A 41,588-nucleotide genomic window follows, 5' to 3' on the forward strand; every position below is an offset into this window, starting at 1 on the left:
TTGTCCCCCCATCCCCCCACCCCATCTCTACTAGCTCAGCAAACTTCGGTAGACGAACTATCAGATGTCAAACCGACGGATTGGGCTTATCAAGCTTTAAAATCATTAATAGAAAGATATGGCGTAATTACTGGTTTACCTGATGGAACTTTTAAAGGTGAACGCGCTTTAACTCGTGATGAATTCGCTGCTGGTTTAGCTGCTACTTTGTATAAGGTAGAAGAAACTATTGCTACAACAATTACTAGTAAATATATTGAGCAAGATAGAATAACTTTACGACGGTTGCAAAAAGAATTTGGTGAAGCTTTACAGGATCTACGAACGCGCTTAGATGATATAGAGTCTCGTTCTTCGCAGTTACAAGCAAATCAATTTTCTACTACTACTAAGTTACAAGGACAGCAAATTGTCGCTGTGACGGATGGTAGAAATGCTAATTTTAGTGCGGTGTCTCGGACTCGATTAACTTTTTCCACTAGCTTTAGTCAAAAAGATTTACTGGTTACTCAGTTGGAATCCGGGAATAACGGTGGTGATGCTGTTGGTTTAGCTCAAAAGGAAGATTTGAATTTATTGGGAAGTAATGGTACTTTTGCTAATGCTGGAGGGCTTGATTTTACTGATGTTGAAGATGATGTCAAACTCAGACGTTTATACTATACTTTACGTCCTTCCACGGATTTAGCGGTGACGGTGGGAACGAAAATGTCCCCGCGAGATTTTATCGACAATAATCGCTATGCAAATAATGAAGCGGCTGATTTTAGTTCGGGAATTTTCCTGAATAATCCTTTAATCGTTCAAAATAGAATTGATAGGAATGGTGGTGCTGGTGCTGCTGTTGTCTGGAAACCTCAAAATAGTCAACTAACTTTTCGTTCGCTTTATATTGCTGGGGATGCAGACTCAAGCTCTGATGACGACGGTTTTTTCGGCGACCCACACCAAGCCAGTGCTGAGCTAGAATATATTTTGAGCAATAAACTTACTGTAAAACTGCAATATACAAACGCCGAAATTGATGATACTGATATTAACGCTTACGGATTAAACGCCGAATACGCACTTAATCGCAATACAGGAATTTTTGGCCGTTTGGGAATCGGGAATTATCAAGGATTTAATCCCGCAACTGGTCAAGATTTAGATTTAAACCCTGTTAGCTGGACTCTTGGGGTTGGTTTGCGTAACATTGGGATTCCCGGTACCATTGCAGGTGTAGCAATCGGTCAGCCGTTTGTTAGTGATGGTTTAGGAAATGCAACTCAAACTAATTTTGAAACATTTTATAATCTACAACTCAGCGATAATATTAGCGTTACTCCGATTATTTCTTTGGTAATTAACCCCGACAACGACAGCAACCAAGGTACTATTTGGCAAACTACGTTCAGGACGGTGTTTTCATTTTAGATTAGTAGTAGGAATCGATGGTGGTTAGTCGATGGTGGTTAGTGGAAAATAACAACTGTCAACTGTCAACTGTCAACTGTCCACTGTCAACTGTCAAATTGCAGCCGTAGATACACGCGGATAGTGTTTAATAATGCTTGGATATTTATTTAAGACAAACTTTTAATTTACAATTCCCCAGTCTAAAATCTAAAATTATTAATATGCAACCTACAGATCCAGATAAATTTACTGATAAAGCCTGGGAAGCAATTGTGAAATCTCAGGATATTGTCCGTGCTTACCAACAACAGCAGTTAGATGTAGAACATTTAATGCTGGCTCTTTTTCAACAAGATAATGGGTTGGCTTCTCGGCTTCTCGGTCGTGCTGGGGTGGAAGTTGAGCGATTACAACAACAGTTGGAAGATTTTGCCCGTCGTCAACCAAAAATGGGTAGAAGTGACCAACTATACCTAGGTAAAGGTCTTGACCGAATGCTTGATGGTGCTGAAGATGCCAGGCAAAGGATGAATGATTCCTACATTAGTATCGAACATCTAATGCTAGCTTTTGCTGAAGAGGAACGTATTGGCAAGAAAATATTTAGAAGTTTAAACGCTACGACTGCCGATTTAGAAGCTGCGATTAAAAATGTACGGGGTAGTCAGAAGGTAACTGACCAAAATCCTGAATCTCGTTATGAAGCTTTAGAAAAATTTGGTAGAGATTTAACTGAACAAGCAAAAGCAGGTAAACTTGACCCGGTGATTGGACGAGATGAAGAAATTCGCCGCGTGATTCAGGTGTTGTCTCGTCGCAGTAAAAATAATCCCGTTTTAATCGGTGAACCTGGGGTGGGAAAAACGGCGATCGCCGAAGCGTTGGCTCAGCGAATTATTAATGGTGATGTTCCCGAATCGTTGAAAAATCGGCAAATCATCGGTTTGGATATGGGTAGTTTGATTGCTGGAGCAAAGTATCGGGGTGAGTTTGAAGATCGATTAAAAGCTGTTCTCCGGGAAGTTACGGAATCTGGTGGTCAAATAGTTTTATTTATTGATGAGTTACATACCGTGGTTGGTGCGGGTTCAGGACAGCAAGGTTCGATGGATGCTGGTAATTTACTTAAACCGATGTTAGCGCGGGGTGAATTGCGCTGTATTGGTGCCACAACTTTGGATGAATACCGAAAGTATATTGAAAAAGATCCGGCTTTAGAACGGCGTTTTCAACAGGTGCTGGTTACTCAACCCAGTGTAGAAAATACGATTTCGATTTTGCGGGGACTTAAAGAACGTTATGAAGTACATCACAACGTCAAAATTTCCGATTCTGCCTTAGTCGCTGCCGCTACACTGTCAGCGCGTTACATTGCCGACCGTTTTTTACCAGATAAAGCCATTGATTTAGTAGATGAAGCCGCAGCGCAGTTGAAAATGGAAATTACTTCCAAACCTGCGGAATTGGAAAGTATAGAGCGGCGTTTAATGCAGTTAGAAATGGAAAAGTTGTCCTTAGCAGGAGAGGAAAAAACCACATTTCAGACTCAAGAACGTTTGCAACGCATTGAGCAAGAAATTGACCTTTTGACCGAAAAGCAAGAAGAATTCAGCGCTCAATGGCAAGGTGAAAAGCAGGTATTAGAAGATATCAGTGCTTTGAAACAAGAAGAAGAAAAATTAAGAGTCCAAATTGAACAAGCCGAACGTGCTTACGACCTTAACACGGCAGCACAATTAAAATATGGAAAATTGGAAGGAGTGCAGCGCGATCGCGAAGTTAAGGAAGCGCAACTTTTAGAAATTCAAAGTAAAGGCGTAAGTTTATTAAGAGAGCAGGTTACGGAAGCTGACATCGCCGAAATTGTGGCTAAATGGACGGGAATTCCTGTAAATAGCCTTTTAGAGTCAGAAAGACAAAAATTATTGCAGTTAGAACAACACCTCCACCAAAGAGTTATTGGACAAGATGAAGCAGTAGTCGCCGTCGCTGCGGCAATTCGTCGCGCTCGTGCGGGAATGAAAGACCCCCAACGTCCCATCGGTTCGTTTTTATTCATGGGACCTACGGGGGTCGGGAAGACAGAATTAGCGCGGGCTTTAGCAAAATTCATGTTTGATTCCGAAGACGCTATGGTGCGCTTGGATATGTCGGAATACATGGAAAAACATTCTGTATCCCGCTTAGTAGGAGCGCCACCCGGATATGTTGGTTTTGAAGAAGGTGGTCAACTTTCCGAAGCAGTGCGTCGTCGTCCTTATTCGGTGATACTGTTGGACGAAGTTGAAAAAGCTCATCCAGATGTGTTTAATATATTACTACAAGTTTTAGATGACGGTAGAATTACGGATTCCCAAGGAAGATTAGTAGACTTTCGTAATAGCGTCATTGTGATGACAAGTAATATTGGTAGCGAACATATTTTAGATATATCCGGTGATGATTCCCAATATGAAAAAATGCGGAACCGAGTCATGGAAGCCCTACGAAAACACTTCCGTCCCGAATTCGTCAACCGCATCGACGACTTAATTATTTTCCATGCTTTAGGTAAAAAACAAATGGGAGATATTGCTCGCATACAATTAAAACGAGTCGAAAAGCTACTAGCAGAGCAAAAAATTGCCGTCGAAATTACTCCCGCAGCTTGCGATCGATTAGTAGAAATCGGTTATGACCCAGTATACGGCGCTCGTCCCATTAAAAGAGCAATTCAGCGAGAAATCGAAAACCCCCTTGCTACCAAAATCTTAGAAAACACCTTCGTTCCCGGCGATACAATTATAATTGACAAAGGTAAAACTGGCTTAACCTTCAGGAAAAAAACCATTGTGAAAGTATCCCCACCTGTAACTACCGTACAATTAGTAGAGTCAGCAGAAGGATAATCCGAGGCAGAGTCTCGAAATCCTAGTTCCCAGTATCGGTTCCTGGGAACCAGAACTTATAATCTTTGTATAGTTCTTTCCTCTGCGTACTCTAGCTTGAAAAGTTGTTCGTGGGGGTTTCCCCCAAGATCACACTTTGTGTCGCTGTCGCGACACGCTGCGCGAACGCTGTGCCTCTGCGGTTTTTTTTTTCAATAATCATAAAGCCAGGAAGAGAGTAATGTTTCGGCAATCTGATCAAAACTGTGAATTTTTATCTTGAACTGGGAATAATAACCTCAGCAAGTTTAAAAAACCAGTTTTGCAAATGACTATAACCGTTAATTTAACCGTTGCTATTCCTACTTACAACGGAGAAAATCGTTTAGCAAAAGTATTAGATAAATTAAAAGAACAAATAAACACAGAACATATAAATTGGGAAATTCTTATTATTGATAATAATAGTACTGATGGCACAGCAAAACTTGTTAAAGAATATCAAAAAAATTGGCTACAAGACATTCCTTTAAAATATTATTTTGAAGCAGAACAAGGTATATCTTTTGCCAGACAGCGAGCTATAAATGAAGCGAAAGGTGAATTAGTGGGATTTATTGATGATGATAATCCACCCTTTGCAAATTGGGTAAGTTCAGCTTATAAATTTGCTCAAGAGCATCCGAAAGCTGGTGCTTTTAGCAGTAGAATTCATGGTATTTTTGAAACAAATCCGCCGGAAGAACTTAAAGCAATTACTTTCTATTTAGCATTAGTTGATAGAGGTTCAGAACCTTTGATGTACGAGCCTCGAAAAAAAGGACTTCCCCCTGGTGCGGGATTAGTAGTACGTCGAGATGTTTGGCAAAAATACGTTCCTACTAAATTATTATTAATAGGTAGAACCAAAAAACGTTGGATGCCAACAGGACAAGATGCCGAAGCATTATTATATATTTATAAAGCAGGATGGGAAATTTGGTATAATCCCGAAATGGAAATTGAACATATAATTCCATCATCGCGATTAGAAGAAAAATATCTGATTGGGTTAATGAGAATTATTGGTTTAGGACGCTTTCATTTAAGAATGTTAATGCTTGACTGGTGGCAAAGACCTTTTGCTTTTTGTATTTATTTAATCAATGATTTTCGGAAAACGGTATTACATTTTATTCGTTATAGAAAAGTGTTAAGTAAAGATACTGTTGCTGCTTGTGAAATGCAGCGGTTGCTAGCAACTTTAATTAGTCCTTTTTACCTGTGGAGGATGCAAATCGTTAATTTAACGAAAATATACTGAGGCTATTTTTAGAAACGCGAGCTTAGCATATCAATAACCTCACCCCCATCCCCTCTCCTTAATAAAGAGAGGGGTGCCGGAGAAGAATTTGCGCGGTGCCAATTCTGCGATCAACGGAACCTCTTCCCCCTCTCCTTAATAAAGAGAGGGGTGCCGGAGGCAGGGTGAGGTTCGATCTATTTATTCAGATAATTGATATGTCAACCAATCTTATATCTGTAATTATACCAGCATATAATGCAGAAAAAACAATTCAAGAAACTATTGAATCTGTTTTAAATCAAACTTTTACTAACTTTGAGTTAATTATTATTAATGCCAATTCTATAGATAAAACTCATTCAGTTATTTCTCAATTCAAAGACGAAAGAATCAAACTATTTTCCTATCCCAAAGCCAATGTCGCGGTTAATCGCAATCGCGGCATAAATCACACTATAGGTAACTATATAACTTTTTTAGATGCAGATGATTTATGGACAACTGATAAATTAGCAGCACAATATACAGCTTTGCAATCAAATTCTCAAGCTGGAGTTGCTTATAGTTGGACAAATTGTATAGATGAAGATGGCAAGTTTCTGCGTAAAACATCTCATGTTAATTGGACTGGAGATGTTTATGCAAAATTCTTACTAGATGACTTTATCGGTAACGGTTCTAATGTAATGATTCGTAGGGAAGTGTTGATGAAAGTTAATGGGTTTGATGAAATTTTAACCAACGCTCAAGATACAGATATGTGGTTAAAATTATCAGCAATAACTGATTTTGTTTGTGTACCGAAAGCACAAATTTTATATAGAATTCGACAAGATTCTATGTCATCCAATGTTTTAGGATTGGAGAAATCAAATTTAGAAGTTATTCAACGTGCTTTTTCTCGCGAACAAGCGAAACAATATCAACATCTTAAACCTAAAGCAATCGGTAATCTTTACAAATATCTTTGTTATAAAGTTCTTGCAGCACCGCCAGAAAAAAAACAAGGTAAAGTTGCAGTGAGATTTTTATTAATTGCGATAAAAACAGATACAAGTCTTTTAGTTAAACCGATAATTTTCAAAGCTATTTTTAAATTGATTGTAATGATGATTTTACCTTCTAATTGGGCAAATGTGCTGTTTAAGAAACTGCCTCGTTTGTCAAATACCAGCACTTTTTTGGGGTATGAAAAAATAAGTTGATATTACTTCTTTTGGGATAAAAGATTACGGAAAAAAAAACCGCAGAGGCGCAGAGTACACAGAGGGAAGAGATTTTATAGAGATGAACCGTACTCTACAGAGCGGGAAGGAAGCAGCTACATACCACCTAAATTAGTCCACGTTAGCGTAGCGTGCGCCTTCGCGCATAGGTGGACAATGCGGTGTGTTGTCGCGGTTTCAACCGCCGGAAAATATTGATAACGCGAATATAACAATCTTAATTATTTATTATAAATTAAAGGAATTTAACAAAATGTCTATATCTGTAATAGTTCCCGTTTTTAACGGAGAAAAAACTGTTGAAGAAACAATAAAATCAATATTAAATCAAACTTTTAGTAATATCGAAATAATTGTTATTAATGATGGCTCGACTGATAGAACTTTAGAAATTGTGGAAAAGATTTTGGATTCTCGTATTAAAATATTTTCCTATCCAAATGGAGGTTTATCAGTGAGTCGTAATCGTGGCATTTCTCAAGCTAAGGGGGAATATATTTCTTTTATCGATGCTGATGATTTATGGACTGCGGATAAATTAGAATTACAATGGCAAGCTTTACAATCAAATCCGCAAGCTGCTGTAGCTTATAGTTGGACTGATTATATTGATGAATCGAGTAAATTTATTAAGTCGGGTAGAAGAATTAAAGTTAATGGTGATGCTTTTAGTAAACTTTTAGTAACCAACTTTTTAGAAAATGGTTCTAATCCTTTAATTCGTCAACAAGCTTTAGAAAAAGTTGGTGGGTTTGATGAATCACTTGCCGCAGCAGAAGATAAGGATATGTGGTTGCGTCTTGCAGTTAATTATGATTTTGTTTGTGTAGAAAAACCGCAAATTCTATATCGAACATCAAATAATTCGATGTCTACTAATCTCAAAAGACAAGAATCTGCATCTTTAAAAGTCATTGAACGTGCTTTTAGTTATCCCAAAGCCGAAAAATTACAGCATTTGAAAAAACAAAGTCTTTCACATCTTTATCAATATCTGACTTTTAAGGCTGTTGAAGCACCACCACAACAGCGTCAAACTCTTACTGCTGTATATTTTTGGTGGAATTGGATCATAAATAATTCTGCTGTGGTGAAAAATAAACGAATCATTACGATCGCAGCTTTAAAAATTATCTTTCCTCGACTGTTTGATTAGATTCTCGTTAGAACTCGTTGGAAATCGTTGGAACTCGTTGGAAATCGATATACGGGTAGACGTTGCACTGCAACGTCTCTACATAATTATCGGGTTATTATTTAGATCATACATGGTAGGGAAATCCGAATCATCTCTATAGGGCAAACAATCCAGCAAATCAAGTGCAGTTTATCTACTCAAGCATTTAAAATCCAGAATGATAATAACCCCGCTTTGCTTTCCGTTAAAGTGGGGTGTTGGGGTTTATTTCCCAATTAGTGATTAAAATATTTGTATTTGCTGCGACAAAATTATGTTAGAACAAGGTACCATCAGTATCCATACTGAGAATATTTTCCCGATTATCAAGAAATCTCTTTATTCTGACCATCAAATCTTTTTACGGGAACTGGTATCAAATGCTGTTGATGCTATCCAAAAGCTGCAAATGGTGGCTCGCTCTGGAGAATTTTCCGCAGAAATTGGTGAATCGGAAATTCAAATTGCTGTAGATAAAGATAAGAAAACTCTTTCTATTACCGATAATGGTATCGGTATGACGGCTGAAGAAATCAAGAAATATATCAACCAGGTTGCTTTCTCTAGTGCTGAAGAATTTGTTCAAAAGTACAAAGGAGCATCCGATCAACCAATTATCGGTCATTTTGGACTGGGTTTTTACTCTTCCTTCATGGTGGCTAATCATGTGGAAATTGATACTTTATCTTATAAGGATGGAGCAGAAGCAGTTCACTGGAGTTGTGATGGTTCCCCAAATTTTACTTTAGAAGAATCATCCCGCACCACTCGCGGTACTACGATTATTCTTCACCTCATGGAAGAGGAAGAAGAATTTGTTGAACCGGCACGGATTAAGAATCTTGTCAAGACTTATTGTGATTTTATGCCCGTACCCATCAAACTTGATGGTGAGGTATTAAATCGACAAAAAGCACCGTGGCGTGAATCTGCCAGTAATTTGACCAAAGAAGATTACATGGAGTTTTACCGCTACCTGTATCCTTTTGAGGAAGAACCGCTGTTGTGGGTGCATTTAAATACCGATTATCCCTTCATTGTTAACGGTATTCTTTATTTCCCCAAACTCAAGCCAGATGTTGACGTTAGCAAAGGACAAATCAAACTATTTTGCAATCAAGTATTTGTTAGCGACAACTGCGAAGAAATCATCCCTCAGTTTTTATTGCCCATGCGGGGTGTAATCGATAGTACCGACATTCCGCTTAACGTATCCCGTAGTGCATTGCAAGGCGATCGCACTGTGAAAAGAATCGGCGATTACGTTGCCAAGAAAGTCGGCGACCGGCTCAAAGAACTGTACCGCGACGACCGCGAACAATATATTTATGCTTGGAAGGATTTAGCAACCTTCGTTAAATTTGGGGTGATGAACGATGAAAAGTTCAAAAAGCAAGTTGAAGATATTGTTGTTTTCCGCACTACTCATAACGGAGAAAATACGGAATCGGAAACAGCAGCGCCAACCCCCGCAGTTGAAGTACAATCCCAAGAAGGTGACGTTTGGCAAGATGTTACCCCCACAGGTGAAGCACAAGATTCCACATCCGCTCAAAAATTGCCCTACATAACTCTCAAAGAGTATTTAGAACGCAACAAACAAAGCCACGAAAACCGCGTTTTTTACTGTACCGATGAAGCATCACAAGCCGCTTACGTAGAATTACACAAAAGTCAAGGCTTAGAAGTTCTATTTTTAGACTCCTTCATCGACACCCACTTTATCAACTTCCTAGAGCGGGAATACAACGAAGTCAAATTTACGCGGGTAGACTCCGATTTAGATAATACCCTATTGGACAAAGATAAATCCGAGGAAATAGTAGACCCCACAACCAACAAAACCAAAGGGGAAACAATCAAAGAAATCTTCGAGAAAGCCCTCAACAAACCCAAACTCAACATCCGTACCGAAGCCTTAAAATCCGATAATCCCCAAGGAACACCACCAGCAATGGTACTGTTACCAGAAATTCTACGTCGTTTACGAGAAATGAACGCCATGATGCAGCAGCAAACAGTAGAATTTCCTGAAGAACACGTATTATTAGTTAATACCGCTCACCCACTGATACAAAACCTGGCAAATCTTAGCCAAGGTAGTATTATTCAAGATGGTGGACAATCACCCACAGGCGAATTAGTAAATTCAATTTGTCAACACGTTTACGACTTAGCCTTAATGTCCCAAAAAGGCTTTGATGCAGAAGGAATGAAATCCTTCGTACAACGTTCTAATCAAGTACTTACTAAATTGACAGAACAAGCGGCGAAGTAGTTAGGAGTTAAGAGTGTATCGAGAATAATCGCGAATTTTGAGCATCTAAAGCCTCTAACATGATATTGGCGGCATTTACTGCATCATAGGGAGACCAAATATCGTATGATGCACCGGGTTTTATCAGATTATTTTCTTCGTTTGCTAGCTCGGCAGCTAAAAGTTGAATAACCTCAAGTTTATCTACGCGATTGAGTCTGCGTAACTGTTCTACTAACTCAGTAGATACCATTTTTAACCGTTATGTTTACTGATTTGATATCAATATTACAAGATAGTTAGTTAGACTTACATCCAACTAAATTAAGAATCTGCAAACAATGACTTCAAATCTCGCTTTCCATTAACAATACGGACAATTGTGATTTCCTCATCAATTACTTTATATAAAATTATGTGACCATCGTTGACATCTCCCAGCTTTGAAAAAACTGGGATTCTAAGCAGTTGTCACTCCGTGGTCTAAAGACACACTGCGTGACGTTATTTGCTTACGATAAGACCTTTTTAGATTAATAAAAATATCGTACCGTTTGGGGTGTGTCAAAGCACCCCGTTTAATTATTTCAAAAGCTAGTTTTGCGATGCCGGAGTTACTAAAAATCCGATCGGCAACCTTTCGTAAAATGTTAGATGCTGCATTTAAATCTGCATGAATTAACAAACCGTCTTTTGTGCAGTACACATCTCTATTAATTCTTTTACCTGATGGCTTCCATTCTGTGGGTTTTGCACCGTATTGATGTAGTTCATCACTATCGATAAAAGAAGCTTTAGAAGTATACTCTTCAGTGGTTACGTGGAATCTAACACCATATTCTTCACACAATTGTCTTAACCTATCGATAAGTCTTTTGGTTGGCATTGAAACAACTTCATAATTATTGTTTCTGCCAATATTAATGTTGTTTTTGTTTCCCTGATTCCAACCAATTACTAAGTTTCCGATACCGTCTTTTAAGCATTTATTGATGATAAACCTAGCGGCTTTATTTACTGCATCTCTGACTTGTAAATTGCGCTTTGCTGTGATTCTATCAAGGTAATCATCCCAGTATCTACCAGGTTTGTTTTTCTTGTGTTGCTGTACTTGATTTCGGTATTTATGGAGTGCAGTTTTTAGCTGTGGAGATTCAACAATAAAGCTTTTACCAAGGGTAGTAACTGCTGATAACCAAAACTTTACACCGTGATCAATGCTAATTGCATGATTGTAGTTAAGACTCTTATCATTTATAATTGGCTGCTTACCATCGTCTATCACCCAATCAACCCAAAACTCTCCACGACTAGGACGAATAATTACCTCTTTAATCCAATCAAAGCTAATAAATTCGGGTAAAATAAGCTTAATTGATCTGATTAATTCAGGCTTGGTTGCTTTACTGATTGATGGATAAATATAACCATCACGGTAAGTCAAGCCTTGTTTGGGAAATGTGAGTGCGAATAATCCACCAGACTTTCTATACTTGGGAATTGATGGTCTACTGCCATCCCCTAAGTAATACTTATCTACTAATTTGTTGTAACTAGTTATTGATTCTCCTACTAGCTTTAATGTTTGTTGTGCAGCTTGCGCGGCTAATGAAAAGTAGTGAATACAAGTTTTAAGCTGTTTATCTAATTGATAATAATTAGTTTCTAGTTTGTAAGTTTTCCAACCACTTCTAAGTTCATCTCCACACCAGTAAGTTGTATAAGCCTTTCTTTCAAGTAGCATTGCATAATGATTCTGGCGTGCCAGATAAATTGCAGAGTTATACAGGCTATTTGAATGCTCACACTGATCTACCCAGAAGGCTTTTTCTTCATCCGTAAATTTTGCTTTTATGGGAATTGTTTTGTACACTTGACTACCTCCTTGTTTATCAATATAGTTTATTCAATATAAAAAATCAACAAAAGAACTAATACAAAATGGCTAAATTGTCAGCGTCAGATTATGAATACAGAAGGGCTGAAAATCTGTGTCATCAGTAAATTATCACTTTGTATTTGTCCCAAAAAGACGTAAAGCGGTATTAGTTGATCAAATTGCGATGCGGCTACAGGAAATTATTTTTGAGTTAGTAAAGGGCTGGAGATTAATCGCCCTCGAAGTGATGCCAGATCATGTACATATGTTTATCAACTCGCCGCCACATGAATCCCCTTCTCAAATTGCCAAATGGGTTAAGGGTAGAGCATCAAATATTTTAAGGAAAGAATATCCGCAGTTAAATACCTACTTTGTGGAGTCCTAGTTATTTTGTAGCTACTACAGGACAAGTAAGTACTGACGTTATTCGTAAGTATATTGAGAACCAAACTAGTAAATAAAAGAAACACGGAAAGTTAAAACTTTACCGTCCGTTTCATCCCCTGGTTATAAACCAGGGGTTCTCACGTCCCAAGATATTTTGATAGGTAATCCTCGTAAAAAGGGAGCGATATCTTCGTAACTACGTCCCATATTCGGAAAAGTTACAATGTTTTTGCACTTTTTCTCAAACTCCTGTATAAAACGTTCCCCAGCATCAATATTAATATTTGTAAAATAATCTAAAATCTCAACCAAATCTCTGCTTGCAGTTTGAGAGATACTGGAACGACTCATGTTTGAGCCTCGCGTTTTTGAAGCAATTTATCTTTAAGTTGGTTGATGACAACTTCGGTATCTAGAACATCACCTCGTTCAATTTCTTCCAAACCAATTGCTATTTTCTGGCGAGTATCATTTAACCAAAGAATATGTTGTTCCTGTTCTTCTAACAATTGCAATGCAGCAGCAATTACTTCATCTGCGTTCGCATATTTCCCGCTTTCAATTTTAGATATAACAAATTGTTCGTGAGTAGGATCGAGCGATATATTCATTTGCTCATCATAAATTTTTACTATTCAGCGTCTTATTATAGCAATTTCCTAGATGTTATAGGATTTAACTTAGACTAACCCAAATTCCTCAACTGCTGGATAAAAGTTCTTATTCTCATGGCTGGGACGACTGAGTTTTATTAAAGCAAAACGCTGTAATGGTGTCAGTTTTTTCCACTGTTCGACTGTCATATTAACGCCACATTCTACCGCTTTTATTTGTGTAATATCGGGAATTTCTTTCTCGTTCATCCAAGGGGGATTGTCTTCTACAGGAAGTTCGCTAGCTGCGGTTCCTGTTTTATCAATAATCAAGTTTTGTAAAAATTCTCGATAATTTTGGCATTCTCCACCGCTTACGCAGGGCATTTCAACTAAATTTTGACGTTCTTGTTCTGTAAATTGATGCCAGTGAGATAGTTTCAATTTGACTCCGCAGTTGTCAAGTTTGAAGCGTACTTGCATGGGTATGCAGCGTAAGTCATTGACAAAATCAGCCTCGAATTTAAAAAAATTGTTCATTGGTTTTAATGATATAACTATATTGGAGTCGCAATAGTTTTTTTTTGCTATGTATGTAGGTACTACCGAAGCAGCAGAACTTTTGAAAATAACGCCTGTTAGAGTTCGCTATTTACTGGCACAAGGCAGAATCAAAGGGGCTTACAAAATTGGAAAAATTTGGGTTATACCCATCTTTGAAGGAAAACCGATTATTAGTCGAGGTAGTCGCGGTCCAAAACCTAAATGGGTCAGACGAATTCCAGCTAAAACAACAATTAATGTTAATCGACATATAATTAAACAAAATCGGCATCGAGAAAACCCAGAACCTGTAATTACCGTCAAACATCTCAATAGCAATATTTACGGTTATTCTGTAAAAATTAACGGACCTTGTGAAGTAGTTTATCGACCTGAAAAGCCGTTAAGTTGTGGTAGTGTACTTTGGGTTGAAACTTATTCGACCGTAGAAGTTAATTGTGAATATCAGAAACTAGAAATAGAAAGGAGTTGTTTTACCATCGACGCTGGTTAATTACATTGCTCCCTACCCTTTGATCATCTTTGATTTGAGGTTGACACGGACATCAACTCAGAGTGCTGTGACGGTTCTGGTAAAGAATTAACTGGTACAAGCTGTACCGCACAAGCTTTCAATTCAGGTTCCAAAGAAATTGGACAAGCTGCGGGATGGGTAAGGACGTTTGCTTCAGCATCATTAGCCCATAAAGCACCCCAATGCATAGGAACGAACACTGTTTTAGGAGCGATGGCTTTAGTTACTTTGGCTGGAAATCGAGCTTTCCCTCGACGCGATCGCAATTCGATCCAATCTCCATCTATAATTTCTAACTTGGCTGCATCGCGGGGATGAATTTCGATGAAAGGATGAGGATGCATTTTGACAATTTTCTCAATTCTGCCAGTGCGGGTTTGGGTGTGCCAATGACCGTATAATCTCCCAACGGTAAGAACAAAAGGATATTCTTCACAGGGTGGTTCTGCTAAACCGCGACTATGATAAGCTGCAAATTTTGCTCTACCATCTGGGGTATGAAAGCGTAAATCTGTATATAGACGTTTACCTTTGAGTGGTTCTTTTTTGATTAAACCTTTTAATAACGATGAAAAGAAGCCAGAATCCTGGTCTTCTATTTCTATCTCTGCTTTTTGCGGGTCATACCATTGCATTGGACCATCTTCTGCCAACTTTTCATGACTAATTTCCCCCATATCGCAAGGGCGATCGCGAGTAAATTGCACAAATTCGCGATGAACTGCGGCTGCATCAGCAAAAGCAAATTGTTGATGAAAACCCAGACGACGACCGACTTCGGCGAAAATTTCCCAATCGGCTTTGGCAACACCAGGGGGTTCTCTAAATTTCGGACACAAAGTCACAACTCGTTCTGAGTTGGTCATGGTGCCGGTTTTTTCACTCCATTGGGCTGCGGGTAATAAAATGTGAGCGTAAGCAGAAGTTTCGGTGGGATAATAAGCGTCTTGATAAATTGTGAAGGGGGATTTGAGTAAAGCGGCTTTAGTTCGGTGCAAATCTGGCATACTTACCGCTGGATTAGTAGCTGCAATCCACAATAAATCAACTTCACCAGTTTCTAATCCTGTAATCATACTCCAAGCATCGCGACCGGGAAAACGAGAAATTTGACCTGGATTCAATCCCCAAAGTTTTTCTACCTCGGCTCGATGTTGAGCATTTTTCACCGAACGATATCCGGGGAGAATGTGAGCTAAACCTCCGGCTTCTCTACCACCCATGGCATTGGGTTGTCCAGTCAAAGAAAATGGTCCGGCACCAGGTTTACAAATATTTCCTGTCATCAAATGTAAATTAATCAAAGTACGCACTTTTGCAGTACCTTCTTGAGATTGATTTATCCCCATCGACCACAAAGATAAAACCTTTTTAGAATCAGCCCAGTAACGTGCTGCTTGTTCTAATTGGTCTATACCAATACCGCATTTTTGAGAAACTACTTCTGGTGGATAATGTTGGATGACTCCAGCATAATCGGGAAATCCTTGGGTACATTCATCGATAAATAAACTATCAAAAGCACCCCAACCCATTAATAAGTGAGCAATACCGTTGAGTAAGTCAATATCTGTCCCTGGGTTAATTGCCAAATGTAAATCTGCCACTTCCGCTGTTTTTGTACAACGGGGGTCTACAACTATCATTTTGACATGACGATTTTTTTTATGATGTTTCCGCAAGCGATTAAAAACAATTGGGTGACATTCAGCGGTATTAGTACCAATCAAAAAAGCGCAATCAGTTAATTCTAAATCGGAATAACAACAAGGTGGTCCATCAGCACCAAAACTTTGCATATAACCTGCAACCGCAGAAGACATACACAAACGAGAATTAGCATCAAAATTATTAGTTCCCAAACAACCTTTAATTAATTTTTGGGCAATATAATAATCCTCTGTTTGAAATTGACCCGAACCATACATACAAATGCCATTTGCACCGCGACTTTCGCGAATTTTTTGAATGCGGGAGACGATTTTTTCAAAAGCTTCATCCCAACTTACTTCACGAAAACTTTCTGATAAAGAATCTCGCATCATCGGATATTTCAAACGATTTTTATCCAGAGACTCTGTAACAGTAGCTCCTTTAACACAAACCATACCTTGAGATGAAGGATGGCTTTTATCACCAACTACTTTCCAAATTGGATTACCTTGATTATCTCGATGAGTTGCACGACCAGATGCTGCGGGAGGAAAAACTTCTAAACCGCAACCAACACCACAATAAGGACAAAGAGTTTTAAAAGATTCGGACATAATTTAATTAAGTAGGTAATTGGTAATTGGTAATTGGTAATTGGTAATTGGTAATGGGTCAGATTTTTCAACTAGTAAACCAGTGGTCTGTTATCTAGTTGGGGAAAATTTTTGCCGGCTTAATTATTAGTTATTAATTATGAGAAAATATTTTTGTGAAATCATGGCTGAATTTATGTTTGTATTCACAATATATTACTAGAATCATCCAATTAAATAGAATTATTCATTTCAAAAAAGAATGATATCAATTAATCTCTTTTTAGGATGAGATTATTAATTTTAAAAAACCGCAGAGACGCAGAGGGCGCAAAGGAAAGAATATGTTGAGAGATAGTCTTAATTTCCTATTATGAAGCGAACCTCTGCGAAACTTTGCGTTTAACTAATTCTCTTTGGTTCAATTACCAATTCGGAATACTCTTCCTCACCTTCATGATGTTCGGCAAAAGAACCATGGGGTTCTTTCAAAAAGAACCAACACATAAATGCAACAATTAAAGAGGACAAACCCATCATCTGGAAAAAGATTGTATTCGATTGAGCAATAACTGCTGCTGTTTGCTCCCCACCACCGCTCAACCATTCCGGTAACAAACTAAAAATAGTTAAATAAGCAACTGCACCGACATTTCCATAAGCTCCAACATTACCCGCAATTTGACCTGTTACCCGACGTTTTACTAAAGGAACGATCGCAAATGTTGAACCTTCTCCAGCTTGTACAAAGAACGAACAAGCCATGGTCAAAATAATTGCACCTGGTAACCACCAATTACTAGCAACTCCTCCCATCATCATGTAGCCTATACCCATACCAGCAGTTAGAACAGCCATTGTATTCTTGCGGCTTCCTAGTTTATCGGATATTAAACCACCACCAGGACGAGACATCAAGTTCATAAAAGCGTAACTAGAAGCAATCATCCCAGCCATTGCTTTATTTAAAGTAAAAGTTCCTTCAAAAAAGGCCGGCAGCATGGAAACCACAGCTAATTCTGAACCAAAGTTGACAATATAAGTTAATTCCAGAATCGCGACTTGAGAAAAACTATAACGGTCTTTCGCAGGATATTTTTTCTTACCCGCAAGCAAGTCTTTATTTACAACCCAACAATTGTAAGCCTGGAATAAATATAAACCTGCTAACAGCGCTAAAACTAATAAGAAAGTTCCATCACCGTACAAATTAGTCTTTCTCAAACGCCAAGCTAGAACCATCAAAATACCTGTTAAAGGTAAATTCATCAACATCAAAAACCAAAAATCCTTAACACTCGTAACCTCCAAACCTCTAACATTTTTAGGCTTTTGATAGACTTTTCCTGGAGGATGGTCTTGTACGTTGAAAAAATAGAGAATTCCATACAAAGCTGCAATAATACCACTTCCAGCAATACACAACCGCCAATTGAGAGCGTCTCCAGCTCCAAAAGCCAACCATGCTCCAATCGTCGGTAAAGTAAAAGCTGCCGCAGCCGAACCAAAATTACCCCAACCTCCATAAATTCCTTCAGCTAAACCAATCTCTTTCGGAGGAAACCATTCTGCCACCATGCGGATACCAATTACAAACCCCGCACCAACAATACTCAATGCTAAACGGCTAATTACTAACTGGGTAAAGTTTTGAGCGCTAGCAAAGGTAATACAAGGAATCGCCGCATAAATCAATAATAAGGAGTAAGTAATCCTCGGACCGAATTTATCTAATAGCATCCCGATAATGATTCGAGCCGGAACGGTCAAAGCAACGTTACAAATCGCCAGAGTTCTAATTTGACCAATTTCTAAACCCAAGTCTGCTTGTACTTGTGTTGCCAAAGGAGCGAGATTGAACCAAACAAAGAATGAGAGAAAAAATGCAAACCAAGTCATGTGCAGGATTTTGTACCTGCCCCGAAAAGATAACAATTCTGATAGCATCGATTAACCTCTTAAATAATTGGTAGTTGGTAGTTGATAGTTGGTAGTTGGTAATGGGTAATTGGTAATTGGTAATGGGTAATGGGAATTGGTAATGGGTAATGGGTAATTTGAACCTTTAACCTTGTAACTGTTGACTTGGCTTTGCGCCAAAATTTTCGATTAATATGCGTTTTAAAACAGTATTAACCTCGTCACAAGGAATACCTTTTTGCACGCAAGTGCCTAATTGGGCATCTTTACCGACTTTGCCTCCCATATACAAATCCACACCTTCAACAGTTTTGCCATCTTTACGGACTTTGGTTCCCATTAGTCCGATATCGGCTACTTGTGGTTGTCCGCAGGAATTAGGACAGCCTGTCCAGTGGATTCTTACAGATTTGGGTAGGTCCAATTCTGCATCAAGTTGTTGGGCGATCGCCATTGCTTGATTTTTAGTTTCGACTAAGGCAAAGTTACAAAATTGAGAACCAGTACAAGATACCAATGCTCTTTCTAATGGTCGAGGTTTAATACTAAATTTTTCTAGCAATGGTTCAGTTAAGAAAACTTGCAAATTATCATCGGCAATATTGGGAATAATCACATTTTGTTCCACAGTCAAACGAACTTCACTACTACCGTAAACGGAAGCTAACTGTGCTAAGTCGAACATATCCTGAGCGTAAAGCCTTCCGACAGGAACGTGTAAACCAACGTAATTTAAACCTGGTTGCTTTTGCTGATAAATGCCGATACAATCACGCTTTTCCCAGTCGATTTCGTCTTTTTCGGCTGCGGTTGCTAAATTACGTCCAAATTCTTGTTCAACCATTGAGCGGAATTTATCGATTCCCAATTCATCAATCAACCACATTAACCGAGATTTTTGACGATTGGCTCTCGAACCCTTATCCCGAAAAACAATTAAAATTGCCCGACATAAATCGACAACATCATCATTAGGAGCAACCCAAACATTTAGAGGTACAGCAGCTTCACATCGTTTAGCAGAGAAAAAACCACCGACTAAAACGTTGAATCCCAACTGTCCATCTTTATAAGCCGGAACAAAAGCTATATCATTGATTTCAGCATGAACGGAATTATCCCGTCCCCCTTCGATGGCAATATTAAATTTACGTGGAAGATTACTAAATGTATAATTACCTTCACCATGATTGGTAATCATATCTTGGACTTTTTGCACCAACTCACGAGTATCAATCAGTTCATCCCCATCAATTCCTGCCACTGGAGAACCAGTGATATTCCGGACATTATCCATTCCCGATTGCACAGAAGTCATTTCTACCGCATCCAGACGACGGAAAATATCCGGTATATCTTCCAGACGAACTCCCCGCAACTGAATATTTTGACGAGTGGTAATATCAGCATTACCATCGGCACCATAACGCTGCACTATTTCAGCTAGTACCTGCAATTGATTACTAGATAAAATGCCGTTGGGGATTCGCATCCGTAACATGAATTTACCTGGTGTCACGGGACGATAGAAAACGCCTACCCATTTGAGACGATGTTCCAAATCGGATTTTTCCATTGCTTCCCAACCGATTTGGGCAAAATGTTCTAGTTCATCTTTAATGGCTAATCCATCTTTTTCGGCTTTAATTTTCTCGAACTTATTCAGAGTTGCAGTTTTATCTGATTCATTGGTAGACATGGTTATTTGAGCTTAATAATTCAAGGTTAACTAATATAAAACCATTACCACTACTAAACTAATCGCACAATTCAATAATTATTTTTAACCTCAAAATTATCAATCTCTGTGTTTCAATCTTTACTCAATTAAGTACTTATTAAATCGATAAATGTATTTATTATTTTGTATCAACTGTAACTTTTTGCTAATTTTTTGACTGAAATAATGCACAATAATCATACTATAAATGCATTTTTTGCATTTATTATTCAAACAGCAGCATTAGATAATCCATCAGTCGCTGATAAATACTAAAATTCAGAACAGTGGATAGTTGACAATTACCTGATAACTGAAAAACACCCAAATGTTAGAAACTTTTGACATGATTGACAATGCTGTTACCGAAGCAAATTGGATATTAGTTAGTCAGCAATTACAGCAGTTATTAGACAACAGTAAATTACAGGCTGTATCCGAGGATGAATTAGAGCAAGCAGTTGCGATAAAGGCTAATGCCGACGCTTTGCGTATGGCGATTGCGATCATGAGAGTAGGAGATTTTCAAACAAGGTGGGATGTAGCGAAGATTTTTCCTCAAATAGGGACACAAGCTATTGTTCCTTTACTGGAAATATTGGATTCGGAATCAGCAGATTTTGAAATTCGTTGGTTTGCACTGGGTATCTTAGGAAAATTTAATCAACCTGAGATAGTTATATCTTTGGTTAAATTACTTGAAGAGACACAAGAAGAAGAATTGGCGATCGCCGCAGCTCAAACGTTAGCTAAAATTGGTCAAAGTGCGATTACAGCATTAATTGAACTACTCAAACAGGAAAAAACCAGATTATTAGCGGTTAAATCTCTGGCTCAAATTCGCCGCTCGGAAGTTATCGAACCTTTACTTAGTGTTGTGGATGATTCGATAACATCCGTCAGATTTACAGCGATTGAAGCTCTAAGTAGTTTTCATCATAAATATTTAATTCCTATATTTATTAAAGCTTTGCAAGATAAATCTTTTTCCGTTCGTAAAGAAGCAATAATTGCTTTAAAAATGCGTGTGTATCTTAAAGAAGAATTCTCCATAGTCAATCATCTCCAACCGCTGATTTACGATATCAATTCAGAAGTGTGTCAGCAAGCAATATTAGCCTTGGGATGTATGAAAGATCAAATGGCAATTCAAACATTGTTTGATTTTTTAAATTTTCCAAATGCTCCTTTATTCCTTAAGAAAGAAGCGGTACGTGCTTTAAATTGGAATGGAACCTATCAAGGCTTGGATTATTTAAAACAAAGTCTTTACTCTAGTGAAATTAATCTGTGTGCAGAAATTATTACTGTGTTAGGAAGACAAGAATCAATCGAGATGAAGCCTTACGCTGCCAAAATTTTAATTGATTTTCTCAACAGCGAACAAGAAATAATCGATGAATCGCGAATCAAACAAGCAATTGTGACATCTTTAGGAGAATTGAGAGATAAAAGCGCTTTGACTTATTTAGAAAAACTCGCTTCAGATGATGATTCTAAAGTTAAATTATATGCTTTGGCTGCGATGAAGAAAATTACTTAAGTGAAAAATTAAATAAGCTAAAAAGTGTCTAAATCAGATATTAAGGCTGGCAAGGATGCTGCGAAATTTGCCGGGGAGATGTTCTTCCCGGTAAGTTTTTTGTACCCCACAAGAATTAGAATGATGCCCCTAAAAGACCGACTTCTGTGTAAACCTGCCTAGCACGGCTTCTCGTAGAGATAGTTGTCGAATTGACATTAATTTAAACCACACAATAATGGAGCTTGCACTACGCGATCGCGATTGAACATACTCGCAATTTAGTCAGGGAATAAAAAAGACTCTGATAATTTTTGATATCTACTTGGCAGATAAAAAATTGTATATGTTTTATAATAATTAATAATTCTGGAATAAAGAATAGTTCAGTTTCAGAACAAAGCCTGAGGATTTTTTTCTACTAATCTGTACTTGCTATTCCCAATGTTTAACCGGCAATGAATCGGGTTAGTCGAGTACTAATTTTGTATGCGAATGCTATTTTGATCTTAAGGTTATTCGTCTGATTTATCAATATTTTAATAAGTCGGAGACAAAAAATCTAACTATGTAAGGAAAACTAAAATTTTTGTATTCCCCATTAATATAATGTCCGGTTAAATACTTGTAATAAGGGGTTGCTAATAACAGGGAATAGGGAATAATAACTAATCATCCGGACATAATATAGGAATCTTACTTGAAAATTGAAAAAACTCAGTACACCTTAATCTTTTAGAATCATGAAACCTCCCTACACCAATTATTAAGGCTTTGCCACGCTTCGCGTTCGCGTAGCGTGTCCGAAGGGCATACAAAAATCAAACTGGATTCCTATATAACCAGACTAAAAATTACTTTTGTTATGGTTTTTTGCAGCATTATACTTACTTGTTAATCGCTAATTTTTTAGTTCGAGCAAATTATTTTTGTAATAATAATGGTTACTTGTATGAAAAGTTTATTCGCGCTCCCAGCGATTGTTTCTAGTGTTATTGTTACAGTTTTGTTACTTAGTGTTCAGCGATTTGGAGTTTTTCAGACATTTGAACTGAGAGTTTTTGACCAGATGATGCAAATGCGTGCAGATTCGGGATCGGACTCTCGCTTATTGATTGTTGCTGTAACTGAAGAAGATATCAGAAGATGGGGTCATCCTTTATCTGGTGAAGTTTTAGATAATCTCTTGGCTAAACTCACAGAATATGAACCCAGAGCCATTGGTCTAGATATTTTTCGCGATATACCTGTGGAACCAGGTCACAATAAACTATTAGAACGCTTAAAGTTAGATGATTTGATTGTTCCTATTTGCGAACATTCTGAATCGGGTAAGCCTGCAATTCCACCACCTACAGGAATTGAAGCCGAAAAAGTGGGATTCAGCGATATTGTACAAGATACCGACGGAACAATTCGTCGTAATTTACTATTGCTAGAACCTGCTGCAAACGACGCTTGTAAAGCTGAATTTTCTTTTAGTTTGCAACTAGCGCTTAAATATCTTGCTGTTGGAGGTATCCAAGCGCAATTCAACTCTAGAGGTGATTTACAACTTCGTGATGTTGTATTTAAACCCCTCGAAAGTCACTTTGGCGCTTACCAAAATATTGATGCAGGAGGCGACCAAATCTTGCTTAACTATCGTTCTTCTCAACAGGTTGCTCAACAAATTACTGTTACAGATGTGCTGACAAATAAAGTCAGTCAAGATTTAGCCAAAGACCGTATCGTCTTAATTGGTTCAACTGCACCAAGTCTAAAGGATATTCAAAAAACCCCCTATAGTAGCGGTAAATCGGACAACTCTGGCGATATGACAGGAGTTATGATTCATGCTAATAGCATAAGTCAGATTCTGAGTACAGTTCTCAACGGACAATCGCTATTTTGGTCTTTTCCTGAATGGGGTGAAGCAGGTTGGATATTAGTCTGGAGTTTTGCTGGAGGATTTATTGCATTAAGTTTCCGACATCCAGTACTGTTGGGAATTGCAGGAGCCGGAGCTTTGACAATTTTATTTGGCAGTAACTTTTTTATCTTCACTCAAGCAGGTTGGGTTCCTGTTATCACTCCTGCTTTGGGATTGGTGTTAGCGGGGGGAAGTATTATTGCTTACAGTGGCTATCAAAGCAAGCTCTCTCAAGAGATAATAGAACAAAACCTTAAGGATAGAGAAGAAGCCATTGCCCAATTGCAAGCTATGTTAAGGGAGAAAAAAAGTCAGTCAAATGAAGAAACAGAGATATTTTATCCCATAGGACAAGAGCTTCTATTAAACACACTAGTGGACAATCGCTACAAAATAACTAAAAGTCTTAGTTTTGGGGGATTTGGTCGTACTTATTTAGCTGAAGATACCAAACGTCCTGGTAATCCTATATGTGTAGTAAAACAATTCAAGCCACCTCATAATGTTCAAGACGAAAATTCTTTGAAGTTGCTTAAACGCGCATTTGAAACTGAGGCAAAAGTTTTAGAGGATTTAGGCAAACAACACAACCGAATTCCTCAATTGCTGGCTTATTTTGAAGACACTCAGCAATTTTATTTAGTGCAAGAATATATTAAAGGACAACCTCTTGACAAAGAAATTTTTCCTGGTCAGAAATTGCAAGAATTTCAAGTTGTGCAAATACTCAAAGAAATATTACAGATACTTGTTTTCGTTCATGGTCGTCATATAATTCATGGAGATATTAAACCAAGTAATTTGATTAGACGAGAATCAGATGAAAAGATTGTTTTAATTGACTTTGGTGCGGTTAAAGTAATTCAATCATTACAGACTGAAAATCCACCTTTTGAACAGCAAGAAAATCAGGAATTGAGATTTATTTCTCGTGGATACGCACCTCCTGAACAATTTGAGGGACAGCTAAAATATAGCAGTGATATTTATGCATTAGGAATAGTAGCCATTCAAGCTTTATCTGGAGCAGATCCGACAACCCTGCGTCCAGGTCAAAATAATGCGATAGAGATTGTACAAACCCACAATCATGAAAGTCGAAAGTATTGGCGGGAGCAAGTTCAAGTCAGTGACAATTTAGCTTTGGTATTAGAAAAAATGGTAGACATTGATTTTACTAAAAGGTATCAGTCAGCAGAGGAAGTTCTTGATACTTTGAAAAGTCTGTAGTAAATAAATTTTGAATCCCATAAAACAAACAGCAAAGTAGCGGTAATTCATGAATTACCGCTAGGCAAGAATCACTTTTTCAGTCACATATTGCGTTCTTACTTAATTTATTCCAGATTTCAGTTCTTTATTATAAACAGAATCATATATCATATTTTCTGGAGCAATATCCATTGCAGTATTGTAATCTTCTATTGCTTTGTGTCTATCACCCAATTCTAAGTAAGTTTGACTGCGACAAAAGTAGAATAGAGGATTATCAGGATTCATATTAATTGCTTGAGTATAATCAGCAATTGCTCCTTCTTTATCTCCTAGTTTATTTTTACGAAAATAGGCTCGTTCGCTGTAAATTTTGGCATTATTGGGATGAGTGCGAATTGCATTATTGAAATTTTTTAATGCGCCGTCAATGTCTCCTTGTGCAAACTTCTTATAGGCTTTTTCAATGTATAAGATACATGGTGAAGTTTCTTTGTGATTAGAATAAACTTCGATGGGCTTTTCTGTAATAGCTTGTGAGGAATTTTCTTCTATCAGCTTCTTATTAGTTTTTGTGGAAGCACGACGAAAAGGAAAAAAGGGTGAACTCAATCCTAAAGTGAACCCAACTCCACCAATCAAAAGCATTGCTAACAGATTGTTGTGATTATTACCTTGATTTGGAGTAACTGTTGTTGCTTGAGCGACAGTTTTTTCGGAAAATAAATTAGCTTTAACAGGCTGGATATTGCCTATATTCATGAAAAAAAACGTTAAAATTAAGAATTTTTTTGGCAGTTGTTTCACTTTCATGTTTTACCTATTATGTAGAGACAATTAATTTAAAATTCATCAACAATGAAGGACTAAAGTTTTAAAAAATCAATGCTTCATCCTTCATGATTTATCTTTGATTAAATTCGGTAGCCAAGACTGAAGTACAAACCATCATCTTGGATATTGTCACCCCGGTCGTCTAAATTAATCAAGGGAAGACCGTAATCTAAGCGCACATTCATACGTGGTAGGGGTTTCCATAACACTCCTACTCCCGCACCTGCCAAAAATGTTTGATTTGGTTGGGTGTTGGGATTTTCATTCGCATTCCAAATAAGTCCTGCATCCACAAATGGTGCTACTTGCAGTACGGCGTTTCCAGATGCATCTTTTTTAACTGTAATTCTGTCTTCTACTGACAATCTCAATCCGTTGTCACCGCTGCGGACATTTTGACGAAAGCCGCGCACTGATTGACCACCACCGATGACAAATTGCTGAGAGGATAATAAAGGGTTGGGTGTTAATTGTAAGTCTACTTGGGCAATTAAGAAATTATCATTGTTAAGCTTTTGTACCCGTTGTCCTTGTACCAGCCAACTAACAAACTGACCATCGGGACTCGAATCAGAAGTTTTAGTCGCGTTTAATAACCCAGTACCAAGACTAAATTGCGATCGCACTCCCCAAGCACCTTTTTCATCCCGCTTTACATAGTCTTGTCCGAGTTTAATGACGCGGGTACGGTTATCGGTAGCCGATGGAGATAATGCTGTGGAAAATTCACCATTTTGTACGGAAAAACCTACAGATAAAGCAAATTCTTCACGGATTGAACGCATCAATGGTTGACGAAAACTGATTTCATACAATTCTGACTCACCGCGAATATCAAACTGATCAAAAGGAGCTTGAGTAATTTCATTATTATTAATCACCCCTCGCATCTGCAAAGTTCCATCCATCGCATTCATCGGTAAGCTATAGTTAAAGTCATAAATGCTTGAACCGCCTGTGAGACTGCGGTAATAAGCACCAGAAATTTCGTCCCCAGCACCAGTGGGGTTGCGATAAACAGCGCTTACACCCAATCTTTCCGAACCAATGCTGGCTGGAGAATAGTTATCAAAACTCACTTGTGCATCAAACTGTTTTGCTTCGGTGACTCGTACTCTCAAAATACTTTGACCTTCCCCAGTACCAGGACGCAAGCTAGCTTCTACGTTCTTAAATAAAGGGTTAGACTTCAATATTCTTAACTCGTCTTCTAATTTAGCGGCAGAAAGCGGTGTACCAGCACCTTTGATAATTCGCGATCGCACAAAATTAGGTTGCAGACGACGGGTTCCTTGAATTTCAACATTTTCTAAGCTACCTTCAATTACTCGAATTTGCACTATGCCATCGGTAATTGTTTGCTGTGGTAAAACCGCTCTGGAAGTTAAATAGCCTTGGTTTAAATATAACTGGGTGATATCATCAGCAAGTTTTTGTAGTTGTTCTAAACTAACAGTACTTCCTTCTACTCCCTGAGTGATGGAACTAAGTTTCTCGACGCTGAAAATAGTACTACCCTTAACTTCAACTTTTTTGACTTCAATCTGCTCGGATGTCTGTGCTGGAGTTGTTTCTGGGGCTGGAATTGGCTCTAATTCTTGTTCCGGTTCAGAGGGTAACGGTTGTGGATTGAGTGGGGGTTGTACAAAGCGTTCTCTATTGGCATCACCTTGGGGATTTGGTGCTTGTGCTAATGTTTCAACTTGATTTATATCGTTCAGTTGAGCATAGCTTGGAGATGCAAAGGCAACCAAGACGGCACTGGGAGCTAACAACAGCCACGATGACACTCCCAGCTTAAAATTATATTGCATAAAATTTATTTTTTTCTTTTAATTGCGCGTAAAAATCGCACAATCATCTTAAGTATTAAACATCAGAAACGAAAGTATTATTTTGACCTTTTCAATAAATAGTTATAAAAGAATATATGTAATTTTGAAATCTATAATGACTTGGTTGAAAATTAATGCAAACTGGAGATAAAAGCAGATTAAAGGGTTATTCTAATAGTAAATAATCTATTTTTTGCATAAATCCCCACTAATAAAATTTTATTTATTTAGTTCCAAATATACAATTATTTTTGGAACTATTCTGATATGGTATTAGTGTTTTTACTGACACTAACTAAATAAGAGTTTTACTTTGTAACGAGAAATATTGCAATTCAAAGTTATGCCCTTCGGCACTAGTTTGACCAATGTTATGAATGCGTTCTGAAGTCTCATTACAGTTCAACACAACATACTATTTTAACTTATAAAAGGAATTCTATGTATTTGTCTCCTAAGATTAATTTACTATTACTGATAGGCGCGATCGCTCAAATTCTTGCTCTCGGAATCGGTTTTACCCCAGCACAAGCGCAATCAATTAAGCCTGCTGCTGATGGTACAAATACCCAAGTTACAACCAAGGGTAATCAAATAGATATTAATGGTGGTACTCGTGCTGGTACAAATCTTTTTCACAGCTTTGAAAAGTTTGGTTTAAATCAAAACGAAATTGCTAATTTTCTTACTACTCCCGATATTCAAAATATTTTAGGGCGTGTAGTAGGTGGTAATCCTTCGGTAATTAATGGTTTAATTCAAGTTACAGGTGGCAATCCTAACTTGTTTTTGATGAACCCGAATGGTATCTTTTTTGGTCCTAACGCCATTCTAAATGTACCTGCTGATTTTACCGCCACTACCGCTACCAATATTAGTATTGGTGAAAATTGGTTTAATGCTTTTGGCGTGAATAATTATGCAGATTTGACAGAAAGTCCCAACGGTTTTGTTTTCTCTAATCTTCAACCCGGAAGCATAGTTAATGCTGGTAAGTTAGCTGTAAGTTCCGGAAGTAATTTAAGATTATTTGGCGGTACAGTTGCAAGTACTGGAGAATTATCAGGAGGTAACGTCACCGTTGCCACAGTTCCCGGAGAGAACTTCTTACGTATCACTCCTCAAGGACATTTATTAAGTTTAGAAGTCCCCGCTTCGGTTACATCTAATAATACATCAGTTGCTAGCTTACCCCAATTATTGACTGGTAGTGGTTTAGCAAATGCTACAGGATTAACAGTTAACAACGGACAAGTAGAACTGACGGGTTCTGGTAACAGTGTAAATACTGGGGATGTAGTAGCGAATAAAGTCACTGCTGGAAATGCAACTCTGTCAACAGAGAAGAATTTGACACTTGTAGAAAGTCAGTTGCAAACAACTGGCGATTTAAATTTGTTGGCGAAAGATACAGTATTTGTACGTGATAGTCTAGCAAATCCTTTTGTGGCGATCGCCCGAGGAAATCTTTACGTTCAAGGAAATCAGAATATTGATATCCTGGCGCTGAATCATCCCCAGATACCGTTTCAAAGTGGGGGAAATCTCAGCTTAGTTAGCGATGGCAATGTTTCTGGTGATGCTCATTTTAGTAGTGGTGGGCAGTTTAAGATTAGTAATTTATCCGGTGAACCTGGTAATTTTGTCAGTCTTTTTGACCCGATTATTAGGGCTAATGGGGATGTAGAATTTGCTAATTATAGTGGTGCGGCATTGAAGGTAGAAGCGACGGGTAGTATTAAAGGTGGAGATATCACTATTACTTCACCAGATACTAGCGATAGTATTCCTAGCTCTGACCCAGATTTTACTGCATTGACTACTACTAATGCTTTGATTTTACGGGCTGGCTTGGATTCGGTAACAAATCCAGATAATCTTCCCGTGAGTGTGGAAGGAACACCTTTTGGAACTCCAAATAGTGCTTTGCAGCCATTAGGAAGTATTCAAGTAGGTAATATTCGTACAGGTACTTTGTTACCAAATCAAGATGGTGGTTCTGTAAATTTACAAGCTACGGGTAATATTGTTACAGGAAATATAATATCAGGTGCATATGTTTCTAATGAACGTGCTGGCAGGGGCGGTGCAGTTAGCATAACTTCTAGCAATGGCAGTATAACCACTGGAAATATAAATGCCAATTCATATTCTAATGACAATACCAATACTTTCTCTAGGAAAGCAGGAAATGCAGGTACAATTACCCTCTCAGCAGCGAACAATATCTCTACAGGATATATAGATACAACTTCTATCTTTCAAGGTTTTATTGACGGTTTTAGTTTTGATTTTGATAATGTTACAACAGGCGATGGTGGTAAAATTAGCATTACTACTACCAACGGAGACATTAACACAGGAGTTCTCTTTTCAGGTGCATACGCAGAAGAGGGAAATGCAGGCAATGGTGGTGATATTAGCCTAAGTGCCAATAACGGCAGTATAACCACAGGTGCCATTGTATCAGCTACAGTTTCAGCAGAATATGGTGATGTTGGTAGCGGTGGTGACATTAATATCTCAGCCAAAGGTAATATCAATACAAAAGCTACAGGACTATCCTCTTTTACCGGACAAAATTATTTCAGCAATATTGAGAATATAGCTAATTTATCAGATTACGATAATTTGACGACAGGAATTGTAGCATCAGCTGCATATGCGGCAGAGGGTAATACAGGCAATGCTGGTACAATTAATATTACTTCAACTGAAGGTACCATTACCACTGGATTTATCGCATCAATTGTTGGCGCGGGAGACTTAGATGATATAAGTAACGTTGGTGCAATTACGTTGAATGCTCAAGGTGATATTATTACGGACTTGATATTCTCATTATCTGGTAATGGCGGGACTATAAATATTACTTCTACAAACGGTAGTATCACTACTGGAGCTTTATTATCAGTCGCAGCATCCGGAGAGGATGGTGTTGCTAACGGAGGAGATATTACCATAAATGCCAACAACGGTAGTATTACCACTGGACCTTTATTCTCAGCGGGCGCAAGTGCTGAGAGTGACGAGCAAGATGTAAATTCTAGCAAAGGAGGAAATATTACTCTTAATGCTAAAAATGATGTGACTGTAGGCGCGATTGGATTATCTAAATACCTAGAAGAGTTCGATGCAAGCTATCAGGATTTGGATATTTTCGCAGCCTTGGACGATATTGCTTTGGAATTGGGCTTTAACGAAGGCGAAGTAGATGTTCGCACAGTATTAGATAATATCGATAATATCACTTCAGGATTTATCATCTCAGCCACAGGCGTAGATTCTGGAGATATAAGTAGTGGTGGTGCAATTAATATTACTTCCACTGAAGGTAGCATAAAAACTGGATTTACGGCATCCATTGCAGGGACGGGAAATGGTAATGCAGGCAATGGCGGTAATATCACCATGACTGCCAATAATAATATTACTACAGGAATAATATTCTCAGGCACAGGTACGGGAAATGGTAATGCAGGGAATGGCGGTAATATTAGCTTGAAAGCCAGCAACGGTAGTATTACTACCTCGCCTTTAATTTCAACCACCTTATCATTAGATGGGAGTACAGGTGATGCTGGTGCAATTACCCTGGAAGCTAAAAATGACGTGAAAGTAGACACTATTGGTTTTACTACATTAGCTGAAGGAATTGATTTAGACAATGACATTATAGATAGCCTCGCAGCCTTGGATAACCTCACCAAAGGATGGATAATATCAACCACAGTTGCTGGTAATGGTAACGCTGGGAATGGTGGTGCAATTAATCTTACTTCAACTGAAGGTGGCATTACTACAGGACCTATAACTTCAGTTGTATACGCCAACGATGGTAGCGCAGGCAAAGCAGGCGATATTAGTTTAAGTGCTAAAAATGACATATCCGCCGACTTACTAGCCTCTGTTTCCTACGGCAGCGAGGACGACGATGAAGTTATTAGTGGAAAAGGTGGTAATATTACAGTCACTACTGACAGTTTCTTTCGCGCTCCTCAAACCCTTGGAAACTTGTCGTCCGAATTTTTAGATCAACAGCAAGTGATAAATGACGAGGATTTGAAATCCGAATTAAAAGATTCACTCGAAGACTTTGAAAATTACAGCATCGGTTCCTACGGAAGAGCTGGTAGTGGTTCCATTACGATTCAGCACGGAGGAAATGGGAATGTACCTTTTGTGGTGGGTGATGCAACTAAAAACGGTATTGCTGGAGATATTATTACTGGAGGGTTTCTCGATGGCTTGTATACCGAAATCTCATCTACTCAAACTTTTCCAGGTAATTTTACAAAAGGGAAGATTGAAATTATTACGCAAAACCAGGATGAAATTCCTGAAGAGATTAAACGCTCAGCAGAAGCTACACCCAACCAACAACTACCCACCAACTCTATTCCACAACTTGAAGTTGATACCCTTGTTGATCAAATAGAGCGGCAATTCACCCAACAGTTTCTGGAATTTGGGGGAGACGACAACGTTGAAATTAAAACAGTACAAGACACCCAAGGTTTACTCAGCAATATCGGAAAAACAACAGGTGTCAAACCAGCAGTTATCTACACCACATTTCTACCGGAAACATACGTGGCTGGTAGTAGCTTAGTTCGTCAAGAAAAAGACACCGATGTACTCAACATCATTATCGTTACAGCAGAAGGACAACCCATCCGCAAACAAATCAAAGGCGCTACCAGAAGCGAAGTTAGCCGAATTGCACGCAGATTTTTGAGAGAAGTTGCTAATCCAAGAAAAGCTAATAGCACCGAATATTTAGCTCCTGCAAAGCAACTGTATGAATGGCTAGTTAAACCCTACGAAGCCGAGATACTTTCTCTTGATGTCAAAAATTTGATGTATATTATGGACCCCGGTTTGCGACATCTTCCCATTGCAGCTCTTCACGATGGTAATCAGTTTATCATTGAAAAATACAGCATTGGATTGCTTCCCAGCATCAGCCTTACTGATACCAGATACGTAGGGGTACAAAACAGCAAAGTCTTGGCAATGGGTTCACCAACATTTACCCAAGACCAAAATCAAATTGATTTACCTGCGGTACCTATAGAACTTTCTACCATTGCTGGGAACTTGTGGGAAGGTAAATACCTATCCGGCAAGAATTTCACCTTAGACAATCTCAAAAGCGAACGGACTAATACTCCATACGGTATCATTCACCTCGCAACCCACGCCGACTTCCCCAGTGAAAGGCAGGGAGGACGCAAGGAATCATACATCCAGCTTTACGACAGTAAACTACGCTTAGAAGATGTACGCAAGCTAGGATGGAATAACCCACCAGTAGAGTTGTTAGTACTAAGTGCGTGTCGTTCGGCTTTAGGAGACTTTGAAGCGGAATTAGGTTATGCAGGATTAGCCATACAAACTGGTGTCAAGTCAGCAGTAGCAAGCTTGTGGTTTGTCTCGGATGCAGGAACTTTAGGAGTGATGACCGAATTTTATCGTCAGTTGAATAAAGCACCAATTAAAGCCGAAGCCTTACGACAAACACAATTAGCTATGCTTCAAGGTAAAGTGCGAATCGAAGGTAATCAACTGATTGGTACTAACGGTAACGTTACTCTCTCACCGGAACAAGCTGAGTATTTACGAAATAACATTACTGGTGAACTTTCTCATCCATATTATTGGGCATCCTTTACTATGATTGGTAGTCCTTGGTAATAGTTTTTTAGGGTGCATCTAACTTAAAATGTTGAATTTGTAGTAGCAGTTGCTAGCCCTGTGTGCGAAGACAGCGCTACTACAAACCGAAAAAACTTGAATTAATTAGATTTAGTGTGAGGATTATTAAAATTATGAATAAATTTCAGTTGAGCGTTTCTCTGCTCGGAATCAGCATTGCTTCTTTGTTTGCCAATTCTATGACTCAAAAGGTATTTGCTACAGAAGTACCAATAGAAATAGCAAATCAAGAAATCAACGCTCAAGCCCAGACTCAGCTTTCTCAAGGAACTATTTCTTACAGTGCAGCAGATTTAGCACCCCAGACAGACTCATCTTTAGATAATGTAATTGCTCAAAGACTCATTGACTTAGAAAATTTTTGTCAAAAAACTCCTAACAATTCAGTCTGTATTGAGTATCCAACTCCATTCGTACAAGGGCAGGTAGTCGAGCCTCAACAAGAAGAGACACAGAAAACCAAAACTAACGGTTGGGCTGTAACTCCGGAAATTAGTACTTTAGGTTTGGGTGCATCCGTCACTAAGTCCGTTTCAGACAAAGTAAACGCCAAACTAGGTTTAAATGCCTTTTCTTTAAATGCTGGAGAGATTGACGCAGAGGATACTACCATTGAGGCAGACTTAAAACTATTTAACGTCTCGACTCTAGTTGATTACCATCCGTGGAAAAAGTCTGGTTTTCGCATAACTGGTGGCTTGGTATTCAATGATAATAAAGTGAAAGGAGACGTGAAGGCTAACGGTGGCGAGATTGAAATTAATGGCGAAAGATATAATACAGATGAACTAGGTTCGGCGAAGGTAAAAGCTTCGTTTGCTAATAATGTTGCACCTTATATCGGTATCGGTTGGGGAAATGCAGTTAAACCTGGTAATCGCTGGGCATTTTCATTTAACTTGGGTGTAATGCTTACTGGTTCACCATCAGTAGATATTACACCTGAGTTTGGTCCAAGTGCAGATGAAACTATTAAAAACGAAATCAACAGCAATATTGCACAAGCAGAGGAAGACATCAAGGATGAGATTGACTGGTTAAACGTTTACCCTGTTCTTTCTTTGGGCGTGTCTTACCATTTCTAATTTTTGAATGCGAATCGAATAAAAATGTTGAATTTTTAAGGGCTGTCTGGGCTAAAGTGCGACTAAAAAAAACTGATGTCTTGCATGGGCTTTGTGTTGTTTTTGAGTTGAAGTTATGGTTGACAACAACTCTACTACACAAAGTCCTCTTTTTTTTGACGAAGGTATTGTGCAAAAAACCAGGTTTCTGTTTCTCAACAACTTAAATGATTACATCATATATAGCAATCCTAAATGACTTGTGAGAAATTTATGTATAATCTGGCGGTTAAAACCGCTACTACACCTTCCTAAGTCCACCTGCGTGGACTCTATAAAACAACCCGCCTACGCGGGTTTTGCCTGTGCAGCCAAGGCAGCGCGCAGAAGGGGTGGTCTCCCCCATGAGCGACTGCCGTGCGACTTATAGTCGCCAGGAGTGATTTAAATGTAATCTCTATTCCTAACTTTTAATCTACGTATTTTCTCACATCTCAATTCGGATTGCTATAGAAGGATGCCTAATACCTTGATAAGATGATGATTCATGCAGTATGTTTCGCTTTTATTTGTAATGAGATAAAAAACATAAAAAGTTAAGATAAGATAAGGAAACGTCTAACAGAATGAAATTACCTAATGGTGAATATGCAGAAATTTCGATGCAAAAACTCATAGGCTACTGCTTAAACCTCGTTTAATTACTGCATTTATAAAATGAATCAAATTAAACTTCTTGATACTGTCACCAATCTGAATCCTATTTCCTCTGAACGATTAACTTTAGTGGAACCAGATTATAGTTCTATTTCTTGCTTGCCAAAAGGGCAAGTAGGTACAGTTGTGGAAATTTATCAGCAAACAGAAAAACCATCTTATTTAGTAGAATTTTGTGATACCCAAGGACGTGAATATGCGATGGCAACTTTAAAAGCTAATGAAATTTTAGTATTGCACTATGAATTAAGCCAAGCTTAGAAATCAATTCCTTCTGGTAAGAATAACCCGTTGGTGCGTGACACTACAAACCTTATTTTTACGTTCAAGTACTTCAAAACCAACATTTACCCAAGTCCAAAATCAAATTGATTTACCTGCGGTACCTATGGAACTTTCTACCATTGCTGGGGAACTGTGAGAAGGTAAATACGTATTTGGTGAGAATTTCACCTTAGACAATCTCAAAAGTGAACGGGTTAATGGTTAGAAGCGCAAGGTTAAAGGTTGAAATTGATAATTCTTAATTCCTAACTCTTAACAAAAAAGCCCCAGAATATTTCCAGGACTTTTTTATTAAAGGTGCAGTTTTTTTACTTAGGGTTTGCTGTATCGCCATGAATGTAAGCGTTTTCTCACTACTACCTACTCACTTACAAGTCAGAGCCTGGGAAAGAGCCAGTACAGGAATTTGAGCGAAGCGAGGGTGCCATTAGTCTAATAAAAAACGAGATTCTACTTTACTGCGACGGTAAAAGAGGAGCGTTGATTACATCTTCTTCAAGGTTTACCGTTCCTAACAAATTTCCCCATTCAATATTGATTTCTTCATCTTGAGGACGCTGACGACGTAAATCGGCTATAGTTCTCAAACTATCTTCCCAATATCCATTTTCTGCATATAATACTACACGGTCTAGGGGTGAGGCTGCTTCAAATTTGTTGGTTAATTCTGGGTTTGGCTCTTCTCGTTTAATCAAACCTTCTGGATAGTCTTCGTCGCCTCTGTCAGTATCTACTAAAATACTCCAACGATACTCTTTATTGGCTTCTAAAGGTAGTTTGTCCCTAGGAAGAACTACGCTAATGATACCAGGCTTTTGAGGAGGCTTGAAAGTTAGTTCATATAAAATATTCTTATTATCATTATCCTTCAATTCAAATAATAGTTTTTCTTCTGGGGATATCTGAGGAATATAGAAAAAGAATGTAGGATACTTTGCTGTTGTTAAGAATAATGATAGTGATTCTTCACCAGTTGCTTGTTGAGTCGAGGAGCATTTTTCCTCATATGTTGGTATCAAAGGAATCAGGTCACTGCATTGCCCTCCTCTGGTTGCTGCACCCGTTCTTCTACGAGGTTTTCCTTTTCCAGAGACTTTACCATATCTCTCAACACGCCTTTGATAACGTTCTACATTGCTAATCGCTCCTAGAGCATAGCTATCTCCAGGACGTTGCCCTAATGCAAGCCGGAAGTAATTTAATGCTCTGCCGTATTGTCTGCGTCTGGTTGCAGCGTACCCCTCCTGCATATATTGGTCATATTTAGATTTTCCTTGTGCTAATAAAACCGAAGACTTCATAGAATCTGCTGCTGAGAACTGATTGAAAATTACAGACGTAAGCAAACCAGCAGAACCCATTAATAAAACCGCAAGTAGATATTTCAACCTAAGTTTTTGTTTCATCAAAATGGTATCTATTTGTATTAATATTTCACCGAATTTTAGATTTTAAATATTGGATTGAAGTTCAATATTTAAAATCTAAACCAGTCTGAAGCCCCTTCATTTATGTATAGGGTCAATCCAAAATTCTTTCATCCAAAATTGAATCACCCTTTAGCCCATTTACCCATCCACGCACCACCACGAAACCGCGCACGGGGAAACAATAACCGCATCACCACCCAAGAAGCACAGTAGACTGCAACCCAAACAACACTGTAATGAAAAATATAAGTTGGTAAAGAAAACTCATCTTGAGGAATATAGGGTAATCCAACAAAATTGATCGCCAATGCTAAAAAGATACCTTCGACAATTGCGGCAATAAATTGCAATACACCGGGCCAGTCATGGTCCCAAAGAAATTTCTGCAAATAGTTATAAAGAATATCCCAAGCTAAACCAAAAAGACCGACATAAAACAAAACCCAAAAGTAAACCCATTCAACTTGTTGAAAACCATTTTTCAAAGCAAAAGGTAAAGAAAATAAAATACCAATAGTTGCTAAAAGAAAAATCCTCGATTGCCAGCGTCCAATTAATGTTGGTGTCATTCGATTTTAGATTTTAGATTTGCGATTCTAGATTGTACTGTTTTTGGAATAAGACGTTTGTAGATTTGAGATTTTAGATCCAATTCAATCAAAAATCCAAACAAAATTTATGGCTGTTGATTAGTTGCCCATTTAATCCATTGCCATAGAGAACCCAAGCCATTTACATAGCCTATACCTGGAGCTTTTGTCGCAACCAAAGCATCTGCCGCTCTTTGAGCAGCATATTGCAAGCCTAAGAATGTATCAATCGCAGCATAAGGACCACCCAAAGTTAAAACCCCGGAAACATACATTCTGCCGCGAATATTTCGCATCTCTTTCATTTCAAAGTCTTTAGCAGCTTGCAAACCACCATAAGGAGATAAAGACAAGTTATAGCGGCTAATCAAATCTGCAAATAAAGGGTTGTTCTGAGGTTTAGCTTCCAATCCTGTAGAGTCAACAATAAAATCTGCTGCTACCTCTAACAACCCTTTCTGAGTTCTGATGTAAGAAAGAGGTTTTCCTTCGTTATTGCGTTCTACTTTTTCTACTTGACCAAACTCAATACTGTACCACCCAGAATCTAAACCTTCCTGAATAATTTTTTTCCAATCTGTACGGTCCGCTGTAGTAGTTCCACCCCAATCTTTAAGTAATTCATAACGCTTTGCAGGGGAAGCTGCTTCTAACATCGAACGCATATCACCCCCCCAAGTCGCTTTGGGCCAGTTATATGGCTGGAATTCCCAGTGATTTTCAACTTTACGTTGAGCCGAGCCGAACTTCTGACCTTCTTTAACAGGGGTACGCATCACATGAATAACGGTAATTTTAGGATTCTTCCGTCTTGCTTCGGAAATTCTTTGGATAATTCGAGATGAAACAATCCCTCTACCCCGAATAATTAGCGTCCCACCCCGACTTTCTAAATGTTTGTAAATATGGTTATGTTCTTCGTAGGCATTAACTACAGATTTAAAATCCTGCGTGTCTTGCCGATATTTCTGCAAATCAGGTAAAAACCTAATAGCTGGATATCCTGTAGCAATATGTACATAACGACCTACCAAATACCCATGAGACCGTTCCGAAGCATTAGGGACAGAATAGGCGATCGCATAACGACCATCGGTTGTTTTACGGATAGCTCGGATACGACCATACTTAAGCATCGAAGACCAGCCAATACGTTCAGCTTCTCGGTCGATAGACTCAAAAACTTTTCCTGACATGGGAGTATAAGTATCTGCAACCACTGGCTCGGCAAAAACCTGCCACAGATGCTTTAGCGCAGAACTAACTTCACCAGAAAACAGTTCTCGCCAAGCTTCTCGCCAAGCATAACCTGGCCAACCCCAAAGATTATCAGGGCAAGAATCAGAACCAGAGCGCAATCTTTCATGGGGAGGAATTTGAGAATTTTCACAAAGACGCTGGTAACGTCCATATGGTTTTTTTTCTAAACCCAGAACAGTAATTTTATCTGGCTTGACTCCATAAATTCTGATGTGGTCTACCCATGCAAAACTACCAATACCCCCTCCCAAAGCAACATATTCTTGCTCTTGGACAGGTTTTCCTGTAGCATAAAGAGATTGCACATCTACAAACTCTGATGCCATAAATTCCCTTGATGGGAAAGAAGTTAACTCTGGGGATTCCGAAGTTACAGTTATGGTATCTGGCTTGTCAGTTTCTGGGTTAAAGACAATAGTTGCAGGTGGAGATTGATTTACTTGTTGACCAAAATTAACAACCTCGGTTTGTGGATTTAATATGGTTGGAGATTGATTGAGGATTTCCGTACCCTCAATCTCCTTGTTCAAACTTACACTTACCTGAAATGGTCCAATTTGAAGCGTATCTCCACTTTTGAGAGGACGACTGGATTTTTGTAATAAATTCCCGTTAACCCTTGTACCATTAGTACTTATGTCCTTAATTGTTAACTCACCGTTAACAACACAAATTAGGGCGTGAAAAACAGAAATCTCTCTGCTTTTGAAAACTACTTTAGACAAAGATTGCTCTTCATAAGTATCGGGTATACCTACTGCTTCTCGACCTATTCCTAAAGGAATAGTAAAAGAATGCTTTTGCAGTTCTTGATTACCGGGGTCTTCCCAGGTTAGTATTATTTCCATAATTGTGACTATAGAGTAAATATATTAGTCTTGAGGTAAAACAATTGTTTGACCTGCTTGTAAAGAAAATCCACAATGGGGACAAAAATCCCCTACGTAATCGAAAGGAATTTGATGACCATTTGGACATTTAAGCCCATATAATTGTTGCGATTTAATAATATCGAGTTGTCTAATTTTTAAAGTAATTTTACCTAGTTGAATTACTGTTCCTAAAGAAATATTTGCTTGTTGAGCAATAATTTTTTTTCCATCAACAATTACTGGATTCGGTTGAGGTCTATCAGATGTTAAGTTCTTCAAAAGAAAGCAATTTTTTTGAAAATCATAAAATATTACTACGTGCAAGCGAGACACACTTTTCTCATTTAAAGGTAAGATAATATCGCATTTTTCTTCATCTCTACCAATGAAAATTTTCCCTTTTTCCTTGGTATTATCTTTTGAAGAAAATGTTCGCGAACGCTGATGACCCTCCTCAAACCATTCCAAAGTTATTTTGTACATCAATATATTTCTATATGAGGATTACAAACACATTTAAGCAATATTCATTCAGAAAATATAGTGGCAGAATATACGATATGATTTTATCTATAAAGAGGTAATTAAATCACATTGAAAGAATCAATTAATTTCTCTAGATATCATTAAGAGAATAAAGCTAACTATGAACAAATATTATAAAGATTAAAGAATAGTAAATATCTTTTGCTTAAGAATAAATATAACTTAAAAATTCCCTCGCTCCAAGGTTTAAAACCCCCATCCCCATCCTAAACTCCCTATTCCCCCAATCCTATTCCCTACTCCCTACTCCCTACTCCCTACTCCCTATTCCCTATTTTTAAACCCCCACCTACTTAATAAACGCACAAATAAATATTAAAATATAAAATTCATCTAGACGTGCATTTACTTCCATGACCGCAACATCTCAACCCCCATTTTCTCCCGAAGAAATCGCCAAAGAAGGCATAAAACCCGAAGAATATCAAGAAATTGTCCAAAGATTAGGTCGTCATCCCAATAAAGCGGAACTGGGAATGTTTGGTGTGATGTGGTCAGAACATTGCTGTTATAAAAATTCTCGACCTTTATTAAAACAATTTCCTACCACAGGAGAGCGGATTCTGGTAGGTCCGGGTGAAAATGCTGGGGTTGTAGACTTGGGTGATGGTTTCCAATTGGCTTTTAAAATTGAATCCCATAATCATCCTTCAGCAGTAGAACCGTTTCAAGGTGCGGCGACGGGAGTTGGTGGTATTCTCAGAGATATTTTTACCATGGGTGCGCGTCCCATTGCGATATTGAATTCACTGCGTTTCGGTAATTTAGAAGATGCCAAAACTCAAAGATTATTTAATGGTGTGGTATCGGGAATTGCTCATTATGGTAATTGTGTCGGTGTTCCTACGGTAGGTGGTGAAGTCTACTTTGACCCTGCTTATTCTGGGAATCCTCTGGTTAACGTGATGGCATTGGGATTGATGGAAACACCAGAAATTGTTAAATCTGGTGCATCAGGTATCGGTAATCCGGTATTGTATGTTGGCTCTACTACTGGACGCGACGGTATGGGAGGCGCGAGTTTTGCCAGTGCGGAACTAACTGATGAATCTGTTGATAACCGTCCAGCAGTACAAGTTGGAGACCCTTTTTTAGAAAAATCTTTAATTGAAGCTTGTTTGGAAGCCTTTAAAACAGGTGCGGTAGTAGCAGCCCAAGATATGGGTGCGGCGGGTATCACCTGTTCTACTTCTGAAATGGCTGCAAAAGGTGGTGTGGGAGTAGAATTCGATTTAGATAAAATTCCTCACCGGGAAACGGGAATGATTCCCTACGAATATTTGCTCAGTGAATCTCAAGAGAGAATGTTGTTTGTTGCCGAGAAAGGTAGAGAACAAGAATTAATTGATATTTTTGTGCGTTGGGGATTAAATGCAGTAGTCGCAGGAAAAGTTATAGAAGAACCGATTGTGCGGATTCTTTATCAAGGAGAAATCGCAGCCGAAATACCCGCCACAGCCTTGGCAGAAAATACCCCGATTTATCACCGAGAATTATTAGCAGAAACTCCAGAATATGCTCGTAAAGCTTGGGAATGGACATCTGATAATTTACCACCTTGTAGTTATGAAGGTATTCAAATAAAAGGAAAACTACAAACCTGGAATGATATTGTGTTAACTTTACTCGATACACCCACCATCGCTTCCAAATCTTGGGTTTATCGTCAATACGACCATCAAGTACAGAATAACACCGTCATGTTACCCGGTGGTGCGGATGCGGCGATTATTCGATTGCGTCCGGTTGAGAAAG

At 38.4% G+C, this 41,588-nt stretch carries 28 protein-coding genes and 1 pseudogene; 15 read left to right on the forward strand and 14 right to left on the reverse strand.

The annotated features are described in order from the left end of the window. From IQ247_RS16670 to htpG, 6 genes are all read left to right on the forward strand, one after another. On the forward strand, positions 1 to 1,416 hold a 1,416-nt coding region (locus IQ247_RS16670; RefSeq protein ID WP_193921874.1), incomplete at its 5' end, for an iron uptake porin. A gap of 203 nt (positions 1,417 to 1,619) precedes the next feature. Further along, positions 1,620 to 4,286: an ATP-dependent chaperone ClpB gene (clpB, locus tag IQ247_RS16675; protein WP_193921876.1), complete on the forward strand. Its 2,667-nt coding sequence runs from the start codon at positions 1,620 to 1,622 to the stop codon at positions 4,284 to 4,286. A 307-nt stretch (positions 4,287 to 4,593) separates the two neighbouring features. After that, positions 4,594 to 5,568: a hormogonium polysaccharide biosynthesis glycosyltransferase HpsE gene (hpsE, locus tag IQ247_RS16680; protein WP_228059804.1), complete on the forward strand. Its 975-nt coding sequence runs from the start codon at positions 4,594 to 4,596 to the stop codon at positions 5,566 to 5,568. A 197-nt stretch (positions 5,569 to 5,765) separates the two neighbouring features. Next, entirely contained in the window at positions 5,766 to 6,755 is a 990-nt protein-coding gene (locus IQ247_RS16685) for a glycosyltransferase (protein ID WP_193921877.1), read from the forward strand. A 274-nt stretch (positions 6,756 to 7,029) separates the two neighbouring features. Then, entirely contained in the window at positions 7,030 to 7,932 is a 903-nt protein-coding gene (locus IQ247_RS16690) for a glycosyltransferase (RefSeq protein WP_193921879.1), read from the forward strand. 295 nt (positions 7,933 to 8,227) lie between these two features. Further along, positions 8,228 to 10,231, forward strand: a complete 2,004-nt coding sequence (htpG, locus tag IQ247_RS16695) for a molecular chaperone HtpG (RefSeq protein ID WP_193921881.1) — start codon at positions 8,228 to 8,230, stop codon at positions 10,229 to 10,231. Between the two features lie 7 nt (positions 10,232 to 10,238). Here the strand turns inward: htpG and IQ247_RS16700 are convergent, their stop codons facing one another. Continuing rightward, positions 10,239 to 10,463 carry a hypothetical protein gene (locus tag IQ247_RS16700; RefSeq protein ID WP_193921883.1) on the reverse strand — a complete coding sequence of 75 codons (225 nt, stop codon included), beginning with the start codon at positions 10,461 to 10,463 and terminating at the stop codon, positions 10,239 to 10,241. Positions 10,464 to 10,670: 207 nt separating this feature from the next. Next, complete coding sequence (locus IQ247_RS16705; protein ID WP_193921885.1) at positions 10,671 to 12,083, reverse strand: RNA-guided endonuclease InsQ/TnpB family protein; 1,413 nt, start codon at positions 12,081 to 12,083, stop codon at positions 10,671 to 10,673. A 118-nt stretch (positions 12,084 to 12,201) separates the two neighbouring features. On the opposite strand from IQ247_RS16705, the pseudogene tnpA reads away from it, so the two are divergent. Further along, positions 12,202 to 12,553: pseudogene (gene tnpA / locus IQ247_RS16710) on the forward strand (IS200/IS605 family transposase). A gap of 46 nt (positions 12,554 to 12,599) precedes the next feature. Here the strand turns inward: tnpA and IQ247_RS16715 are convergent. From IQ247_RS16715 to IQ247_RS16725, 3 genes are all read right to left on the reverse strand, one after another. Next, on the reverse strand, positions 12,600 to 12,830 hold the full coding sequence (locus IQ247_RS16715; protein ID WP_193921887.1) for a type II toxin-antitoxin system RelE/ParE family toxin: 231 nt from the start codon (positions 12,828 to 12,830) through the stop codon (positions 12,600 to 12,602). After that, positions 12,827 to 13,090, reverse strand: a complete 264-nt coding sequence (locus tag IQ247_RS16720) for a type II toxin-antitoxin system ParD family antitoxin (RefSeq protein WP_193921889.1) — start codon at positions 13,088 to 13,090, stop codon at positions 12,827 to 12,829. Before IQ247_RS16720 ends, IQ247_RS16715 begins: the two co-directional genes overlap by 4 nt. Before the next feature lie 69 nt (positions 13,091 to 13,159). Then, a complete protein-coding gene (locus IQ247_RS16725) occupies positions 13,160 to 13,612 on the reverse strand; it encodes a nitrate reductase associated protein (protein WP_193921891.1) in 453 nt (150 codons plus the stop codon). A gap of 49 nt (positions 13,613 to 13,661) precedes the next feature. Here IQ247_RS16725 and IQ247_RS16730 point away from each other — a divergent pair, with 49 nt between their 5' ends. Further along, entirely contained in the window at positions 13,662 to 14,129 is a 468-nt protein-coding gene (locus tag IQ247_RS16730) for a helix-turn-helix domain-containing protein (RefSeq protein WP_193921893.1), read from the forward strand. A 23-nt stretch (positions 14,130 to 14,152) separates the two neighbouring features. On the opposite strand, the gene IQ247_RS16735 is transcribed toward IQ247_RS16730, so the two are convergent. The 3 genes from IQ247_RS16735 to IQ247_RS16745 form a co-directional block, all read right to left on the reverse strand. Next, positions 14,153 to 16,417 (reverse strand): molybdopterin oxidoreductase family protein, encoded by a 2,265-nt coding sequence (locus tag IQ247_RS16735; protein ID WP_193921895.1) that lies wholly within the window; start codon positions 16,415 to 16,417, stop codon positions 14,153 to 14,155. Between the two features lie 381 nt (positions 16,418 to 16,798). Next, positions 16,799 to 18,343, reverse strand: coding sequence for an MFS transporter (locus tag IQ247_RS16740; RefSeq protein WP_193921897.1), 1,545 nt, complete (start codon positions 18,341 to 18,343; stop codon positions 16,799 to 16,801). A gap of 118 nt (positions 18,344 to 18,461) precedes the next feature. Beyond that, positions 18,462 to 20,015 carry a ferredoxin--nitrite reductase gene (locus IQ247_RS16745; protein ID WP_193921899.1) on the reverse strand — a complete coding sequence of 518 codons (1,554 nt, stop codon included), beginning with the start codon at positions 20,013 to 20,015 and terminating at the stop codon, positions 18,462 to 18,464. A 349-nt stretch (positions 20,016 to 20,364) separates the two neighbouring features. Here IQ247_RS16745 and IQ247_RS16750 point away from each other — a divergent pair, with 349 nt between their 5' ends. Together IQ247_RS16750 and IQ247_RS16755 are read left to right on the forward strand one after the other, a co-directional pair. Further along, complete coding sequence (locus IQ247_RS16750; RefSeq protein WP_193921901.1) at positions 20,365 to 21,579, forward strand: HEAT repeat domain-containing protein; 1,215 nt, start codon at positions 20,365 to 20,367, stop codon at positions 21,577 to 21,579. A 931-nt stretch (positions 21,580 to 22,510) separates the two neighbouring features. Further along, a complete protein-coding gene (locus tag IQ247_RS16755; RefSeq protein WP_228059805.1) occupies positions 22,511 to 24,700 on the forward strand; it encodes a CHASE2 domain-containing serine/threonine-protein kinase in 2,190 nt (729 codons plus the stop codon). Positions 24,701 to 24,802: 102 nt separating this feature from the next. On the opposite strand, the gene IQ247_RS16760 is transcribed toward IQ247_RS16755, so the two are convergent. Both IQ247_RS16760 and IQ247_RS16765 read right to left on the reverse strand, forming a co-directional pair. After that, on the reverse strand, positions 24,803 to 25,444 hold the full coding sequence (locus IQ247_RS16760; RefSeq protein WP_193921905.1) for a tetratricopeptide repeat protein: 642 nt from the start codon (positions 25,442 to 25,444) through the stop codon (positions 24,803 to 24,805). A 152-nt stretch (positions 25,445 to 25,596) separates the two neighbouring features. Further along, on the reverse strand, positions 25,597 to 27,330 hold the full coding sequence (locus tag IQ247_RS16765) for a ShlB/FhaC/HecB family hemolysin secretion/activation protein (protein WP_193921907.1): 1,734 nt from the start codon (positions 27,328 to 27,330) through the stop codon (positions 25,597 to 25,599). Positions 27,331 to 27,792: 462 nt separating this feature from the next. On the opposite strand from IQ247_RS16765, the gene IQ247_RS16770 reads away from it, so the two are divergent. From IQ247_RS16770 to IQ247_RS33155, 4 genes are all read left to right on the forward strand, one after another. Continuing rightward, on the forward strand, positions 27,793 to 33,048 hold the full coding sequence (locus tag IQ247_RS16770) for a CHAT domain-containing protein (RefSeq protein WP_193921909.1): 5,256 nt from the start codon (positions 27,793 to 27,795) through the stop codon (positions 33,046 to 33,048). 134 nt (positions 33,049 to 33,182) lie between these two features. Beyond that, complete coding sequence (locus tag IQ247_RS16775) at positions 33,183 to 34,154, forward strand: hypothetical protein (protein ID WP_193921911.1); 972 nt, start codon at positions 33,183 to 33,185, stop codon at positions 34,152 to 34,154. Between the two features lie 696 nt (positions 34,155 to 34,850). Beyond that, entirely contained in the window at positions 34,851 to 35,111 is a 261-nt protein-coding gene (locus IQ247_RS16780; protein WP_193921913.1) for a DUF4926 domain-containing protein, read from the forward strand. Positions 35,112 to 35,148: 37 nt separating this feature from the next. Then, on the forward strand, positions 35,149 to 35,271 hold the full coding sequence (locus IQ247_RS33155; protein WP_265579693.1) for a hypothetical protein: 123 nt from the start codon (positions 35,149 to 35,151) through the stop codon (positions 35,269 to 35,271). Between the two features lie 319 nt (positions 35,272 to 35,590). Here the strand turns inward: IQ247_RS33155 and IQ247_RS16785 are convergent, their stop codons facing one another. The 4 genes from IQ247_RS16785 to IQ247_RS16800 form a co-directional block, all read right to left on the reverse strand. Next, positions 35,591 to 36,541: a DUF928 domain-containing protein gene (locus IQ247_RS16785; RefSeq protein WP_193921916.1), complete on the reverse strand. Its 951-nt coding sequence runs from the start codon at positions 36,539 to 36,541 to the stop codon at positions 35,591 to 35,593. A 146-nt stretch (positions 36,542 to 36,687) separates the two neighbouring features. Then, positions 36,688 to 37,134, reverse strand: coding sequence for a hypothetical protein (locus tag IQ247_RS16790; RefSeq protein WP_193921918.1), 447 nt, complete (start codon positions 37,132 to 37,134; stop codon positions 36,688 to 36,690). A gap of 107 nt (positions 37,135 to 37,241) precedes the next feature. Next, positions 37,242 to 39,263: an FHA domain-containing protein gene (locus tag IQ247_RS16795; RefSeq protein ID WP_193921920.1), complete on the reverse strand. Its 2,022-nt coding sequence runs from the start codon at positions 39,261 to 39,263 to the stop codon at positions 37,242 to 37,244. A gap of 24 nt (positions 39,264 to 39,287) precedes the next feature. Continuing rightward, positions 39,288 to 39,770, reverse strand: a complete 483-nt coding sequence (locus IQ247_RS16800) for an FHA domain-containing protein (protein WP_193921922.1) — start codon at positions 39,768 to 39,770, stop codon at positions 39,288 to 39,290. Positions 39,771 to 40,186: 416 nt separating this feature from the next. On the opposite strand from IQ247_RS16800, the gene purL reads away from it, so the two are divergent. Then, the coding region (purL, locus tag IQ247_RS16805; protein WP_193921924.1) for a phosphoribosylformylglycinamidine synthase subunit PurL at positions 40,187 to 41,588 on the forward strand (1,402 nt) is incomplete at its 3' end.

The organism is Plectonema cf. radiosum LEGE 06105, from assembly GCF_015207665.1.
In the GTDB taxonomy this organism is placed as follows: Bacteria; Cyanobacteriota; Cyanobacteriia; order Cyanobacteriales; family Nostocaceae; genus Rivularia; species Rivularia radiosa_A.

Bases quoted from the DNA above. Each gene is read 5' to 3' on its own strand.
- IQ247_RS16740 (WP_193921897.1), bottom strand. From the start codon at position 18,343: ATGCTATCAGAATTGTTATCTTTTCGGGGCAGGTACAAAATCCTGCAC.
- IQ247_RS16800 (WP_193921922.1), bottom strand. From the start codon at position 39,770: ATGTACAAAATAACTTTGGAATGGTTTGAGGAGGGTCATCAGCGTTCG.
- IQ247_RS16735 (WP_193921895.1), bottom strand. From the start codon at position 16,417: ATGTCCGAATCTTTTAAAACTCTTTGTCCTTATTGTGGTGTTGGTTGC.
- IQ247_RS16795 (WP_193921920.1), bottom strand. From the start codon at position 39,263: ATGGAAATAATACTAACCTGGGAAGACCCCGGTAATCAAGAACTGCAA.
- IQ247_RS16760 (WP_193921905.1), bottom strand. From the start codon at position 25,444: ATGAATATAGGCAATATCCAGCCTGTTAAAGCTAATTTATTTTCCGAA.
- IQ247_RS16690 (WP_193921879.1), top strand. From the start codon at position 7,030: ATGTCTATATCTGTAATAGTTCCCGTTTTTAACGGAGAAAAAACTGTT.
- IQ247_RS16775 (WP_193921911.1), top strand. From the start codon at position 33,183: ATGAATAAATTTCAGTTGAGCGTTTCTCTGCTCGGAATCAGCATTGCT.
- IQ247_RS16715 (WP_193921887.1), bottom strand. From the start codon at position 12,830: ATGAGTCGTTCCAGTATCTCTCAAACTGCAAGCAGAGATTTGGTTGAG.
- IQ247_RS16725 (WP_193921891.1), bottom strand. From the start codon at position 13,612: ATGAACAATTTTTTTAAATTCGAGGCTGATTTTGTCAATGACTTACGC.
- IQ247_RS16685 (WP_193921877.1), top strand. From the start codon at position 5,766: ATGTCAACCAATCTTATATCTGTAATTATACCAGCATATAATGCAGAA.
- IQ247_RS16700 (WP_193921883.1), bottom strand. From the start codon at position 10,463: ATGGTATCTACTGAGTTAGTAGAACAGTTACGCAGACTCAATCGCGTA.
- IQ247_RS16730 (WP_193921893.1), top strand. From the start codon at position 13,662: ATGTATGTAGGTACTACCGAAGCAGCAGAACTTTTGAAAATAACGCCT.
- IQ247_RS16765 (WP_193921907.1), bottom strand. From the start codon at position 27,330: ATGCAATATAATTTTAAGCTGGGAGTGTCATCGTGGCTGTTGTTAGCT.
- IQ247_RS16790 (WP_193921918.1), bottom strand. From the start codon at position 37,134: ATGACACCAACATTAATTGGACGCTGGCAATCGAGGATTTTTCTTTTA.
- IQ247_RS16755 (WP_228059805.1), top strand. From the start codon at position 22,511: ATGAAAAGTTTATTCGCGCTCCCAGCGATTGTTTCTAGTGTTATTGTT.
- IQ247_RS16750 (WP_193921901.1), top strand. From the start codon at position 20,365: ATGTTAGAAACTTTTGACATGATTGACAATGCTGTTACCGAAGCAAAT.
- clpB (WP_193921876.1), top strand. From the start codon at position 1,620: ATGCAACCTACAGATCCAGATAAATTTACTGATAAAGCCTGGGAAGCA.
- IQ247_RS16780 (WP_193921913.1), top strand. From the start codon at position 34,851: ATGAATCAAATTAAACTTCTTGATACTGTCACCAATCTGAATCCTATT.
- IQ247_RS16745 (WP_193921899.1), bottom strand. From the start codon at position 20,015: ATGTCTACCAATGAATCAGATAAAACTGCAACTCTGAATAAGTTCGAG.
- IQ247_RS16770 (WP_193921909.1), top strand. From the start codon at position 27,793: ATGTATTTGTCTCCTAAGATTAATTTACTATTACTGATAGGCGCGATC.
- hpsE (WP_228059804.1), top strand. From the start codon at position 4,594: ATGACTATAACCGTTAATTTAACCGTTGCTATTCCTACTTACAACGGA.
- IQ247_RS16785 (WP_193921916.1), bottom strand. From the start codon at position 36,541: ATGAAACAAAAACTTAGGTTGAAATATCTACTTGCGGTTTTATTAATG.
- IQ247_RS16720 (WP_193921889.1), bottom strand. From the start codon at position 13,090: ATGAATATATCGCTCGATCCTACTCACGAACAATTTGTTATATCTAAA.
- htpG (WP_193921881.1), top strand. From the start codon at position 8,228: ATGTTAGAACAAGGTACCATCAGTATCCATACTGAGAATATTTTCCCG.